The 57,671-nt window shown below is 45.9% G+C and carries 48 protein-coding genes (2 of these 48 cut by a window edge); 18 read left to right on the forward strand and 30 right to left on the reverse strand.

What is annotated here, in order from left to right; translation table 11 throughout:
- On the reverse strand, positions 1–158 hold the beginning of the coding sequence (locus ACYVD4_RS12700) for a gliding motility-associated C-terminal domain-containing protein (RefSeq protein ID WP_460946079.1). It extends 841 nt beyond the left edge of the window; only the first 158 of its 999 coding nucleotides appear in the window; it begins with the start codon at positions 156–158; its stop codon lies beyond the left edge, outside the window.
- Between the two features lie 131 nt (positions 159–289).
- Between ACYVD4_RS12700 and ACYVD4_RS12705 the strand changes: the two genes are divergently transcribed.
- The 3 genes from ACYVD4_RS12705 (at position 290) to ACYVD4_RS12715 (ending at position 2,834) form a co-directional block, all read left to right on the forward strand.
- Positions 290–1,048, forward strand: a complete 759-nt coding sequence (locus ACYVD4_RS12705; RefSeq protein WP_460946081.1) for a 4'-phosphopantetheinyl transferase family protein — start codon at positions 290–292, stop codon at positions 1,046–1,048.
- 101 nt (positions 1,049–1,149) lie between these two features.
- Positions 1,150–2,103 (forward strand): hypothetical protein, encoded by a 954-nt coding sequence (locus ACYVD4_RS12710; RefSeq protein ID WP_460946083.1) that lies wholly within the window; start codon positions 1,150–1,152, stop codon positions 2,101–2,103.
- A gap of 92 nt (positions 2,104–2,195) precedes the next feature.
- The gene (locus tag ACYVD4_RS12715) at positions 2,196–2,834 is read left to right on the forward strand and encodes an acyltransferase (protein ID WP_460946085.1); all 639 of its coding nucleotides are present in this window, start codon (positions 2,196–2,198) and stop codon (positions 2,832–2,834) included.
- Between the two features lie 25 nt (positions 2,835–2,859).
- Here ACYVD4_RS12715 and ACYVD4_RS12720 read toward each other — a convergent pair whose 3' ends face one another.
- From ACYVD4_RS12720 to ACYVD4_RS12745, 6 genes are all read right to left on the reverse strand, one after another.
- Positions 2,860–4,038, reverse strand: coding sequence for a glycosyltransferase (locus ACYVD4_RS12720; RefSeq protein WP_460946087.1), 1,179 nt, complete (start codon positions 4,036–4,038; stop codon positions 2,860–2,862).
- Between the two features lie 48 nt (positions 4,039–4,086).
- Positions 4,087–5,214 carry a glycosyltransferase family 4 protein gene (locus ACYVD4_RS12725; RefSeq protein ID WP_460946089.1) on the reverse strand — a complete coding sequence of 376 codons (1,128 nt, stop codon included), beginning with the start codon at positions 5,212–5,214 and terminating at the stop codon, positions 4,087–4,089.
- Positions 5,211–6,659, reverse strand: coding sequence for an O-antigen ligase family protein (locus tag ACYVD4_RS12730; RefSeq protein ID WP_460946090.1), 1,449 nt, complete (start codon positions 6,657–6,659; stop codon positions 5,211–5,213). The genes ACYVD4_RS12725 and ACYVD4_RS12730 overlap by 4 nt, the downstream gene beginning before the upstream one ends.
- A gap of 103 nt (positions 6,660–6,762) precedes the next feature.
- Positions 6,763–7,989 (reverse strand): glycosyltransferase family 2 protein, encoded by a 1,227-nt coding sequence (locus ACYVD4_RS12735; RefSeq protein WP_460946092.1) that lies wholly within the window; start codon positions 7,987–7,989, stop codon positions 6,763–6,765.
- A 19-nt stretch (positions 7,990–8,008) separates the two neighbouring features.
- Positions 8,009–8,938 carry a glycosyltransferase family 2 protein gene (locus ACYVD4_RS12740; protein ID WP_460946094.1) on the reverse strand — a complete coding sequence of 310 codons (930 nt, stop codon included), beginning with the start codon at positions 8,936–8,938 and terminating at the stop codon, positions 8,009–8,011.
- The gene (locus tag ACYVD4_RS12745) at positions 8,917–10,089 is read right to left on the reverse strand and encodes a sugar transferase (RefSeq protein ID WP_460946096.1); all 1,173 of its coding nucleotides are present in this window, start codon (positions 10,087–10,089) and stop codon (positions 8,917–8,919) included. Before ACYVD4_RS12745 ends, ACYVD4_RS12740 begins: the two co-directional genes overlap by 22 nt.
- A 128-nt stretch (positions 10,090–10,217) precedes the next feature.
- On the opposite strand from ACYVD4_RS12745, the gene ACYVD4_RS12750 reads away from it, so the two are divergent.
- Positions 10,218–10,376 (forward strand): hypothetical protein, encoded by a 159-nt coding sequence (locus tag ACYVD4_RS12750; RefSeq protein ID WP_460946098.1) that lies wholly within the window; start codon positions 10,218–10,220, stop codon positions 10,374–10,376.
- Here ACYVD4_RS12750 and ACYVD4_RS12755 read toward each other — a convergent pair.
- Positions 10,352–10,864, reverse strand: coding sequence for a response regulator (locus ACYVD4_RS12755; RefSeq protein ID WP_460946100.1), 513 nt, complete (start codon positions 10,862–10,864; stop codon positions 10,352–10,354). The genes ACYVD4_RS12750 and ACYVD4_RS12755 overlap by 25 nt on opposite strands.
- Positions 10,865–11,717: 853 nt before the next feature.
- Here ACYVD4_RS12755 and ACYVD4_RS12760 point away from each other — a divergent pair.
- A complete protein-coding gene (locus ACYVD4_RS12760) occupies positions 11,718–14,309 on the forward strand; it encodes a hypothetical protein (protein ID WP_460946102.1) in 2,592 nt (863 codons plus the stop codon).
- A gap of 79 nt (positions 14,310–14,388) precedes the next feature.
- On the opposite strand, the gene dprA is transcribed toward ACYVD4_RS12760, so the two are convergent.
- Positions 14,389–15,513 (reverse strand): DNA-processing protein DprA, encoded by a 1,125-nt coding sequence (gene dprA, locus ACYVD4_RS12765; RefSeq protein WP_460946104.1) that lies wholly within the window; start codon positions 15,511–15,513, stop codon positions 14,389–14,391.
- A 196-nt stretch (positions 15,514–15,709) separates the two neighbouring features.
- On the opposite strand from dprA, the gene ACYVD4_RS12770 reads away from it, so the two are divergent.
- Positions 15,710–17,200 carry a PhoX family protein gene (locus ACYVD4_RS12770; protein ID WP_460946106.1) on the forward strand — a complete coding sequence of 497 codons (1,491 nt, stop codon included), beginning with the start codon at positions 15,710–15,712 and terminating at the stop codon, positions 17,198–17,200.
- Positions 17,201–17,278: 78 nt separating this feature from the next.
- On the forward strand, positions 17,279–19,084 hold the full coding sequence (locus ACYVD4_RS12775; protein ID WP_460946108.1) for a cytochrome-c peroxidase: 1,806 nt from the start codon (positions 17,279–17,281) through the stop codon (positions 19,082–19,084).
- Positions 19,085–19,147: 63 nt separating this feature from the next.
- On the opposite strand, the gene ACYVD4_RS12780 is transcribed toward ACYVD4_RS12775, so the two are convergent.
- A complete protein-coding gene (locus tag ACYVD4_RS12780; protein WP_460946110.1) occupies positions 19,148–20,860 on the reverse strand; it encodes a GMC oxidoreductase in 1,713 nt (570 codons plus the stop codon).
- 264 nt (positions 20,861–21,124) lie between these two features.
- On the reverse strand, positions 21,125–21,517 hold the full coding sequence (locus ACYVD4_RS12785) for a MerR family transcriptional regulator (RefSeq protein WP_460946112.1): 393 nt from the start codon (positions 21,515–21,517) through the stop codon (positions 21,125–21,127).
- A gap of 113 nt (positions 21,518–21,630) precedes the next feature.
- On the opposite strand from ACYVD4_RS12785, the gene alaS reads away from it, so the two are divergent.
- From alaS to murI, 3 genes are all read left to right on the forward strand, one after another.
- Complete coding sequence (gene alaS, locus ACYVD4_RS12790) at positions 21,631–24,294, forward strand: alanine--tRNA ligase (RefSeq protein WP_460946114.1); 2,664 nt, start codon at positions 21,631–21,633, stop codon at positions 24,292–24,294.
- Positions 24,295–24,457: 163 nt separating this feature from the next.
- A complete protein-coding gene (locus ACYVD4_RS12795) occupies positions 24,458–25,879 on the forward strand; it encodes an amidohydrolase family protein (protein ID WP_460946116.1) in 1,422 nt (473 codons plus the stop codon).
- A gap of 9 nt (positions 25,880–25,888) precedes the next feature.
- Positions 25,889–26,710 carry a glutamate racemase gene (gene murI / locus ACYVD4_RS12800; protein WP_460946118.1) on the forward strand — a complete coding sequence of 274 codons (822 nt, stop codon included), beginning with the start codon at positions 25,889–25,891 and terminating at the stop codon, positions 26,708–26,710.
- Between the two features lie 94 nt (positions 26,711–26,804).
- On the opposite strand, the gene ACYVD4_RS12805 is transcribed toward murI, so the two are convergent.
- The 9 genes from ACYVD4_RS12805 to ACYVD4_RS12845 form a co-directional block, all read right to left on the reverse strand.
- Positions 26,805–27,068 carry a hypothetical protein gene (locus ACYVD4_RS12805; protein ID WP_460946120.1) on the reverse strand — a complete coding sequence of 88 codons (264 nt, stop codon included), beginning with the start codon at positions 27,066–27,068 and terminating at the stop codon, positions 26,805–26,807.
- 663 nt (positions 27,069–27,731) lie between these two features.
- Entirely contained in the window at positions 27,732–28,271 is a 540-nt protein-coding gene (locus tag ACYVD4_RS12810; RefSeq protein ID WP_460946122.1) for a hypothetical protein, read from the reverse strand.
- A gap of 373 nt (positions 28,272–28,644) precedes the next feature.
- The gene (locus tag ACYVD4_RS12815) at positions 28,645–29,256 is read right to left on the reverse strand and encodes a hypothetical protein (protein WP_460946124.1); all 612 of its coding nucleotides are present in this window, start codon (positions 29,254–29,256) and stop codon (positions 28,645–28,647) included.
- Positions 29,257–29,992: 736 nt separating this feature from the next.
- Positions 29,993–30,259, reverse strand: a complete 267-nt coding sequence (locus tag ACYVD4_RS12820) for a DUF4113 domain-containing protein (RefSeq protein WP_460946126.1) — start codon at positions 30,257–30,259, stop codon at positions 29,993–29,995.
- Complete coding sequence (locus tag ACYVD4_RS12825) at positions 30,231–30,479, reverse strand: phosphopantetheine-binding protein (RefSeq protein WP_460946128.1); 249 nt, start codon at positions 30,477–30,479, stop codon at positions 30,231–30,233. The genes ACYVD4_RS12820 and ACYVD4_RS12825 overlap by 29 nt, the downstream gene beginning before the upstream one ends.
- A 99-nt stretch (positions 30,480–30,578) precedes the next feature.
- The gene (locus ACYVD4_RS12830; RefSeq protein WP_460946130.1) at positions 30,579–33,722 is read right to left on the reverse strand and encodes an efflux RND transporter permease subunit; all 3,144 of its coding nucleotides are present in this window, start codon (positions 33,720–33,722) and stop codon (positions 30,579–30,581) included.
- Positions 33,723–33,835: 113 nt separating this feature from the next.
- The gene (locus tag ACYVD4_RS12835) at positions 33,836–34,885 is read right to left on the reverse strand and encodes an efflux RND transporter periplasmic adaptor subunit (RefSeq protein ID WP_460946132.1); all 1,050 of its coding nucleotides are present in this window, start codon (positions 34,883–34,885) and stop codon (positions 33,836–33,838) included.
- Positions 34,886–34,956: 71 nt separating this feature from the next.
- Positions 34,957–36,273 carry a TolC family protein gene (locus ACYVD4_RS12840; protein ID WP_460946134.1) on the reverse strand — a complete coding sequence of 439 codons (1,317 nt, stop codon included), beginning with the start codon at positions 36,271–36,273 and terminating at the stop codon, positions 34,957–34,959.
- Between the two features lie 79 nt (positions 36,274–36,352).
- Positions 36,353–36,979, reverse strand: coding sequence for a TetR/AcrR family transcriptional regulator (locus ACYVD4_RS12845; protein ID WP_460946136.1), 627 nt, complete (start codon positions 36,977–36,979; stop codon positions 36,353–36,355).
- 362 nt (positions 36,980–37,341) lie between these two features.
- Between ACYVD4_RS12845 and ACYVD4_RS12850 the strand changes: the two genes are divergently transcribed.
- The 5 genes from ACYVD4_RS12850 (at position 37,342) to ACYVD4_RS12870 (ending at position 43,577) form a co-directional block, all read left to right on the forward strand.
- Positions 37,342–38,025: an RNA polymerase sigma-70 factor gene (locus ACYVD4_RS12850; protein WP_460946138.1), complete on the forward strand. Its 684-nt coding sequence runs from the start codon at positions 37,342–37,344 to the stop codon at positions 38,023–38,025.
- Complete coding sequence (locus tag ACYVD4_RS12855; RefSeq protein WP_460946140.1) at positions 38,026–39,081, forward strand: FecR family protein; 1,056 nt, start codon at positions 38,026–38,028, stop codon at positions 39,079–39,081.
- Positions 39,082–39,138: 57 nt separating this feature from the next.
- Positions 39,139–40,980, forward strand: a complete 1,842-nt coding sequence (locus ACYVD4_RS12860) for an STN domain-containing protein (protein WP_460946142.1) — start codon at positions 39,139–39,141, stop codon at positions 40,978–40,980.
- 101 nt (positions 40,981–41,081) lie between these two features.
- Entirely contained in the window at positions 41,082–41,801 is a 720-nt protein-coding gene (locus tag ACYVD4_RS12865; RefSeq protein WP_460946144.1) for a head GIN domain-containing protein, read from the forward strand.
- A 144-nt stretch (positions 41,802–41,945) separates the two neighbouring features.
- Positions 41,946–43,577 (forward strand): ABC-F family ATP-binding cassette domain-containing protein, encoded by a 1,632-nt coding sequence (locus ACYVD4_RS12870; RefSeq protein WP_460946146.1) that lies wholly within the window; start codon positions 41,946–41,948, stop codon positions 43,575–43,577.
- A 189-nt stretch (positions 43,578–43,766) separates the two neighbouring features.
- On the opposite strand, the gene glgX is transcribed toward ACYVD4_RS12870, so the two are convergent.
- From glgX to ACYVD4_RS12895, 5 genes are all read right to left on the reverse strand, one after another.
- Positions 43,767–45,896: a glycogen debranching protein GlgX gene (gene glgX, locus ACYVD4_RS12875; protein ID WP_460946148.1), complete on the reverse strand. Its 2,130-nt coding sequence runs from the start codon at positions 45,894–45,896 to the stop codon at positions 43,767–43,769.
- 170 nt (positions 45,897–46,066) lie between these two features.
- Positions 46,067–46,522 (reverse strand): ferritin-like domain-containing protein, encoded by a 456-nt coding sequence (locus ACYVD4_RS12880; RefSeq protein ID WP_460946150.1) that lies wholly within the window; start codon positions 46,520–46,522, stop codon positions 46,067–46,069.
- Positions 46,523–46,670: 148 nt separating this feature from the next.
- The gene (locus ACYVD4_RS12885) at positions 46,671–47,018 is read right to left on the reverse strand and encodes a DUF3140 domain-containing protein (RefSeq protein WP_460946152.1); all 348 of its coding nucleotides are present in this window, start codon (positions 47,016–47,018) and stop codon (positions 46,671–46,673) included.
- A gap of 7 nt (positions 47,019–47,025) precedes the next feature.
- On the reverse strand, positions 47,026–47,238 hold the full coding sequence (locus ACYVD4_RS12890) for a hypervirulence associated TUDOR domain-containing protein (RefSeq protein WP_460946154.1): 213 nt from the start codon (positions 47,236–47,238) through the stop codon (positions 47,026–47,028).
- 72 nt (positions 47,239–47,310) lie between these two features.
- Positions 47,311–48,021 carry an OmpA family protein gene (locus ACYVD4_RS12895; RefSeq protein ID WP_460946156.1) on the reverse strand — a complete coding sequence of 237 codons (711 nt, stop codon included), beginning with the start codon at positions 48,019–48,021 and terminating at the stop codon, positions 47,311–47,313.
- Between the two features lie 438 nt (positions 48,022–48,459).
- On the opposite strand from ACYVD4_RS12895, the gene ACYVD4_RS12900 reads away from it, so the two are divergent.
- Positions 48,460–49,653 (forward strand): lipase family protein, encoded by a 1,194-nt coding sequence (locus tag ACYVD4_RS12900; RefSeq protein ID WP_460946158.1) that lies wholly within the window; start codon positions 48,460–48,462, stop codon positions 49,651–49,653.
- Between the two features lie 68 nt (positions 49,654–49,721).
- Here ACYVD4_RS12900 and ACYVD4_RS12905 read toward each other — a convergent pair whose 3' ends face one another.
- The 3 genes from ACYVD4_RS12905 to ACYVD4_RS12915 all read right to left on the reverse strand — a co-directional run bounded on the left by ACYVD4_RS12905 (position 49,722) and on the right by ACYVD4_RS12915 (position 52,974).
- Positions 49,722–50,834, reverse strand: a complete 1,113-nt coding sequence (locus ACYVD4_RS12905; RefSeq protein ID WP_460946160.1) for a hypothetical protein — start codon at positions 50,832–50,834, stop codon at positions 49,722–49,724.
- 107 nt (positions 50,835–50,941) lie between these two features.
- Positions 50,942–51,616 (reverse strand): response regulator transcription factor, encoded by a 675-nt coding sequence (locus tag ACYVD4_RS12910; protein WP_460946162.1) that lies wholly within the window; start codon positions 51,614–51,616, stop codon positions 50,942–50,944.
- Positions 51,613–52,974 carry a sensor histidine kinase gene (locus ACYVD4_RS12915; protein WP_460946164.1) on the reverse strand — a complete coding sequence of 454 codons (1,362 nt, stop codon included), beginning with the start codon at positions 52,972–52,974 and terminating at the stop codon, positions 51,613–51,615. Before ACYVD4_RS12915 ends, ACYVD4_RS12910 begins: the two co-directional genes overlap by 4 nt.
- A gap of 222 nt (positions 52,975–53,196) precedes the next feature.
- Between ACYVD4_RS12915 and ACYVD4_RS12920 the strand changes: the two genes are divergently transcribed.
- Positions 53,197–53,589 (forward strand): DUF1573 domain-containing protein, encoded by a 393-nt coding sequence (locus ACYVD4_RS12920; RefSeq protein WP_460946166.1) that lies wholly within the window; start codon positions 53,197–53,199, stop codon positions 53,587–53,589.
- A gap of 76 nt (positions 53,590–53,665) precedes the next feature.
- On the opposite strand, the gene ACYVD4_RS12925 is transcribed toward ACYVD4_RS12920, so the two are convergent.
- Positions 53,666–54,043, reverse strand: coding sequence for a retropepsin-like aspartic protease (locus ACYVD4_RS12925; RefSeq protein WP_460946168.1), 378 nt, complete (start codon positions 54,041–54,043; stop codon positions 53,666–53,668).
- 44 nt (positions 54,044–54,087) lie between these two features.
- Positions 54,088–57,042: a S9 family peptidase gene (locus tag ACYVD4_RS12930; RefSeq protein WP_460946170.1), complete on the reverse strand. Its 2,955-nt coding sequence runs from the start codon at positions 57,040–57,042 to the stop codon at positions 54,088–54,090.
- An 81-nt stretch (positions 57,043–57,123) separates the two neighbouring features.
- Between ACYVD4_RS12930 and ACYVD4_RS12935 the strand changes: the two genes are divergently transcribed.
- Positions 57,124–57,671: the 5' portion of a DUF6624 domain-containing protein gene (locus ACYVD4_RS12935; protein WP_460946172.1), read on the forward strand. It continues 124 nt past the right edge of the window; the window shows 548 of its 672 coding nt (coding positions 1–548); it begins with the start codon at positions 57,124–57,126; its stop codon lies off the right edge, out of view.

A 57,671-nucleotide genomic window follows, 5' to 3' on the forward strand; every position in this document is an offset into this window, starting at 1 on the left:
TGGTTAATGATTAAATCGCTGGATGGGGCATTGCATCGTTGGGCCAGAACCGAAAAGTGATTGCCTAGTAATAGGCAGACTGTCAGAGCGATAGCTACCCGCAAACTATCTGGCAACAGAAAATGGATCGTAAGAAATTTATGGGTAGTGCATCGCATGATTAGCATTTAGACGATTTAGACTTGTGAGGGTCACCGATGTAGAATTGGAATTGTCTAATTATCAATCATTTGCCTATCTGGTATATATTAAATTTATGTATTGTAATCGTTTGTAAATAAAAGAGTTGATGGAATTTTCAACCGTATCCTGTTCAACTGAAGAGAACGTTATATGGCAACCAATAACCGACTGTTTTTTTGATGATGACGTAGCTGTGTTTCGATTCTGTTTGCCTGACGCTACGTCTGATACGTTGCTGTGGGAGGGTTTTCTGGATACTGACGAACGTGGCCGGGCGAATCGTTTTCATCGCCAGGCCGACCGTTACCGATTTGTATTTGCCAGAGCTTTACTTCGATTATTGGCTGGGAAGCATATTAATCTGCCACCAGATGAGGTTCGCATTTCAGTTGGCAGATCGAAAAAACCCGAACTAAGTGGGCAAACGGGTTGGCACATAAACGTATCACACTCAGGGCAATGGGTAATGCTTGCCTTTGCCAAAGCGGAGGTAGGTGTTGATATAGAGGAAGTGAATTCAGATTTTAACTGGCGAGATGTTGCTGACTTTAGCTTTAGTCAACAGGAACAAAAAAGTTTGATAGAGAATGATGATACGTCTCAACAGTTTTACCGATTATGGACGCGAAAGGAAGCGTTACTGAAAGCAACGGGTAAAGGCGTTGATGAAGAGTTTTCTAAAGTTCCTGCGCTTGATGGGGTTCATTATGTCCATAGTGAGTTGTTAGGTATAGCTGGGAATTGGTTGGTAATAAGCTTTCCAACAGCGCGAGGCTATTTGTCGGCCTTGGCGGTTAATAAAGAATTAAAATTCCCAAAATTTTACACATTGGATAGTGGCTTCACTCGCAAATTTGAGTCATAACATTGATAAAATTTGATTACTTGTAGTATTTGTTTGTTTTCATAAGTTGAAAAGTAGTAAACTTATGATGACTCGATTCTTGAACTAGCCCAATTTTGGTTATGCAGCAGTTAATGCTGAAAGCTCTTTACGTTGTTGCTACGTTGAAATATCCCGGCCTTCGCCCTGATTTACGATATTTCATACGTGATAACTACTATTGCCGATTGAATCAGATTCAATTCTGGACGAAGGATTTTTTCTCAAAAAAACAGTATAAAGTTACTGATTTTCAGGGTGAATTTGATCAGGAGTTACGTTACGTTCTGCCGTTTGCATATTGGCATCATTTGAATGGTACGTTAGCAAAAACCATTTCTTGTGTAAACACAAAGCCGTTTTATTTCTTTAGCGAAAATCACGAAGAGAAATACGAAAAACGAATTTGGGAAAGAGGATATGGCTACTACGATGTGCCAAATATGACGCATAGCCCAACATTCAGCTTTACGAAATGGGCTCGTGTACCGTTAAAAAAACACTATAAAAATGACGTATTTGTTTATGATAAACCTATTCTGGTAATCGCCAACAAATACAATATTGAATGGGATAAACCGCCTGTTAACTTTCTGGATATTCCTTCGCTGGAACGGATTATATCGACGTATAAATCAACGTATCAGATTATCTATAACCGCCCTTTATCAAGCCAGATTGTGGTCGATAATAGCGAAATCATGGATCTGAATGAGCATAGCTGGTTGCGCGAAAATCATCCGGAAGTGCTGTTAATGAACGATTTGTATGATCAGCACAAGTCGAAGGCTAAGAATTTCAATCACTTGCAGTTGATGGTATACGCCAACTGTGATCGGTTTATTTCGATGCATGGCGGAACGGCGGCACTGGCTAGCTATTTTGAAGGCATGAATATTATCCTATCGCATCCGGGTGGAGGAATGGAGCACCACTTCAATGAATACGATACTATCTTCCCGGCTTTATCTGGCGCGAAAATTCTTCATGCCAGGAATAGAGAGGAAGTATTCAACTACCTGAATACGCATTATTAATAATACTGCGCTGGTTTGCATCGATTTCTGTAATTGATGCGTATAGATTTTACATCAACCACAGTTCACAAACTGATTGATACTGACAGAACATGTCGCTAAAAAAATACCTCGATGAGCGACCAGCAATCAAGCGGTTTGTTCATTGGATGCTGATTCCACCCCATCAGGCTCGCCCACGTCGTTGGGTGAACTGGTTTGTAAATCCGTTTATACATCAACGCCATCGTACGTCCATTGTTCGGTCAAGTGTTCGACTGGATGTGCTGCCTTTTAACCCCTTTAAGCTAGGGGTACGTAGCATTATCGATGACTTCAGCGTAGTGAATAATGGCGTAGGAAGCGTCGAGATCGGCGATAACACGTTAGTCGGTATTGGTGGTGTGGTGATTGGTCCGGTAACAATTGGCTCGAACGTAATACTGGCGCAACACGTAGTGCTGTCCGGTTTAAACCATGTTTACGAAGATGTTCGGATGCCTATTCGTGACCAGCCCGTAACCATGAACCGGATTATTGTTGAGGATGATTGCTGGATTGGTGCTAACGTAACGATTACGGCAGGCGTTACAATCGGTCGGCACGCCGTGGTAGCAGGAGGGAGTGTCGTTACACGTAATGTGTCTCCTTACACGATTGTAGGCGGAAATCCTGCGAAAGTGTTAAAATATTACGACGAACAGTCGGAACAATGGGTAAGCGCTAAAAAGCCTGTCGACTTACCTGTATAAAAATAAAGGCCTAAATCAGACCTTCTTACATTTTCTGGATTACGGCTTCAAATTCTTCTGCTCGCTTTCCCCAGGAATTCGCCTTAGCCATTTCGATACGTTCATTGATTCTGGCAGGGCTATTATCGGATAAGGCATGACGTAGCGCTTTCGCAAAATCAGTTGGATTGTCCGCTAGTTCAACAACGCCATCAAAATCATCGAGAATAGAGAATGGCGTTGACACAACTGATAAACCAGCCGCCAGATACTCATTGATTTTCAGGGGATAAATCGTATACGTATGCTCATTGCATACGAACGGAATGATGGCTGCCTGCATACGGGCCAGCAAAGCAGGTAATTCTGCCGGTTGATGTGGTGGAATAAATTCGACGTTTGAATAAGCGGACAGAACCTGTTTTAAGCTAACCGATTTTATCTCGCCAACGAACTGGAAAACCACGTCAGGCATTGTTCGTACGCAAAATTCGACCAGTTCCAGATCGATCCGATTGTCGGCAGTACCAAGGTAACCGACAACGGGTTTTGTAGGCGTTTCCTGTTTGGAAAGATGATAGGCCTGATTGAACAAGTCGAAATTTACTCCGTTTTTTACGCAATACGCATTCGGCTGCAACACAGACTTAGAGCGACGTAGCGCTTCCGACGTAGTAATAACAGCATCGACACGAGGCAGATAAAGCGATTCATAGCGATGCCCATGACGACTGATCCAACTGGCGGCTGTTATTTCATCGAAGCAGTAATAAACGGTAGCGCACTCGTTGAGTTTCCCCAGCATAGGTAAGCCAAAAACTGGATTGAAGGCGTTAATAATCAGCGGCCTTTTCATGTTCAACTGGCGCATCACCCGCCGAAGACCCCTCACCATCCGCCCGACGTTTTGGCGAAGTAGAGTATCATGCGGCTTATTCGGTAACCAGTTAACCGGAAGCATCAGCGGAGGAGCCCACACATAGGCCTCGTTACCACCTTCGAGCGTTTTTTTGACTAATGGGTTTGTCAGCCGTATTGGTGCCTTAATAGGTACAGGTTGACGACCTGCAATACCCATAGCCCAGTCTTTCAGAGTATATTGATAATCGACGTAAAGCACTCGGTGGCGCGCGGCTAATTCACTCATCAGTTGCACCACAGCTTTCTGATAATCACCCTCCCAGGTGGTCTGACCAACACAAATTATACTGTCGAAATCGTTCATGCAGAAAGTAAAACGTCAATTATAGACAGAAACTGATTCGCGCTGCAACTAGTGCAACGACTCTGTATATACGTCGAGTAAGTGGTTGGCTGTTGCATGCCACGAAAATAAATCGGCTCGTTTTAGTCCCTTCTCGCGTAAATCGGCACGTAGCGTTTCGTCGGTGAGGAGTTTTTGTAGCTGAGTTGCCATATCTTCTGGCGATGTCGGATCGGCCAATAGAGCTGCATCACCGGCTACTTCAGGCATCGACGACGTAGTAGAGGTTAAAACCGGAATGCCACAGGCCATCGCTTCAAGAATGGGTAAGCCAAAACTTTCACGTAGTGAGGGGCACAGAAAAACAGTGGCTGCATTATAAACCAGCGGCAATATGTTGTTCGGAATGTAGCCGCACAAAACAATGTCGTTGGCTAATGACTGACCACCAATTTCCGTCAGTAATTCATTGAGCGAGGCTGCCGGTAAATTAGAAATAACGATGGGTAGCGAAAGCTGGCCCCGTTGTTTAAGCAGTAAAAGTGATTTCAGGACACCTCCCACATTTTTTTTGGGATCAGTATTGCCCAGAAAAAAGATAAATTCGTCAGGAAGGTTGTATTGTTTACGAACGCTGGCCAGTTGTACTTCGTCATCGATTACCCGAAACTGTTTGCTAACGGCATTCCAGATGGCCACTACCTGAGCCGGATCGAGGTGCATATGGTCGATGATACGTTGACGCTCGAAATTAGATACTGTAATGATCCGTTGGCTGGTTTTAACAACTCGCGGTACGTTCCAGCGTCGATACTGATTACCAAATCGTTGGTACCAGCTTCCACGTAGCAAGGGTTGATTTTCCAGAAAAATAATATCATGAAGAGTCAGCACTACCGGAACCGAGCAACGTAACGGAGCGGTATTGGCCGTGCAGTGTAACAAATCGACACCATATTGTTTTACCGCCTTGGGTAATGCGTATTGTTCCCAAACGGGATATGGGCCGCCATCCAGCTCAACAACCTGAATATTTGCTACGTTTGGAATTCCATCTCGATTGGTGTCGGGTTTTACGAAAACCACAAATTCGTGTTCCGGAAAATCGACCAGAGCCCGAATGGTTTCCAGAGCCACAATATCCATTCCATGCCGATGAGGTCGTAGGAGTCGCTGTGCTTCAATGCCAATTCTCATGCCGCTTGCTTTTGGGTGTCCCAGCGTTCGCAGGTTGTAAACAAAATAGACGTAATAAAAAGCAGCGTACTGGTCGGAAACTGCCCTAATATTGGGTTCGTATAACTTACCACACAAATGCCTGCGAACTCAGCCAGAAGCGCAATCATCATAACAGAAATCCAGGGATCTTTCAGTTGCCAGACTTTATACGTTCCGAGTAGCATTATACTGGCCAGATAAATCAAATAGATAGTCAGTCCAACAATTCCCGTCTCAATCCATATCTGAACGTACCAGCTATCAGTAGGAATCTGAGACGCGAAATGGTTCGGTGAAAAACGCTGTCCCGCCCCCGATGATGTACCAATGCCGGCACCAAATGGCTTGTCTTTCAGGTAGTTGCGGAGTTTTTGTTGGTTATCCAAGCGAACCTGAAACGAAGCATCTTCGGTTGGTCGTAACGCAGTACGAATCCGAAAAATCTGGTAATTGGAATTACCAATATTGGTAAACATCAATATGGCCAGAAAGGGTATTACAACGGCAATTCCGCGCAAAATATGCACTGGGTTTCGTTTCAACACCAGATAAAATGGATACCCGGCGATAATAACGAAAAGGGCTCCCCGTGTACCAGAAAGGGCAAATCCCCAGAAAAGAATAGCCGCAAGTACAATATAAATGGCTTTGTTCAGCCAGGATTTCGTTTCGAAAAAGAAAATAATAGCAAGGAGTGTCACGCCAGCCATTTCGGAGCCAAACTGACCAGCGTCGGAATAAAACGAGAAGCTGCGAAGCTGTCCCCATAAAATATGTTGCCGATCAGCTCCTTCGGCAAGCCATCGGAGTTCGGCCGATTCGAGCCCGATGTACTGTTGTTTAAATCCCCATAGCGCACCAAAAAATGACCAGACAAGCCAAGTGCCACAGAACAGCCGAATATCTGATTTCGTTATTGGATTCACCAGCATGATAATCGCAATCACAAACCAGCTCAGCGAAAACGAACGAGCGTGATAAAACCAGGCTGTAGGGTGGGGGTGCTCTGGGTTGAAATATTCCAGAATGTTGAATGAAAACCAAACAATTATGAGCCAGAATATCGGTTCGCGGAGCCGTTTCCAGTTCATCCGTTTCCCGTTCAGGAACGTACTGAGTAGCGTCAATACCAGAATTCCATCGAGCGCCAGACCCGGCGACAGGCTAGGTGGCATAAACCGAGTGAAGCCGATGATAAAGCTAAGGTGAAGGTAAATGTACAGCCCGATGCGTGGCTCAATTAAAACGCCAATTACAACAATGAGTCCAACCGGTAACCCTACTGTGGCCAACGCGCCTAATATCCCCCAAGCCCCAATTAGCCAGCCAGCCAGTAAAGCCAATAGCACGCCCAGTACCGTAAAGAACCAAGGCTTATCGCGCCACTGTTCGGTAAAGGAAACGGGATGGTCTACCTGAAGCATAACAAACGTAACGAAATAGGTGACTTGAAGTTAATAAAATAAGAAATAGATAAATGCAGGTGATTGCTTTAATTTTAATTTGCCCAACCACTGGCTGTTATCATTAAGCGGCTCGTTTTGCTTTCTCCCAGACTCCCGACAGATTCCCGTTCCGGTATCGAACAAAACCTGCCAGAACGCACCAATTCATAAATACAAAGTAGAATGGAACAAAGGTAAGTTTAAAACGTGTTTGCCGATTTTCCAATACGTAGCCAACAAAGGCCGCAATGTAGAAAACGAGTTGCCCCATCATCAATGTCCACCAAAAGATAGACGTTAGAAAACTGTCTGGTTCGTTAGGCTGTGTAAGCATAATCAGATTGATTAGGAAGAGCAGGGGCAGGCAGAAAGGAGTAACGGCCCAACGTAGTACGCGGTGTGATACGTATTGAAAGCTAAGCCAGCCGTACTTTACTACATTTAGCAGGTAAGCCAGCCGATGTATCGATTGGAATCCTCCGGTAGCAATCCTGATTTTACGTTTCATTTCCTCGCTCACGGAATGAGAAGGACGCTCAAGCGCATACGCATCGGGTGCATAATCCACACGGTAACCCCGACCGGCGATACGTAGCGAAATCATAAAGTCATCCAGCAACGTATCGGTTTCAACCGGTTCATATAAGTTGGTACGTATCGCAAACAACTCACCGGCAGCGCCAACAATTGTGTGAAGTTGCGCATCCAGCTTTTTCAGAAATGACTCATAACGCCAGTAAAGTCCTTCGCCACTACCTGCGGCTGCTTCTGTTCCTTCCAGACTAATTCGCTTTTCGCCCGTTACGGCACCAATATCGGTTGGTTCAAATCGTTTCACAATTCGGCTAACCGCTTCCCGGTTCAACTGTGTATTCGCATCCGTAAAAACGGTAATAGGGGTTGAAACCTGCTGCATGGCACGGTTCATCGCCACTATTTTGCCCAATCGCTGAGTGCCCGAAATGATGGTTAGGTTTGGGATATCTCCCTGACGTTGCGCTAGATATGCGGCCGAATCGTCGGTAGAGCCTTCAATAACAAAAAGAAAATGAAGATGCTCAGAAGGGTAATCCTGATCCAAACAGTTTTGCAGTTTTGCTGGGAGGTAATCGCGCTCGTTATAGGCGGGCACAATCATTGTTACGTCGGGCGGTGTGGTTTGAAAAGTAGTACGGGTTGGAGTGCTGTCTCGTTTACCTCGTAGTTTAACCAGTATCCAGGCTACAAGACCATACCCCAGATAGGTATAGAAAACCATGAAGGCAAGGAGGAAAAAGGCCCACCCGGCCAGATGATAGAAAAGCGTCATTATAGAGGTGCTTAATAGACTAGACTGGCGATACACTGGTGGATCGGAGATTCCAGAGCGTACCTTGAATAAAGGCGTTGGCGTGTTTAAGTTTTCCTTTCACAAGATACGAAATCATGTGCTTGGGAAATACACATAAGGTGAAGAACGAATAAAAGGCTAACCGCTGAAAACGCGAGCAATGGCGTCGCATAAACAAAATCCGGTTACGTGTCAGATAATACGTTTTTAGGGTGCTATGTTGTCCAACCGATGCAGATTCTTTATGGAGAATAGATGCAGTTGGTTGATAATAAATCAGGTAGCCTGCATTTCGAATACGTTGCGACCAGTCGAGTTCTTCGTAATAGAGAAAAAAACGTTCGGCAAACCGCCCCACTTTTTCCACCACCGACCGACGTATCATCATGGCGCAACCATGCGCAAAGTACGTCTGATGGGGCTGGTCATACTGTCCTTCGTCGTGCTGATTATAGCCAATTGCGGTTGCCGTGCCGGTAAGCATATTCATTGCATTATAACCCGCGAACTGCAATACTTCAGGACTATCGAAAAACTTGATCTTAGGGCACGTAACGCCAATTTGCTCATTATCGGCGAACGGTTTCAGAAGCTCATCAAGCAGAGTGGGAGGTACTTCTGTATCGTTATTTACAATAAAAAAGTATTCGCCCCGAGCCTCGCTCATCCCCAGATTGTTACCACCAGTAAACCCCAGATTGGTTTCACTACGTAGCAACCGGACATGTTCATACTGGCTTAAATCGATACGGGTGCTAAGCGCTTCCGTAGAGGCATTATCAACAATAATAATCTCGTAGCTCGGATACGACAATTGCTTTGTCGATTCTAGAAACTGACGGGTTATTTCAGCCTGATTATAATTTATCGTAATTATAGATACCAGACCCGGAATCCCGCTGCGGCTTATACGTTCTCCTTTTGCCATAAGCTGAAAAGCGTTCGCCACATTATATAGATATCCGTCTTGAATGAGAACGTATTGGCATATTCAATGTCGAGGAATGTCCGTTCCCGATCCGACATGGCCGTTTGTCCTTTTGCCCGTTTTTTCACCTGCCATAAGCCCGTAAGTCCGGCCGGGCCAGCAAAACGGCGGGCAAATTCATCCGACGTAAGTTTCTCGGCTTCATAAAGTGGTAAAGGTCTGTTCCCAACCAGCGACATGTCGCCCAGTAAAATATTCAGTAATTGCGGTAGTTCATCGATGCTGCTATTCCGTAAAAATGTACCCAAACGAGTGATACGTGGGTCATTTCTGAATTTCATGAACTTTGCCGACTTTTCATTGTCTAATAAATATTGTTTCTCACAGATGGGCTGTTCTTTATCAAAAAGCAGACTCTGGCAGGATACACCCTGAGCCCGACAGGCGCTGCATAAAAATTCGTTAGTTTGATGAATTGGAGCTACCTTTTCTTCGGTGGCATAGATATTATGTGATGCCATATTGCTAATAAGCTTATCGGCAGAGGCACTCATTGTCCGGAACTTATACATATTAAATACGTAGTAGTTGGCACCGGCTCGCTTCGATTTATAAAATACAGGGCCTCTTGAATCCAGCTTGATTAAAATAGCAACAAGCAGTAATACTGGTGATAGAATAAGTAGAATTAGGAAGGAAACAAGAATATCGATTGTCCGCTTCCACCAGGGTAGGCGAAAACGGTTGACCGTATAGATATAATTGTTGGCTCCATAAGCCTGCATTCGATTGGTCAACTTTAAATAGTAACTTATCTTCGATTGTATTGCGTAATTATCTTCGTTAATAACCAGCATATCTGTAACTCCATCCATGATTGTCGTTTTGGGTATTTGGGTTTCTTTAGAACGACAGGTAATCAAAATTGGAGTGAGTCCATAATCGACATTCCTCCTTACCATCGTTACTATATGATGTTCGTTGCGTTTGTCAGCAATCACTAAACTTATTCTTGGACTTTCGACAAACCAGGCTTCAGCTTCCGCTGAGTTGCTAAACCGCATTACTGAACAGGCCGTACCGACCAGGGTAGAAATTCGGTTTGCAATTAATTCATCTTCGACCACCAGTAAAACACATAACCCAGGCATTGTCATGTTAGAATTGTAGTTGCCGATACGCTCGTTGGAACTACGTATTACGTCGATACTGATTGTTGATGCTTAACTAAGCAGTTATTGATAGGCTGCGTCAACGTATACTGCCTAGCTAAACACCAATGACTTACAAATTCCTGTTATTCAGGAAAGCCAGCCGGGAGCATCCGGCATTTACTTACCTGAATCAGGACGATAGTATCCGGGTAACTGTTGGTAAAATCGTGTTAGATATGGAAACAACTAACTCAGAATACTATGCGCTTTGCGAGAGCGAATAGTCGCCTAAGAGCATCGAAAGAATACGTGAACGTTGTTGCCAAAGCGGTTTATTAACCGATTTCGTTTGCAGAGAAATGGGTTGCTTTTGGCTACCCTCTTCTGAAGATGTAGCTGTCCGACGTAGTAATGCGTTCAACTTGGCCTTTACTTCCAGCGGGTTGAATGGTTTCGATATAAAATCATCGACACCCTGCTCAAGACATTCGATACGAGTACTACTGTCGGGAGCATTGGACAGAATAACAACCGGAAGATGGTTTAGTAAACGACTCGTGCGGATAAGTTTGGTTAATTCAATACCTGTGAAAAAAGGTAAATTAAGTTCGGTGAGTACGCAATCAAATCGATTTCCCTGAATTAATAATCGGGCTGCTTCCTGGCCTGTAGTTGCTACTGTAATACTAAAATCTTTTCGTAGGTTTTGCGCAAGGATGTCAACCACGTAGGGATTTTCATCCACTATGAGTAGGTTGTGTTTGGTATTCATGATGCCTGTTTAAAATCATTTATGGGTTAGATTCTGAAATTTTAGACTATGGCATCAATACTAGGTTACAGTTGGCCTAAAAAAAACGTATAGATTGATAGATGATATTTCTTTGATTTGTAGTGTTGATGATTAGATTATTTGTTAGTTAATCTTATTTTAATTCTTTTTAAGTTATTGATAATTAGGTGTTTATCTGGAATTTTTGAGGGGTTGATTCATTTTTGTCAAAAAAACGTAGTGCCAGAGGGGTGTAACTAGGTAAAATGCAAAATTGATTAAGCGGTAGGTAGATAAAATGGGTATTTGAAGGGGGGAGAATTTCAAAATGGATTTAAAACTTGGCGCAAACCTGTCCTTTTTATCCTTGAATAGATTCAACAAATGAAACTATTTATGTGATATTATATTAGCTTTCGTGTAGACTATATTTTTAATAAAAACCATTATTGGTAACTATAAAAAGGGCGTTTTTTCGTTTTGGGAACTGATTTTGCAAACTTTGAGGAGTGACATTATAGTGAAATACATAAAAAAAATGGTACTTTGTCTAGGTGATTTTTTTTATAAATCGCTGCTTGTCATTTTAAAATAATGACAACAGAATGGAGGTAAGTGTAAAATCAATTAGTTATAGAGACTAACAGATTTTTGAGTAAATCTCGGAAAAGTACAGAAAATGCATCTTCTGTCAAGCTCAGTCATATCAGGTTAACCTACTGGCAATACGGTATTAACGAAGTTTTCCAATAGGTTAAATTGGATGTTGATTCCGCCTTTTTAACAATCCTTCACTTAGTCTATCCGTTTCAGCACAAAGCCGTATCTTTGGGCACGCTGTTATTAACTTTCTATGAACCAACCAACCTTTTTTCAGCGCCTGCGCCCGCATTTGTTTGCTGTGTTGGGGCTTTTTATTCTAGCTGTTGTTTATTTTTTACCTGTGCTGTCGGGAAAAACCCTATCGATGCACGACGTACAGGAAGCCATGGCTGCAGCCCGTGAAATTCGGGAAATTGCCCAGGAATCAGGAGAAAAACCTCTTTGGACAGATGCCGTTTTTAGTGGCATGCCAGGTTATATGATTGACTTCCATTACCCATATATTCTGGTCTACAAAGCTGTTATGGGTGTGGTAAACATATTGCCAAATACCGCCAGTATTATGTTTGTGGTTATGCTGAGCATGTACGTACTCTTAGTCGTACTCGGTTGCAATTCCTGGCTTTCAGCACTTGGCGCTTTTGCTTATGCCTTCGGTACATTTAGTGTGGTTAGTCTTGAAGCAGGCCACGTTTCCAAAATTTTTGCTCTTGGTTATGGGGCTGGTCTGCTGGCTGGCGTTATTCTCGCTCTGCGAGGGCGATATTGGTTAGGAGCGGCTCTAACCGGTTTCTTTTTATGCATGGAACTAGGGGCCAATCATATCCAAATTACTTATTACCTGTTTATGGCGGCCGGTTTATACGTATTGATTGAAGCTGTAACGTTGATACGTGCAGGTAAAGGCCGACAATTGGCATTAGGCCTTACTACGTTGCTAGTGGCGGGAGCATTGGCAGCCGGAAGTTTCGGCAAACGACTTCTGGTACTGAATCAATACACAAAGGAATCGATCCGGGGTAAATCGGAGTTGACCGCTAAAACAACAAACCCCGATGGTAAAACACCAAGTAGCGAATCGAAAGGCGGATTGGATAAGGACTATGCGTTTTTATATAGCTATGGCAAAGCGGAAACATTGACCTTATTAATCCCTAACGTATATGGAGGAGGGTCAATAGGAGGACTGGGTACTGATTCCGAATTCTACAAAGCATTGGTAAATCGAGGTATCGACCCTGGCGCAGCGAAACAATTTGCCGAAATGGGGGCACCAACGTATTGGGGTGATCAGCCAATTCTGGGTGGACCTGCCTATGCTGGAGCTGCACTTTTGTTCCTGTTCGTGCTGGGACTTTTCGTAATTCGAGGGTCAATACGTTGGTGGCTTTTAGGGGCTGCCGTGTTGATGATTATGCTTGCATGGGGCAAAAACTTCATGTTCTTTAATGAGCTTTTGTTCGATTACCTCCCTTATCTAAATAAGTTTAGAGCCATGACAATGGCACTCTGTCTGGCGCAGCTATTTCTAGCGGCTGGGGCTGTCATGGGAATTCAGGCTATTGTCGATCAGAAGCTAACGTTTAGCCAATTACGGCAACCGCTGCTTATTAGCCTTGCCGCAACGGCAGGCGTTGCGTTAGTGCTGGCAATTATGGGAAGTGCATTTCTGTCATTCCAGAAACCGGGCGATGTTGATATTCTGGCTCGTTCGGGCCTTGGTGAAGCGGCTAAAGATTTTGTTGCACCGCTTATCAGTGACCGGCAGAGCATTATGCGGGCGGATGCTTTCCGGTCAATAATATTGATTCTGCTGACGGCAGGAGCGCTTTATTTGTTTGTTACGAATAAAATCAAATCACTGGTTTTTTACCCGGTTGTGTTTGCGATTGTGGTGTTCGATTTGTTTGCTGTTGATAAACGTTTTCTGAATAACGCTGATTTTGTTCCTAAGTCGCAGGTGACGACCATTTTTGAACCGACTCCAGCCGACGACCAGATTCGTCAGGATAAATCACTTGGGTATAGGGTATTCGATCAGACGGGGTCATTTATGGAGAGCAACCGCGCTTCCTATTTTCACCGCTCCATTGGCGGATATAACACAACACGCTTGCGCCGTTACAATGAGCTGGTTACCAATGCCTTCTCAAGTAATACATTGAATATTCTGAATATGCTGAATGCAAAATATGTGCTTCAGCCTGGACAGCCTGACCCGAATAATCCGCAACAGGAAGCGGGGCCAGTGGTTATTCCAAATCCCGAAGCATTAGGAGTTGCCTGGTTTGTCAGTTCGATTCAGCAGGTTGCTGATGCTGATGCAGAAATGGCGGCTATGAAAACCTTAAATCCGCGCGATTCGGTAGTGGTCGATAAACGGTATGCGGCTGACTTGGGAAACTTGCCTGCTCAACTCGATCATACGGGCAGTACAATTCGCATGACCAGTTACCGCCCCGATAAGCTTATTTATGAAGCTAATGCAACTAAAGATGGGCTGGCTGTTTTTTCTGAAATTTACTACCGTGGTCATGAAGATTGGCAAGCGTTCATCGATGGCAAACCGGCTCCGCACCTGCGTGCCAACTACGTATTGCGGGCGCTACGTATACCCGCAGGTAAACACACTGTCGAGTTCCGCTTCGATCCGCCTTTAGCCCGAACAGGCGATGTCATTGACTTGGTTTGCAACGTATTGTTGATTGCGTTGATAGGGTTCGTATTTTTCCGGGAAGGACGTAGCAGAAATACACAACCTGTAGTTGAAACAGAACCTATTGTTCCACTTGTGCCGGAAGATGTGAAACCATCGAAATCTACCAAAGTGAAAACACGATAGGAGAAGAACGTAGCAATTCTATGTAACAGTAAAAGCCGGTGCTCAAACAGACACCGGCTTTTTTTGCATATTGTAATTGTTAAACATAAACCACCGCATATTTTTTTCCGGGCAATGAACGTACAAATCCACGAAATTCCAGATTGAGCAGGAGGGAGGCCAAACGGCCCATTGGAATCTGACTTTTCCAGCTTAAATCATCAATATGAAGATCCGTAATCTGACGTAGTAGCGATAAAATCTGAGTTTCCTCATCCGTGATATCTGTTGGAAGAACAAATATTCCAGACGGTTGATTTTTAGCGGTTGCTGTGTTTTTTTCGGAACTATCCCAATTAAGTGCTTCAACAATATCGCCCGGTTTTGTGTAAATATGGGCTTTGTTTTCCCGAATAAGTTTGTTGCAACCAGCCGAAAAAGCCTGCGTCAATTGACCCGGAACGGCAAATACGTCGCGGTGATAATTATTGGCGTACTCGGCTGTGATTAATGCACCACCTTTGGCCGCTGCTTCAACCACAATCACTACGTCGCTTAAGCCTGCAATAATTCGATTTCGAGCTGGGAACAGATGGGCGTCGGGTTTTGTACCGGGTGGACTCTCAGTTAGCAAACCTCCCTGAATGAGCATATCCTGCGCTGTTTTCTGATGAACGTTTGGATAAACAATATCTAAGCCACTGGCCATTATCCCAATCGTAGGTAAGTTGTTCATTAAACTGGCTCTATGCGCAGCAATGTCTATACCATAGGCCAGACCACTAATGATGGTTACGTTGAACGGCACAAGTGCTTCAATAATTTCATTGGTAATACGTCGACCATATTCAGTGGCTTGTCGGGTACCAACTACTCCCAGTGAACGAGTCATATTCAGGTCGCTGGAGCCGCGAAAATATAGAAGCGCTGGTGCATCGTATAAGGTTTTTAGCCGACTAGGATAGGTCTTCTCGGTATAGAAAAGTGAACGGGCACCTAGTTTATCGAGTTGTATGCCAATACGTTCTGCATCGACTAACGTAGCGGCTTTAAGAATAGATCGGGCTGTTACCTCTCCAATTCCCGGAATTTTCAGCAATCGGGATAAAGGTGATTTAAACACATCTGTAGCGGAGCCACAATAACTGATTAGTTGACGAACGAGAATACTACCAACACCGGGAACGAGCGTCAGCGCAATTTGATGGTGAGAATCGGTAGACACAAAAGTATGTTTAGAGACGAAAGGCTAATCAATTAAGTAAAAAATAGACGACAAATAGTATAATAGGTTACATGCTAATTACAGTATAATCAGTATATCGCTATCGCTTCTTATTAGTCTGTTAACGTAGCGGTCATATTCAGGTAATGGGTAAGCGGTTGTTTTGCAGAATAAATACCGCTACTAACTGAAAATTATGATTATCCGTGAAAACCTTTACGTTGCCAGTGCTCTAACCGCACTACTGGCACTAGCATCTTGTAATGACCAGACAAATCCTACTGTTGGTCAAACTGATGTTGTGCTGAAGGCACATTCAACAAATCCGTCTCTGGTTAAAGCGCTCGATGGCTTCAGTAATCTGGAAATTATGCCCCTGATTAGTTCTGACGATAAGCTCGAACAGTCGCCGAATTTTGTGTATGGTGGGCAACCCGACGGTGCTGGGCTGATGAAAAATCCGACGGGCGATGGTTATGTCTTTATTACCAACCATGAGTTCATGCGTTCGGTATCGCGCGTAACGCTCGATAAAACGTTTAAGCCCGTAAAAGGAGAATACGTAGTAGATTATGACGGCGGTACGTGGCGACTTTGTTCTGCTACGTTGGCTACGCCCGAAGAACATGGCTTTGGTCCGGTTTTTCTGACAGCGGGCGAAAGTGGAGCCGAATCGATGGTGCACGCCATCAACCCAACGGGTGCCGCCGAAAAAAAGAATAAGGATCGGGTACTTCCTGCTTTAGGGAAAGCATCGATGGAAAATGCCGTGCCGCTTCCTAAAGATGCCTTCCCCGGCAAGTCGGTTATTATCATTGGCGAAGACGATAGTAATGGACAACTACTAGCTTATGTATCGAATACAGTAGGCGATCTCTCGAATGGCAAACTTTATTTCCTACGAGCGAAGAGTCAGGACCCGGTTGAAACAAACATGAAAGTAGGACAAACCTACGACGTAGAGTTTGTTGAAGTAGACAATGCGAAAGCCTCAACGGGAGCACAAATTGCCGATCAGTCGGTAACCAAAAAAGCCATTCAATTTGCCCGGGTTGAAGACATTGATTATCGTAAAGGCGGCAATGGCCGAGGGCGCGAATTGTATTTCACAGCTACTGGCGTAAGTCAGGCCGATAAAAAAACGCCTGTTGCTGGAAAAACCATGTGGGGCCGGGTTTATAAGCTGGTTCTCGATGCCAGCAATCCGCTGGTGGGCAAACTGACGCCTGTTATCGACGGTGAGGTGAATCCGGGTAATTCAATCGTAAATCCTGATAATCTTTGTGTTACCGACAACTACGTTTACATTCAGGAAGACGGTGACTCGTTTTATCTCGACAATAAACACGACGGACGTATCTGGCAATACAACATGGCAACGGGCGAAAATAAGGCCATGCTGGAGCTGAACCACCGTCGTACTGAAGCTACGTTCAATTCAAAATACAACACAACCAATACGCAACTGCTGAGTTCGTGGGAGTATGGCGCAATGCTCGACATCTCGGATATTGTGGGCGTTCCGAATACGTTCATGGTCAATCTACATCCGCATACCTGGCGCGATATGAAATACAGCAACGCCGACGGTAGTGATGTGTCGAAAGCGGTGAGTATTACCGACGGTAACACCGGTTCGTTTGCCGAAGGTGGCCAGACTGTCATTGTGCGAGGTATCGCTCGCTAATCTTTTCCAGCTTACAATCCTCCCAGCTTCACAGACGATTTCTTTCGTTTGTGAAGCTGGGTATTGCTTTATTTTGCTATGACACAGCACCCTGTTCGTTTATTTCTTTTTATCCTAATAACCACGGGTTTACTGGTCGGATTGGTCAGTATGATCAGTCGGCTAAATCAACCTGTTTTGTTGCCGGTCGAACAGAATAAACAGCAATTTCACCACAATGTAAGTCAGCTTATCGAAGAGGTTGATAAGCTAGTGGTTTTGGCAAGTACCAGCTCGTCTACCGATTCGTTACAACGGACGTTTGTGTCCTGTCGACTGGCTTATAAGCGTATCGAACCAATGGCCGAGTACTTTTTTTCGGCTACTACACGGCTTGTCAACGGGCCACCATTGCCCGAAATAGAAGTGGAAGAAACGAAACAGTTTCAACCCGAAGGATTGCAGGTGATCGAAGAATATCTGTACCCCACCTTCGACAAAACCCAACGGTCGGCTCTGGTCGATGAAGTGCGTCGATTGAGCCATGAACTAAAACGGTATCATACGCTTTGGGAAGCAACCGAACTAACCGATGCGCATGTATTTGATGCTCTCCGACTAGCGATTTTTCGTGTGTTGTCGCTCGGAATTAGTGGCTTCGATACGCCACTTTGCCAGAACGCTATGCCCGAAGCGGCTGAAGTGCTGACCTCGATATGTAGTTATCTAATGCCCTATGAAACTACCGAACCCGAATCGGCAGCGCTGGTAAAACTGCTACGTGAAGCCGAAACGTATCTGAAAAAAAACGCAGCTTTCGATACGTTCGACCGGGCTTTTTTTATCATAAACTACGCTAACCCAATTTCGGCTGGTTTGCTAACGTATCAAAAACGGCTTGGTATTCAGGTATTTGATGAGAAGCGGCCGTTGCGTTCTGACGCCGAAACGCTCTTTGCCGCCAACGTGTTCGATCCGGATGCCTATGCGTCGACGGTAGATGCTCGGATGAATAAGGCGAAAATCGAACTTGGTAAACGACTTTTCAATGATCCGATTCTGTCAAGTAATGGAGCACGTTCGTGTGCTGGATGCCATCAGGCCGATAAAGCGTTTACCGACGGAATGCCCAGAAATGTAACCCTGAACGGACAGAAATCCATTGGACGTAACACGCCCACTTTACTCAACGTAGCACTTCAGGCTGGTCATTTTTATGATTTACGTAGTGCCTCGTTAGAAGACCAGTCGTTCGATGTGATTCATAATACCGATGAGATGCATGGTTCGCTGGCAAATGCGGCCAAAAAAATACAGCAAAATGATGACTACGTAGCACTCGTTAAAAAAGCGTTTCCACTCTATGAAGGAACTGTAGAACCAATTCATCTTCAGAATGCACTGGCAGCTTACGAACGCACATTAGTTTCGCTTGACTCTCGTTTCGATAAGTATATGCGGGGTAAAAAAACAGCGTTGTCGGCCGAAGAGATTCATGGTTTCAACCTGTTTATGGGGAAGGCTAAATGCGGTATTTGCCATTTTGTGCCGCTGTTCAATGGAACCGTACCGCCAAACTACCGGGATACCGAATCAGAAGTAATCGGTACGCCCGCTACATCTGTTGGGCAACGTATTGACCCGGATATGGGGCGTTACGTTCACACAAAACTCGACGTATTGAAATATGCGTTCAAGACGCCGACGATACGTAACATTGCTTATACCGCACCATACATGCACAATGGCGTATACGCTACGTTAGAACAGGTGGTCGATTTTTACGATAAAGGCGGTGGAAACGGCTTAGGTTTCGGCCTCGACAATCAGACGCTTCCTGAAGATAAACTGAATCTCTCCGCCGTTGAAAAAAAAGCGTTGGTTGCATTCATGAAAGCGTTGTAAATGCGGTTTTGATTCAGGGAAGTGACACGAAACAGTCACTTCCCTGAATTCCAAAGGAGTGTCTTATAAATTCTGGCGTTTCAGTTCGCTCACCGCAAAATTGGCAGCTCGTGCCGTAAGTGCCATAAACGTAAGCGATGGATTCTGACAGGCTACCGATGCAAACGAAGCTCCGTCCGTCACAAATACGTTTTTAGCTGTCCAGAGCTGGTTGTAGGCGTTGAGCATAGACGTTTTCGGATCGCGGCCCATCCGCACGCCACCCGTTTCATGTACAGCCATACCCGGAATCGAGTTGTTGTTATACGTACTGATATTTTTTAATCCGGCAGCTTCGAGCATTTCGGCGGCATCGTTCATCATATCCTTCTGCATAAGATGCTCGTTTTCGCGGAATTTTACGTCGAATGTCAATGTAGGTAAGCCCCATTTATCACGTCGTTCCCGGTTGAGAGTGACTTTGTTATCTTCGTAGGGCAGGCATTCCGCGAAACCCATAATGCCCATATTCCAGGGGCCGGGCTGGGTCGCTTTTTCTTTAAATTCAGCACCAAAACCAGCTTCGGCAATGAGCCGTTGCCAACCCGACCGCGACGCACCGCCCTGATAACCAAAGCCGCGCAGATACTCTCGCTTGTCGTTGCCGATATTTCGATAGCGGGGAATATAAATGCCATTGGCCCGTCGACCGTAGTAATATTTATCGTCGAACCCCATTCCATCGGCTTGCGCATTGGCTCCAGCCTGAAAATGGTGGTCCATAATATACTTACCCAACGTACCGCTATCATTGCCAAAACCCGTCGGAAACCGATTCGAAATCGAGTTCATCAGAATGAAATTCGTAGCCATTGCCGACGCGTTCAGGAAAATAATCCGGGCGTAGTATTCCGTAGTCTGATGCGTTTTGGAATCAATAACCCGAACGCCTGTTGCCCGTTTTGTTTTCTCATCATACAACAGCTCCGACACAATACTATCCGTCCGAACGGTGAGCCGATTGGTTTTACGAGCCGCTGGTAACGTAGTAGCCAACGTACTGAAATAGCCGCCATACGGACAACCCTGATGACATTTATTCCGGTACTGACAAGCCGACCTTCCCAGGGCCGTATGAACCGGGTTCGCTTTCGACAGATTTGCCGTTCGGCCAATGGTCAGCACGCGATTCATTTTGGTTTTCAACTGTTCCCGAACGTGTTGTTCCACGCAATTCAAATCCATTGGCGGCAAAAACTCACTGTCGGGCAATTGCGCCAGCCCTTCTTTGTTGCCCGAAATCCCGGCAAACCGTTCGACGTAACTATACCAGGGCGCCATATCTTTGTAACGTATCGGCCAGTCGGTACCGAAACCGTCGCGGGCATTGGCCTCAAAATCCATCTCACTAAACCGATAACTCTGGCGGCCCCACATAATGGATTTACCACCCAATACATCGGGCCGATACCACATAAACGGTTGAACCTCTTTATAGGGCGCATCGCGGTCGTTTAACAGAAAATGGCCATTCTGCTCGTTGTTCGGGCGAACTCGGAACGTAGTAGGTTCTTTATCGGTCGATAGAACGGTTTTGCCGCGATGCTCGAATTCCCAGGGTGCTTTCAGGGTGGTGTCGTAGCCAGTAATGTGTTCGAGATTTCGGCCCCGTTCGAGCATTAAAACACGTAGCCCTTTTTCGGTGAGTTCTTTAGCGGCCCATCCGCCACTCACGCCCGAACCAACCACAATGGCATCGAACGTGTTATTGGCCTGCGCTTTCAGATTGAGGTTCATACGATTTAGGAATAACCATCCGGCAAACGTATTGGCTTAAAAGCACAATCGTTTGCAAACCAGATAACAATAAAGGTTTAGGATAACGGGTTGTATACCCTAAAAAGACGTTATCCGCGAATTTTACCTAACCTTAAAAAGACGTAATGAAAACTTTTCGGAAGTTGACGAATAATAAGGTCTCAGTAGAGCGATGGGATTGTCTGAGACAGCATCTTGCTGTCTGGGGCATCACGTAGTAATAGCAACAACCGCGTTTAAAAACTAATTTTCAGAGAGTTTCTCAGCTTCTGTATCCTGCGGCTTGTCGAGATCGGCACGGAGTTGCTCCATAAATGCCTTTATTTTTTGAAGCTTATGAATGTATCGGGCATTTTCCTGCCGACGAGCTTCCCGTTGTTTCAGAAAATCGCGGGCGCCGGGTAAAGTATATTTCTGCCGATCAATTAAATCCAGAATTTCGGTTAGATGGTCGATGTCGGCTTGGGTATAGATACGGTCGCCCCCCCGGTTTTTTTTCGGCTGGAGGGTAGGAAATTCTTTCTCATAATACCGAAGTTTAGACGCATTGATGCCAAACTTCTCGGCCACTTCTTTGATACCGTAATACAACTTACCCGAACCTTCCATGTCACAAACTTCTTTCGTGTCGGGCAAACCTGCAAGTTTTGACGTAATTTTGCAAGACTAGTTCATAGTCAATGGTCATTAGCCTGTTAGGAGAGGTTCGTGGCCATCGACTGGCAGCTATCGACTAACGACTAATAACAATGACTTCTTCCGAAATACGTCGGCATTTTCTTGAATTTTTTCGCTCCAAACAACACCTGATTGTAGCTTCAGCGCCGTTGGTTGCCAAAAACGACCCGACCCTGATGTTCAACAATTCGGGTATGGCGCAGTTTAAAGATTTTTTTCTGGGCAATGGTACGCCCCCGGCCAAACGGGTGGCCGATACGCAGAAATGCCTGCGTGTGTCGGGTAAACACAATGACCTTGAAGACGTAGGTTTCGATACGTATCACCACACCATGTTCGAGATGTTGGGCAACTGGTCGTTTGGCGATTATTTCAAGAAAGAAGCGTTACACTGGTCGTGGGAGTTGTTGACAGAAGTCTATAAACTACCGAAAGACCGGATCTACGTATCGGTTTTTCAGGGCGACGAAAAAGACAACGTACCCTTCGATCAGGAGTCGTGGGATCTCTGGAAAGAAATCATTGGCGATGAGTCTCGGATTATTCTCGGAAACAAAAAAGATAACTTCTGGGAAATGGGCGATACCGGTCCGTGCGGTCCTTGTTCCGAAATCCATATTGATTTGCGTTCGGCAGACGAAGTTGCGCTGAAGTCGGGTAAAGAACTCGTTAACGCCGACCACCCGCAGGTTGTCGAAATCTGGAACAACGTATTCATGCAGTTCAACCGGAAAGCCGATGGTTCGCTCGAAGAACTGCCTGCGCGTCACGTTGATACGGGAATGGGTTTTGAGCGGTTGTGCATGGCTATTCAGGGCAAGCAATCGAACTACGATACCGACGTTTTCTCGGGCACGATTCACGTAATCGAAGAGCTTTCGGGTAAAAAGTATGAAGCGGGAACGGGAATGTCGGACGTAGCAATGCGCGTAATTGCCGACCACATCCGGGCCGTTTCGTTTGCCATTGCCGATGGACTGGTGCCGAGCAACGCCAAAGCAGGCTACGTTATCCGGCGGATTCTGCGTCGGGCTATTCGCTACGGTTATTCGTATCTGAACCTGACTGAGCCGTTCATGACGAAACTCGTGCCAACGTTGGCTATGCAGTTTGCCGAGGTTTTCCCCGAACTCAACGCCCAGCGCGACTTTGTAGCTACGGTTATCCGGGAAGAGGAAATTGCGTTCCTGCGCACATTAGGAACCGGGCTTGGCCGTCTCGATCAGATTATCGGTCAGGTAACAACCGATGGTAAAACGGAAATTCCCGGTGAAACCGTTTTTGAACTCAACGATACGTTCGGATTCCCGGCTGATTTAACCGCGTTGATTGCACGTGAAAAAGGCTTAAGCATCGATGAAGCTGGTTTCCAGAAATCGCTTCAGGAACAAAAAGCACGTTCACGCAAAGATGCACAGGCATCGGCGGGCGACTGGATTGAACTGGCTGAACTCGATAACAAAGTTGAGTTTGTTGGTTACGACCAGCCAGAAGCGTATGCCCAGATTGTGAAGTACCGCAAGATTCAGAATAAGCAGGGTACGCAAGTACAGGTGGTTTTGGATAAGACACCATTCTACGCCGAGTCAGGCGGTCAGATTGGTGACACGGGTGTACTCGAATTGTTTGTGGGTTCAGACAAGATTGGTACCTTGACCGTACTCGACACGAAGAAAGAAAACGACCTTTCCATTCACATTGTGGAGAACGTAGCGGGAATCGATGATTTACTAGCGCAGGCCGAAACAGTTTACGCTGTCATTAATACGTCGCGCCGTGGTCTGACGTCGAGCAATCACTCGGCTACGCACCTGCTTCATTCGGCACTACGTGAAGTGCTTGGTACACACGTAGCACAAAAAGGTTCATACGTTGGTCCTGACGCACTACGTTTCGATTTCTCCCATTTCAGCAAAGTAACCGACGAGCAATTGGCTGAAGTGGAACGTATCGTAAACGAGAAAATCCGCGAAGACATCAAACTCGACGAAAAAAGGAACGTACCGATTGAGGAAGCCAAAGCGTTAGGTGCAACCGCATTGTTTGGCGAGAAATATGGCGATTTCGTTCGGGTTATTACGTTCGATCCGGGCTATTCGGTTGAACTGTGTGGCGGCACGCACGTACCCGCAACGGGGCATATCGGTTTGTTTAAATTCACAGGCGAAGGTTCCGTTTCGACGGGTGTTCGTCGGATAGAAGCCAAAACATCGGCTGGAGCAGAAGCGTTGGTGAATGAGCAAATGGCCGTTGTTACCGAACTCAAAGAATTGCTGAAAGCGCCGAAGGATGTAGTGAAAGCGGTTCAGGCATTGCTGGAAGAACGTAGCACTTTGCAGAAACAGGTCGAAGCGCTTCAGAATGAGAAAGTTCAGCAGATAAAAAATCAGCTGCTCGATAAAGTTGAGGTTGTAAACGGGCACAGTCGCTTGGTTGAGAAAGTAGACGTACCATCGGCGGATGCGTTGAAACAACTGGCCTATGATCTGAAAGCGAAAGTCGACAATCTGGCGGTTGTATTGGGTGCCGATATTAACGGTAAACCGCAACTGGCTGTCATGTTGCCTGATTCGCTGATTCAGAACAAAAATCTGAATGCTGGTCAGGTCGTGAAAGAACTTGCCAAAAACATCAAAGGCGGTGGGGGTGGTCAACCGTTCTTCGCAACGGCCGGTGGTTCTGATTCATCGGGACTGGATGCCGCTCTGGCACAGGGGAAAGCACTGCTGAGCTAGCAAACATGTCTGGATCAAGCTCCAGCTTGGCTCGTGTATGTGGCCCCGACAGGCTCCGGCTGTCGGAGTCGCGTCAGCGACTAACTATAAACCATCCGGCAAATCCGACAGCCGGAGCCTGTCGGGGCCACATACAATTCGCTTGGCCTAAAGTCGACATATCATGCGACACGTATTTGCCTGTCTGTTTCTTTCATTTCTGATCCATGATACATTCGCCCAAAAGCAGTCAGTCGACGTACTGATCAAATCAGGCAGTTTGATTGACGTTCGTTCTGGTAAAATTCTGACGAATAAGCTCATTGCCATACAGGGAAAAACGATTGCCAGTGTGTTCGATGCGTCACAGGAGAAGAATTTTCGGGCGAAACAGACAATCGATGCTACGGGTAAATACATCATTCCGGGGTTGTGGGATATGCACGTTCATTTTGGCGGTGGCGATACGTTGATTCAGGAAAATAAAAACCTGTTACCACTCTATATCGCTCATGGCATCACGGCCATTCGGGATGCGGCTGCCGACTTGAGTCCATCGGTGCTGCAATGGCGTGAGCAAATTGCTAAAGGCGAGCTTGCAGGCCCTACGTTATTTACATCAGGGCCAAAGCTGGAAGGGTACAAATCGAGTTGGGTGGGTGATATTGAGGTAAGTACGCCCGCTGAAGTCGATAAAATGCTCGATTCGTTACAGGGTCTGAAGGTAGATTTTGTAAAGATTACCGACAACACCATTAAGCCGGATATTTACCTATACATTTTGCAGGAAGCAAAGAAACGGGGAATGAAAACGTCGGGGCACGTACCGTTTGCGCTTACGATGGATGAAGTTTCTGCGGCTGGCTTGGGTTCTGTCGAACACATGAGCTACGTAGTGAAGGCAGGATCAACGCGTGATAAAGAAGTGGCCGATAAGGTAAGAACGGGCCAGCTAACTGCCCGAGTTGCTTTGCCAATGATTGCACAAAGTTTTGATGAAGCTACAGCGTTGGCCGTTTACAAACGTATGGCGAAAAACGGTACGTTCGTCGTTCCCACATTGACCATCAGTCGGACAGTTGCATTTCTGGATCAGGATAATCATCAGGCTGATACGTATCTGCAATACATTGGTCAAGGTTTGAAAAATACGTATGCCTGGCGCGTAAATCGGGTGGCTAAAGATAGCCCAGACGCTATTGCTGAGCGTCATTCGGTTTATGAAAAATCGGCTTCACTGCTCCCTCTTTTGAACAAGGCTGGCGTAACCATAATGGCCGGAACCGACGCTGGTTTTCTGAACTCCTACGTGTATCCGGGCCTAGGCTTACACAACGAGCTTGAGTTGTTTGTGAAGTCGGGCCTGACGCCGTTGCAGGCTTTGCAATCGGCTATTTTGCCAGGGCCAAAATTCCTGAAAAGAGAAGCAATGTTTGGCGATATAACCGCCGGTAAAAGTGCTGATATTGTATTGCTTGATAAAAATCCGTTGCAGGATATTCAGGCTACGCAGGCAATCAATACAGTTATTTTGCGGGGTACGGTTTACGACCGAAAAGCGCTGGATGCGATGCTGGACGATGCAAAGAAGAAGGCTGGTAAGTGATACGTAATTATGACTACACAACCCATCGGCGTATTTGACTCAGGTTACGGCGGCCTGACCATTTTACGCGAAATAGTTAAAAAATTACCCCAATACGATTACGTCTATCTTGGTGATAACGCTCGAACGCCCTACGGAACCCGCTCGTTTGATACCGTTTACCAGTACACGCTCGAATGCGTGAAGCATCTGTTCGATCAGGGCTGTCGGCTCGTTATTCTGGCTTGTAACACGGCTTCGGCTAAAGCGCTACGTAACATTCAGCAGTTGGATTTGCCCTTAATTGCGCCTGATCGGCGTGTTTTGGGCGTGATACGTCCAACGGCAGAAATCATCGGAAACTATTCCAAAACGAAGCATGTGGGGGTTCTGGCAACAAAAGGAACTGTTACGTCGGAATCGTATCTGATTGAAATAGAGAAGTTTTTTCCGGACGTAGCGGTGTTTCAAGAAGCTTGCCCGATGTGGGTGCCATTAGTCGAAAATGGCGAATACAACCATCCGGGAGCCGATTATTTTGTGAAGCAACATATTGACCACCTGATGACTAATTCGCCACAAATCGATACGTTGCTGCTGGCCTGTACGCATTACCCATTATTGATCGACAAAATCCGACAGGTGGCTCCGACCAACACAACTATTCTGAGTCAGGGACGTATCGTAGCTGATAGTCTGTTCGATTATCTGCTACGTCATCCCGAAATTGAAGCGCAGTGCAGTAAACACGGTCAGCGCACTTTTCTGACTACCGATTCAACGGAAACATTTGACCGACAGGCTTCTATTTTTTATGAAGAAACTGTGCATTCGCAACATCTCGCTTTGTGACGAATCTATGTACGCAAAAACGTAAAATCTCCAGCATCGAGCGCTTTCGCTACTCGATGCTGGAGATTTTACGTTTTTCTGGCTCCTGAAGAAATTAGTGTGACTGCTGATCCTGCGTTTGTTGATTCAGGATTTTCAGCGTTTGGTCGATGGTGGTGAATTCGGTGAGGTGATCTGCCGATAGTTCGATTGAAAAATCACGGGCTATTAATCCGATCAATTCACGAATGTCGCCGGTTTTGTAACCCAGATTTCCCCGCAAATCAGACTCTGGATGAATATGTTCTTTTGTAACGATACCTGTATTGGCCGCTAACCCAGCCGAGTTTACATGAAAAGCACCGATGCTAGCTAGCATCGGTGCTTTTCATGTAAAAAATAAATTTATGGTAGGTCTTCTTCATGCCAACGGCAAGCTTTAATCTCTTTAATCATGCAATCATTAAATGGCGGGCTACTCTACTACAATGCGTGTCGACTCGATTTGCTTGTCGGTTGTCTGGCGGGGATTTATCACCTGTAAATAATAGACACCACGTGGTAATTCCTTCACAGAAATCTCTATCTTATTACCGTCTTTAAACGCCTTTTTAGTGTACACTTCCTAAACATTAATAGATCGGACAGGCAGAGTCGATTTCTCACTTACTAATTTTATTTCATCTGGTAGCGCATCCGCATTTTTCGTTTCGTCAAACTGAACCATTACTATATCCGAAGCTGGATTTGGATACACACTAAGCCTGTAGAAACAATTATTGACACAGATGGTAAATCCACCCGCATTAACAGTGCCGCAACTGTTTGTTAAATTTAATTGTAAACCATAACAATCAGATACATAACTATTAAACGTAGCATTTCCATTCCCGTAGTCGTTCAAATAGGCGTTACTGCTGTTTCCACTAGTGATAACCCAACTGTATCCGCTTGCTGCTGTTGACGTTGATTGAATATATACCCCATTTCCCAGGCACATTTCCGTTGCAGCATTGATATTATTTACTTGAGGTGTCCCAGACTAAACGGATAGGTTACGATTTACAGTTGCATTGCATCCACTTATAGTAGCCGTAATCGTGCCACTTCCATTCCCATTGTAACTTACATTAGCCAGCGTGGCTGACTGGCTTGAAATTGAGACGTTTCCACTAGCAGACCAAGATACAGAAGAACCCGACGGAACATTATGGGCTAAATAAGATCGTGTTTGTCCTACACAGGCTGCTAAATCTCCCGAAACAAATGTACTACCCAAATTAGGTCTTACAATATCTATAGTTGTTGTCTGAGTTACTTCAGGAGCATCACTTCTAACGGACGTAACACGCACGGTTCCTCCGCTTGCAGCATCTGTATAAGCAGTAACAGACGTGCCACTTCCCGAATAAGTCCAACCGGACAAATTAGAAAAATCCCAGATATAACCAGTCGCATTAGCAGAAGCACCTACTGAAAAATTGAGCGTTTGGTTGCCGCAATCAGCTCCTTGAGGATTTGTGGAATTACTGTTAACCGCTATGTTGCCAAGTGGACCCAAATGACGAATGGGAACAGACAACGTGGCCGTTTTCCATTTGTGCTTGACGTGTTACAATCCTTAAAGGTACCCTTTAGGGATGCATTGCCCGAAACATTCTTCCACTTAAACGTGTAGGTAATACCGGGACCTGGTATGGTTACACCGTCTGACCAATCCACACAATTAATCGTTTCCCAGTCAACATTACAACCGGTAACATTCAAGCTAGGGGCGTACAAGAGATACGAGATACCAGTCAGTGGGGGTACATCGGAAAGATAATCACCATTTGCATCTCGGACGGAAACGGTCTGAGCGTATGAGTAAAAGCTTGACAGAATGCATAAAAATGCGACGTTGAACAAATTAATCATAGAAGTTTTCATGGTGTTATATGATTAAAGGTTAACTGTTAAAAATGATAACTTAGATACAAGGCATGGATTGGATTAATAAAAACTTGGTTGTAATCGCCCGAATATCGAACAGTACCTGACTCACCTTCGGTAGACCTATATTGGTATACCAGATGGGTTTCTATGGTAGCTGATAGATGATTATTGATATAATATCGGCCACCAATGAACCCGTCTAGCCCTACTTTTGTATCTGTTTGCTGAAGGGTTAGTGCCCCATTTGAAACTTGTTTAATCTTGACAATACTGTATTGAAAAAAGGGCTCAATCCCGTAGAGTACCGAGAACCGCCCAACTAATTTTTGACGTTCATATCCCATCGCTACAAAAAATGATGAGTTATTTTCATTGAGTGTTGCGCCGGGAGAATAAAGCGTTCGAGGAAGTACTTTAAAGCGGATAGCTTTGCGCCCATTATTGGCATTAAAATTTCGCTTGACAACAAACCCAAATGCGTCTTTTGATTTATCGATTAAGGATAATAGGTCAATACCAATTTCCCATTTATTGGCTAGTAATTCAGAACGATTCGTTTTGGTCGAATCTTGGCCAAAAACCATACTTGGCTTCAGGCAAATCAGGCTTACTAAAAGGAGAAAAGCTTTCATAGTAGTTGTCATGATTAACTTGCGATAAGTGTATATAATTCTTTATATGGTGCAATATATTGATACAAAAAATTTTATATAATATATATAAAGCCGTTATAAATGAGAATTTGCAACTCTTTTTCAGACAAATGGCCTATTTCACAATGGCCACTTGACTTACTGTATTATAAGTTCGAATAGATACGCTGCTAAGACCGGTTAAAATCACACTATTGAAAGTAACTAGGGGAGTGATGCCTAAAAGGACATAATCCTATAGTATTGGTATTTCTGGTGAAATTGACCACCGCTAGGGCGCTCCCGCTAATATTCCCCGCGACTGACCAGTTGATTTAGAAAGTGACTGACCGCTGTATTTTTCCGTTTCGCCGGAGCGATTTATCTTCATTCCTCTATGATAGGGAGATGCCCACCGTGGCGCGGTCAATTGGTAGTAGAACCGGCGGGGCCGCCCAGCGGTGGTCTGTGGTCGCGAAATCAACTGGTATAGAAAAATGGGTTAAACCAGTTTTAGAATTTTAGCCCGCTCACGAGTGAAAAATGTTGGGTATGGATGGGAACTAAAATCGGTTGTTGAACAATTGCGATTGAGTTGATTAACAGGGGAAATCATTGAAAGTCTTTTCTCTTTAATTTATTAAGAGCCTTATATACAATTAATTATAATGGTTTTATGGATTTCTTACCATGAGTTTTGATAAACAGTATACACCGACTCTCCTAGAACAGGAGTTTAGTATCCTGCTCCTTTACTAACCTTGACCAGATCAACTACCCGTGTCGTGTAACACCACGAGGCCCATTCTTTTCGGGCGTGCCAATCGGTACGAAATCCCTGATTGGCAAAGCGCCATATTTGAGGTTGATCTGGTCGATGAGCAAACTCAGCCTGCGCAGCCGGACCGAACTGGGTGGAACAAACAGACGTTGACGAATAACGTCCTGAAGTTGATGAAATGTAATCTCGTGACTCATGACTCAAGTACCATTTCGCTAGCAAGATAGTTTTTCAATTGCCCGAATGTTTGGAGTTTGGCCCCGTCTTCGTCGGGAATTCGGATGCCAAAACGAGTTTCAACTTGCATTATAAGATCCGTCACGTCGAGTGAGTCGAGACCCAGATCCCGCATAAAATGTACGTTATCTGTCAGAGCAGTTGGGCGGATTCCCATACTGGAAAGAATATCTTCTAAAGATGTATTAATTTCAGAGTATATCATTGTGAATGTTAGCATTAGTAAAATAATTCATTGCTTATAGTCTGTGAATTATAATTGCTACGTTATCGCAGGGAATCATAAATCACAGACCATAAATCGCTATACAGCTTCTTCAACCAGCAGCTCGCTTTCTTTTTTCTTAGCGAAACGTTTGCTAAACTGTTCCTGAATCCGGTCGACAACGTAGTAAACCACAGGCACCAGGAAGATCGTCAGGACCATTGAACTGGTCAGTCCACCAATTAGCACCCAGGCCAGCGAGTTTTTCCACTCTGCACCAGCGCCACTCGCTGTTGCAATCGGAATCATACCGATTACCATGGCAATGGTCGTCATCAGAATCGGACGTAAACGTTCTTCGCCAGCGTGTAGAATCGCTTTACGGTAGGGGACGCCCTGCGCTTTCTGCTGATTCGCAAAGTCGACAATCAGGATGGCGTTTTTCACTACAAGTCCGATCAGCATCAGCATACCCAGCATGGCGAAAATACCGATGTTCGACGAGGTAAGTGCCAGTGCCAGCAAGGCACCAATCACGGCTACGGGTACGGAGAACAAGACCACCAATGGGTACACAAAGCTGTCGTAGAGCAACACCATGATGAAGTAAACCAGCATCAGAGCGGCCAGCATGGCAATACCCAGCGATCCAAATCCTTCACTCTGATTTTTGGCATCGCCACCCCAGCTAACTGTTACGTCAGATGGTAGCGGATTTTTAGCCAGATCAGCCTGAATAACAGCGATCAACGTACCAGAACCTGTTCCTAACGTATTGGCCGTTACGGTAACCGACGAACGACGGTTTTTCCGTTCGAGCAACGATGGTCCATTGCTCAGTGATACGTTCGCAAATTCGGCCAGACGTACTGAACGATTGGCGGTTGGGCTAAAGAAGTTGATGTTTTTAACGTCGTTTGGATCTTTACGGTCGAACGCATCCAGCATCACACGAATGTCGTATTCCTCGCCACCATCCCGGAATTTAGAATCGTCGTTACCGGCAAATGCGTTTTGCAACGTACCGCCCACCGTTTGAATGTTCAGCCCTAATTTGGCCATTTTCTCCCGGTCGATTTCAACTTTTACTTCTGGATTTCCAGACTCAACCGATACGTTAACGTCGTTGGCTCCGGGTGTTTTACGAATTCGATTGGCTAACTCATGCGCGGCATCCATGATCTGATTCACGTCGTTGCCACTCAGGAAAATCTCAATTGGAGACGCCCCCGAATTGACCATGCCAATGATAGACGATTTAAACTCGATAGCCGGAAACTGTTCGGCCAGCTCCTGCCGAACGTCGATCATGTATTTCTCCGTTGGGGTATGATTAGGACGTTCCGATGCGTCGGCCAGTTGAACGGTTAACTCTGTTCGGTTGGTTTCGCCCTGACCAGTACTTTGCATCCCCGTACTAGCTCCTGCTACGTTGGCAAAAATACTTTGTACTTCAGGTTTTTTGCGGAGGTAGTTCTCGATGGCTCTGGATGTCAGGTTGTTTTGTTGAAGCGATGCGCTTTTATCCAGCTTCAGCGTCAATAAAAACTTACCCTGATCGCCCTGTGCTACGAATTCCGAACCGATGATTCCCAGACTCATTACCCAGCCGGTGAAAACGAATAACGCAATCAACATACCGCTAAAGATTAGCTTGTGGCTCAACACCCATTCGAGACTGCTGTGATACCAATTGGTTAGTGCCGTCAATCCTTTTTCAAACCAGAGCAGAAATGCCTGAAATGGATTTTTTGGGTTAAGGTGTTCGAGCTTGGCCAGCATGGAAGTCAGCCAGGGTGTTAGCGTAAAGCTGACCAGCAAGCTGACCAACGTAGCAAACGCTACGGTTAACGAAAACTGACGTAGCAAATCGGCGATAACCGAATTCACCAACGTAATTGGCACGAACACAACCACGATCACCAACGTAATAGCAACAGCCGCAAACCCGATTTCACTAACCCCGTCGATAGTGGCCCGCCAGCGATTTTTGCCCATTTCGAGATGTCGCTGAATGTTTTCGAGTACCACAATCGAGTCATCGACCAAAATACCGATTACCAGCGATAGTGCTAGCAGTGTCATCAGGTTGAGCGAGTAACCCATCACGAACATGAACAGGAACGCCGACACCAGCGAGGCCGGTACGGATACCATCACAATGAACGCATTTCGGAAGCTGTGCAGGAACAGCAGCATAACGGCGGCCACCAGTATGACGGCCAGAACCAGATCGTGCGTAACGGCTTCTACCGACGCCAGCGTAAACACGCTACTGTCGTAGGCTACGGCGAAATTGACTTTGTCTTTCGCGTTCTCTTTTTCAATTAGAGCCAGTTTGGCCAGTACTTCCTCGCTAATATCGACCGCGTTGGCGTCCGACTGCTTTTTGATGAACAAACCGATACCATCGCGTCCGTTATACCGGCTGATGCTGGTTGGGTCGGTCAGACCATCCGTTACCGTTGCTACGTCGCCAACCCGAATCGGGCTACCGTTTGGAGGAGTGGCGACAACCAGATTCCGAATGTCGTTCAGCGAGCTGAATTTACCGGCCAGACGTAGCGTCATGTTCTCCTTCGTATTTTTCACTTTCCCGGTCGGGAAATCCAGATTGGCCTGATTAATGGCCTGCGTGACCTGAAGCAATGATAAACCGTAGTAATTCAGTTTATCGTCGTTGACATTGATGCGGATTTCGCGCTTATCGCCACCCACCATCGTAATATCGGCCACGCCTTTAATTTGCTGAAGCTGTGGAAGATACTTGTCTTCAATCTGTTCGTAGAACACTTCGGTTGGTAAATCCGACGTAGCGAGCAACTGCATAATCGGCTGATCGCTGGGCGAAATTTTCGATAGCGAAGGCTGTTCGGCATCGTCGGGTAAATCGCTGACCATTTTGTCAATTTCGCGCTGGGCATTTTCCAGTGCTAAATCAACGTCGGTACCGGGTTTAAACTGAACGATAATAACCGATGCGTTCTCCATCGACATCGCCTTTACGTCGTCGAGGTTATCCAGCCCTGAAATAGCGTCTTCGATACGTTTACTAACTTCCGTTTCAACCTCCGATGGTGCAGCACCCGGATAAACCGTTGTAATGGTTACGACGGGTACCGAAAACTCTGGCATCAGCTCGTAACTGAGCATTTTGTAGGAAAACAGACCACCAATTGTCAGAATCGCGAACAGCACGATAATGACCGAGGGGCGTTTTATGAGGGATTCAACAAATTTCATTTTTCAAAGAGTGAAAGTGTGAATGAGCGAAAAGTGACCGAGGGAAAGTTGCACTATCATTTCGCACTTTCGCTCATTCACCGCAACGGCGGCCCGGTCTTTCGCTCTTTAACTTATTGCGCCATTACGGCTGTGCCATTTTGCAGGTTGATTTGTCCGCTCGTAACCACACGGTCGCCCGTGTTCAAGCCTTTCGTGATCTCGTAGTAATCGTTGGTGGTTGCGCCAATCGCTACCGATTTCAACACAGCTTTTCCGTTTTCCACTACGTATACCTGTGGCTGTTTTTCTGAACCGACAATGGCCTGACGAGGAATCGCCAGCGTTTGGCCTTTTAGGTTGTTCGTGTTGGCGATGGTACCATACATACCGGCACGTAGCATATTTTTACCTGAGTTCTGCACCGTGATTTCGACGGGATAGTTATGCGCGGCATTACCTTCGGCACCGATTAATGTAACGCGACCCGAGAATTGTGTTTGGGGATACACTTCCGTGCTAACCGAGATATTCTGGCCCATGTGGAACTGGTTAATGGCTTTTTCAGGAACATCGACAACAAGTTTCAGCGACGAAATATCCGTCACTTTGGCGAGCGGTGAACCAGCCGATACAACTGATCCTTTTTCAACCATTTTCTGAGTCACGATACCCGAAAACGGAGCTGAAACGGTTGTTTGGGCGATTTGCTTTTGAAGCTGTTTGATCTGGGCCTGTGTGGAGCGAATGCTTAACTGGGTACGTTCCAGATTAACGGCAGGCGTAGCGTCGCCTTTTACCAGATTCTCATAACGTTTCAGATCGTTCTGATAACCTTCCAGTGTTACCTGTGCGGCTTCAACCTGATAACGTAGTTGTTCATCATCAATTTTGGCAATCAGTTTGCCGGTACCAACGTACTGACCTTCTTCGATTGGCAACGACGTAATCTGACCGCTGGCCATCGGACGGACTTCAATTTCCCGGTTCGGTGAGAATGAACCCAGAAACGATGACTCCTGCGACATGCTACGTAGTTCCGCTACAGCGGTCCGAACACCGACTTTCTGATCGGGATTGGGTTTGTAAACTTTTGCCTCAACTTCTTTTTTATTGCTGATGAGGGTCCAGGCGGTAAGACCCAGCGTGCCAACTAAGGCGAGCAATATGACGATTCGTTTCATAACTTTTGACAGAATAGAATTGCGGTTGTATTGTGTAGTGCTACGTGGTTGGTAGCGAACAACAGGTTGAGTTATCGATTGATCAGGCTGCCGGTTGCTTTTTTCCAGTTCAGTTCGGCAGTCCGTAAGTTGACAAGGGTAGTGAGGTAATTATTCTGCGCTTCACGTTGCGCGTTTTCGGCCTGAACAACTTCGGTTATATCGACCGTGCCTTCCTTAAACTGAAGCTGCGTTTGGGTGTATACTTTTTCGGCTAGTTGAACCTGACTGCGGGTAGTGGATAAGTTCTGCTGTTCGACCAGAAATTTATTGCGTGAATTCGCTACGTCCATCGAAATCGATTCGCGAACCTGTCTAAGTTGAACGTCTAATTTTTGATCATCAATCCGGTTTTGGCTCAATTTGGCCTTACGGGCTAATCCGTCGAAAATGCTCCAGTTTAGTTGTAAACCAAGCCAATAGCCGGGAATGTTCTTGATGTATGAGTCATTGCCGCCAATGGCATATACCGAGCTATTGGCTACACCGTAAGCCGAAACCGTCGGTACAAAACCAGCCTTGATGTTACGTAGCTGAAGTTCATTGATGGCACGTTGTTGCTCCACCAGTTGCAGATCGGTGCGGTTGATTGTGTATTCGTTGCTTGGCGCAACCGGAACTGTTTCTACGATAGCGGTAGGAACCGACAGTGAATCCGTTTGGGCGGTTCCCGTCAGGAATTTAAGTGCATTCAGCAACTGATTATACGTAGCCTGAAGCGACTCGATTTGCGTTTGGGAAGAGGTTTGGCTAAGCTGTAACCGGTCAACATCGATGCCTTGAGCCAGTTGATTTTGCCGGCGTAAATCGGTTATGCGAATCAGCCGTTCGGTAGCAGATAGGTTATTACGTAGGAAGGCAATTTGCTGAGCTGTGGTCTGGAGATTGTAATACGTTGCCGATACGTCATACGCTACGTCCTCTTTGGTTTTCTGCGTTTGCAGCGCCGAAAGATCGCGACTGGCTTTGGCAGCTTTGGTAGCAATCATCAACGACTGATTGAATAACTGCTGGTTGGCCTGAAGACTCGTCGATAAATTATAGGGCAAGCCAAAAGCAAGGGCGGTATAGGTGCCTTCAGGGCCTCCGAATGCCGATGCAGGAACTACCTGTCCCGGAATTTTTATATATCGTTTGTAGTCGCCAGCCAGATTGACTTGAGGACGAGCGTTGGCTTTTACTTCGGCAATCTGAGCCTCTGTTTTCATCTCGTCCAACTTGGCTGATTGAACATTGAAATTGTTGGTAAGTGCTTTACTTATCAACTGTTCCAGTGTTTGGTCCTGTGCCTTAACTACTGGACTAGCCAATAATAGTGCGGCAGAAAGGTACCAGTGAGCATTTTTCATTATTTCTGGAAATAGTTGTTTTAAATGGTTGTACTAATCAAAAATTTTAAATATTTGTTTAAAATAGGGACAAAAAAATTTAGGTCACCTTTTCGTGCTCGTACAGATAGGTCAAAACCAGTTCTTTAACCAGTTCTTTGTGTGCATTGGCGAATGTATCGAAGCCTGTTTCATCTACCTGCCACATTTTCATATGCATTGATTTGCCAATAAACAGAAACTGGATGTTGCAGAATATCAAGGGCATCAGATGCATAGCGGTGATCGGGCGCACAGCACCACGATCTATTTCCTGCTGAAGCTGGGTTTCAAATTGAGACTGATGAATTTTTTTTACCACCTCAATGCTACTAGCCATCCGGTTAGGATTGCGATGAATTTCGTTCATCACGAAAATGGCCAGACTAGGATTTTTCTTCAGAAGCTCGAAATCATGATCGATCAATTCCGAAATTTTCTCCCGAAAGCCGATGGGCTTGTTCATGATCTCAGCAATTCCGGTAAAGAATAACTGAAACATTTCTTCGAAAATGCTCATGAACAACTTCTCCTTACTGCGGAAATAGTAGTTTGTCAACGCAATGTTGATACCTGCCGCATCGGCTATATCGCGTGACGTAGCACCATCGAACCCCTTCTCCAGAAAGACCCGTTTTGCGGCTTCCCGGATTTTCTCTTCAGTCGATTTGAAAGGGGTACAATTCATGTTGGTTTTCATTGAACGCTCAAAAGTATGTTGTCCTACTTTAACAGACAAAACAATTGAATAGTTTTTTTAAACAAATGTTTAAATTCTATAAAAAGTACAATTTTATGTTTGTGACGTAATGGAAGAAGTAGATTATGATACTTTATATGAGTCTATTTACCACCCCCAACCAGAACGCTGGCCCGGCCCCTCCTGATTCAGGAGGGGCCGGGCCAGCGTTCTGGTTGGGGGTGGTAAACCTCTGCCTAAATAGTCTATATCACCAATCTAAACACCACGTTAAAAATAATTTCTCCACAGCGTAGGGGTAAAGCCTTGCTGAATTGTCCTGTTGATAAGCAAGCGGATGTTCAGCGAAAATGATAGCTTTGCAACTTCCTACCATTTACTCTACTCAACTCGTGCCTCCAACCGAGCATGACGTCATTGACGCTATCCGGGCGGGTAGCGAACGCGACTTTGAAGCTGTATTTCGGCAGCACTATGCGTCGTTGTGCCGCTATGCCCGGCAGCTTTTGGCAGACCCCGACGATGCCGAAGAAGAAGTGCAGGCCATGTTTCTGGCACTTTGGGAAAAACGTAGCGGACTGATTATTACCGTTTCGCTAAAGTCGTACCTGTTCAGAGCCGTACACAACCGTTGCCTTAATCGAATTAAACATGCATCTGTTCGAAACGAGCATCGCGAATATGTGCAGTATGCCGGGGAAACGGTGGCCGATTCACCCGCACAGGCCGTGATAAGCGATGAACTGTCCGATCAATTACAGAGGGCAATTCAGAAACTGCCGGAGCAATGTCGGTTGGCGTTTACCTTAAGCCGATTCGAAGAATTGAAGTATGGCGAAATTGCTGATAGACTGGGGATTTCCATTAAAACAGTTGAAAATCAGATTGGTAAAGCATTACGTATCTTACGTACTGAATTGAGCGACTATTTGCCGGTTATACTACTAATGAATAATGTAGAATGGATAATGGACAATGTAACCAAGTTACTTCCACTATTCTTCATTATTCATTTTATATCATTCATTAACTAAATGGCCGAACAAAAACCCATAGACGATGCCTTGCTGGGCAAGTTTCTGGCGGGCGAAACCGACCCGGCCGAATCGGCTAGGGTGCGGCAATGGCTTATTAGTCAGAATGCTGGTTTACAGGAGCCAACACACGACGATTTCGCCAAATTTGAACAGATCTGGCAAGCATCCCGACCTGACACGAAGCCTGTAGATACCGATGCTGCCTGGAAAAAAGTACAGCGAAAAATGCACAGTGGGGGAGAAGAAATGACTGATTCTCCATCAGTTGTAAAACCTTTGCCTATAACGACTGTTCAACAGATACCGGACTGGCGTCGAAACATAATGCGAATTGCCGCTGTGCTGGTTCTTCTACTAAGTTTAGGCTGGATGGCGTACCGGATTCAGTTTATGAGTCAGCGATACGCAGCCGAGAAAGTAATGACACTGGTTGCCGCCGACCAGAAAATCAGTAAAACCTTACCCGATGGAACAACAATTGTACTAAATCGTCACTCTACGTTACGTTACCCAACCAGCTTTACCGACGACGTGCGCGAGGTCACGTTAACCGGCGAGGCTTTCTTCGACGTAGCGCCCGATGTTGAACACCCGTTTCGGATTCAGGCACAATCGACGGTGGTGCAGGTTTTGGGAACTTCATTTAACGTGCGAGCCTATGATGCCAATGTGAACGTAGCGGTCAGGACAGGCAAAGTACGTTTTTCGAGTCCTAAAAAAGCGGTTTTGCTGACGCCCAACCAGCAGGCAACTTTCGACGCTAAAGCCGATACGTTACGTCGGGTTGCACCAGTGACGCCCAATACGTTTGCCTACAAAACAGGGCAACTCGTGTTTACGAATGAGCCACTTCGCGACGTAGTGCAGACGATCAATGCTTTCTATAAAGCTGATGTTCGATTGGCTAATGCTCGTTTGGGAAATTGCCTGCTGAACACCCGTTTCGATAATATGCCGCTGAATGAGGTGGTTAACGTAACGGCTGAAACGCTCACATTACGAGTTCGTTACGTGGGGAAACAAATTATTTTAGAGGGCGACGGGTGCCAGTAAATAGGGGGAACGTAGCAGATGACTGTCTACTATAAAAACCATCTGCTAATGACATTCATGCGCTACTTCATTTTAGTTCTTTCGCTTTTCCTGAGTACTACGTTGCTGGCCCAATCGGTACCTCCGCTCGACCGGGTTATTTCGGTCGACATCCGTAATGAAAAACTGGAGAGTGCTCTTCGCCAGATCAGCCAGGCTGGTCGTTTTGAGTTTTCGTATAATCCGGCCCGTATTGATGGTAATACGTCGGTGACGTTGCGGTTGGTAAACTCACCTGTTCGGGAAGTGTTGAACCGGATTTTCCAGAATAAAGTCGTGTTCAAATCACGGGGGAATCACATCATTCTGGTACGTGCCGATATTCCTGACGAAGCGCCAAAAAACTTCATGCTAGATGGCTACATTCTCGATGAACAAACCGGCCAACGTATTGCTCAGGTTAGTATTTTCGAGAAAAATACACTGGCTTCTACTGTCAGCAACCCCTTCGGTTATTATCGTCTTCGGCTGCCGACCAACCAGTCCTCAATACGTCTGGATGTGCGGAAACAGGATTATTTAGGCGAAACGGTCATTATTCGGTCGCGGTTAACCCATTCGGTGAGTATTCGAATGAAACCACAGCCAATGCCACTGTCGATTGTAGAGCCATTGCCGGTTCGGGTAACAGAAGATACGATCCGAAGCGTAGAATCGTCGCTGGCCACAGTGCCCGTTGAATTACCGACACCCGTGGGCGATACCATTACCCAACCGACTGAATCGATTGTTGACCGGGGTATGGCTGGCGTTACCAAACTGTTCGTATCAGCACAGCAGGCAGTTCACGACATAAACCTGAGTCGGGATACGCTTTACCGCGATTGGCAAGTGTCGTTTCTACCAACCATCGGCACCAATCTCCGGCTGAGCGGACGTATCAGCAATCGATATTCATTAAATGCGCTGATTGGTTATTCGTTCGGTACCCGCGCTTTCGAACTCGGCGGATTGATGAATATTGTTCGAACGAACGTAACAGGTTTTCAGGCGGCTGGGCTTGCTAACGTAGTGGGGGGAAGAGTTGATGGCGTACAGCTCGGCGGATTGTTTAACCACGTTAATCAATCGGTTCAGGGTGTTCAGGTTGGCGGGTTGCTTAACACAGTTGGCGATTCGGTCAATGGCGTTCAGATGGGCGGATTGGTAAATTTTGTTCGTGATGAAGTGGTGGGAACACAAATTGCGGGTTTGGTGAACGTAGCAGCAAAGTCCGTTAAAGGTGTTCAATTGGCTGGACTGGTGAATTATACGCATCAGGACGTAGCGGGTTGGCAAATTGCTGGTATTCTGAACCGCGCCCGAACTGTTACCAAAGGCAGCCAGATTGGCCTGATCAACGTAGCAGATTCGTTAAGTGCCGTGCCGATTGGCTTGATTAGCTACGTTCGGAAAGGTGGATTTTTTCGGGTAGAAGTCGGTACTGACGAACTGAATCTGCTCAACGTATCCGTACGTAGTGGCGTCCGGCGGTTTTACAATATTCTAACCGCAGGCTACAGCTTCGAACGCGAAGGCAGCCCACGCATGACGGCGGGTTATGGACTTGGCACGGCCTTTTCCTTATCGCCAAGAACCATGCTGGGTCTGGAAGCAACGTATCATCACCTGTTTTACTTCGACCGACCATCTGAAGAGTGGAATAGTCAATTACGATTCAGTCCGATCATCGAAACCAAACTCACGCAACACGTAGCACTGACGTTTGGGCCATCGGTCAACTGGTATTTCTCTACCGACGATTATACGCGGCCAACGCTTCGGCCTGCAATTCCTATCATGTCGGCACGTAACGACGTATTCGGGAACCGTTATTGGGGCTGGTTTGGCTTCCATGTCGGATTGCGTTACGGTAAATAAGAAAAAAAGTTTCTGACGGCGTAGGGGGGAACCAACAATGGGTTGTCATTGGTGTAAATAGCGTAGTACGTACTACGCCCAACCATAAACAACACATACACATGACACACACAAACGCTTTTTTTCGGAGCCTGATTGCTTTATTTCTCTTGCTTTCAGTTGCTGGATGTTCGCTTGAACGTGAAGATGTTGGTCCTTATCAGGCCGACGACCAAACGTATTCGTTCTCCAATTTTGACCGACTCGAAATGGGAAGCGCCTTTAAGGTTACCGTGCAGCAGGGCGCTACCTTCAGCATTTCTGCCGAAGGTGACCGACGCAATCTGGACGATCTGGATGTTTACGTGCGGAATGGAACGCTTCATGCCGAGTACCGTAATTCTCGAAACCGGAAATACCAGACCAATTTCGCGATTACTATGCCGACGCTACGTGGAGTTGATTTTTCGGGAGCCGTCCGCTCAACCGTAACCGGATTTACAGGGCTGAATAATCTGGACGTAAAATTTTCCGGTGCTTCGGAAGGGACATTTACTGTTCAGGCAACTCAATTGACTATGGATTTGTCGGGTGCTTCCTCGCTACGTGCATCGGGCAGTGGAAAAAACATAGCGGCTGAATTATCGGGAGCTTCGGTTTATAACGGATTTGGCTACCCAACCAGCAACGGTACCATTAATGTAAGCGGAGCCAGCAAAGCGCATGTCAACGTAACAGATAATCTAGTGATCGATGCCAGTGGCGCGAGTAAAGTTCGGTATATGGGCTCACCATCACTACGTCAGAACACAAGCGGAGCCAGCACCGTCGAGCGGGAGTAATTTCTTTATCGTAAAAGCACAGGGGCTTGTAGCGATGTCTCTGTGCTCTTTGCGGTTAGAAACACCTTACCGTTCTTTTTCAGGGTAGCCTTTCCCGCCAAAATTTCGTATCTTTGTGGTTCATTCTGAACGAAAAAGCAACGTATGGTATCGGTTCAAAACGTCTCTCTCCGTTATGGTAAACGGGTTCTTTTTGATGACGTTAATATAAAATTTACTCCCGGCAACTGTTACGGCGTCATTGGCGCGAACGGAGCGGGTAAATCAACATTTCTAAAAATTTTATCGGGCGAAATCGAAGCGCAAACGGGTAGTGTGACTATGTCTCCCGGTGAGCGGATGTCGGTACTGAACCAGAATCAGTCGGCCTACGACGAATTTCCTGTATTACAGACTGTTATTATAGGTAATAAACGGTTGTATGACATCTCTCAGGAAAAAGAAGAGTTATACGCAAAGACTGATTTTACCGATGCCGATGGCGAACGTGCGGCTGAACTGGAAGCTGAGTTTGCTGAAATGAACGGCTGGGATGCCGAGTCTGATGCGGCTACGTTGCTCTCAGGTTTGGGTATCAAAGAAAGCATGCACTACGCACAGATGGCTGATCTGAACGGTTCAGAGAAAGTACGGGTGCTGCTGGCGCAGGCATTGTTCGGTAACCCAGACGTACTGCTGCTTGACGAGCCAACCAATAACCTCGACGTTGAATCGAGTATATGGCTCGAAAACTTCCTGGCCAATTTCGATAATACAGTGATTGTGGTATCACACGACCGCCACTTCCTCGATCAGGTTTGTACGCAGATTGTCGATATCGATTTCAGTAAAGTGAAATTGTTTGCCGGTAACTACACCTTCTGGTATGAGTCGAGCCAACTGGCACTGAAACAACGGCAGGATCAGAACAAGAAAACGGAAGATAAACGGAAAGAACTGGAAGAGTTCATTCGCCGTTTTTCGGCCAATGCGTCGAAGTCGAAGCAGGCTACCAGCCGCGCTAAATTGCTCGAAAAACTCACGATTGATGATATTCAGCCATCATCGCGTAAATATCCGTACGTCAATTTCAAACCCGAACGTGAGCCCGGCGATCAGATTCTGACGGTTGAAAATCTGACGTATACATCGGAAGATGGTACGAAACTGTTTGAAAACCTATCGTTTACGGTAAATCGGAAAGATAAAATTTTCCTGTATAGCCGCGACGGACTGGCGGTTTCGGCACTGATGGATATTCTGGCGGGCGAACGGAAAGCTGATTCCGGTACGTTCAAATGGGGCATCACGATTACGATGTCGTATTTCCCAACGGACGCCGAAAAAGATAAATTCTTTAAGGCCGACCTGAGTCTGGTTGACTGGCTACGTCAATATTCGGTAGAAAAAGACGAAAGCTTTATCCGTGGTTTCCTGGGCCGGATGCTTTTCTCGGGCGAAGAATCGCTCAAAAAAGCGACTGTGTTGAGTGGGGGAGAGAAAGTACGTTGTATGCTTTCGAAAATGATGTTGTCGGGGGCAAACGTATTGTTGCTCGATGAGCCAACCAACCACCTTGACCTCGAATCGATTGAATCGCTCAACAACGGTCTGATCGATTTCAAAGGTCCGATTCTGTTTACGTCACATGACCACCAGTTCGTGCAGACTATTGCCAATCGGATTATCGAAATCACCCCGGCTGGTATTATCGATAAACTCATGACCTACGATGAGTTTATTTCCGATGATCGGGTAAAAGCGCAGCGTGAAGGCTTATACGAAGCTGTGGCGTAATCGAGTTCTAGTTAAGCCGGAAATTGATTAATATGATGATGAAATTTGTGCTACGTAGTGGTGTCGGATTTGAGAACCCGACACCACTACGTAGCACAATCAAAAAGGGTAGCCAAAACTGATTCTGGCTACCCTTTTTGATTGTGCTACGTATTTACACGGCAGACAGAATGTCCGCGTTACGTTTGGTTATGTTAACCGGAGTAACATTGATGATCGTGCTGCTACGTTGATGGTTTTTCCTCCCTGTGTTGCCGATGAATCGGGGTTAACCTGACCGCTGGCTGTGTCGACGAGTACCTCCCAGCTTGATTTTTTTCGCCCGATTTTGGGTAATAGAAATGGAATATCTTCCCAATACGCGTTCAGAATCCAGAGCAACTGTTCGTCGCCAACATCCTGACCATCTTCCGTTTGCTCGGTTACCCGAAGTCCGTCGATGAACAGAGCCAGACAATGCGTGTGTGGATTCTGTAAATCATGTTCCGTCATTTCTCCTCCATCGGGAAGTAAATAAGCTACCTGCTCACTACCAAAGAATCGACGACGGCTAAGCAACGGAATCTCCTGACGTAATGCGGTTAGCTGACTGGTAAACTCGAACAGTGCTTGTTCACGCTCGCTCCATTGCCAGTTCATCCAACTGATTTCGCTGTCCTGATTATAGCCGTTGTTGTTTCCGCCTTGGGTTCTGCCGTATTCGTCACCCATCACAATCATCGGCGTTCCCTGGCTGAGAAGTAAAGTGGTCAGGAAGTTTCGTTTCTGACGTTCGCGCAGGTCAATAATAGCCGGATCGTCGGTTGGACCTTCGGCTCCGCAGTTCCAGCTTATGTTATCGTTCGAACCGTCACGATTGTCTTCACCGTTGGCTTCGTTATGCTTTTCGTTATAACTCACTAAGTCGTTGAGTGTAAACCCATCGTGAGCCGTAATGAGGTTAATGCTATTGGCTGGCGAACGACCATCGTTTGCATAAAGATCGGGGCTGCCCAATAGACGTAGTGCCGTTTCAGCAGCTTTGCCTTCTTCGCTCTTCCAGAATGAACGTAGCGTGTCGCGGTATTTGCCGTTCCACTCCGACCAGCCTACTGGGAAACCACCAACGTGATAAGACTGAATGTCCCAAGGTTCGGCAATAAGTTTTACCTGCTGCAGAATCGGGTCTTGTAAAATAGTGTCGAGGAAAGAAGATACTCGGCCAACTTCTTCATCGGTACGTATCAACGCCGATGCCAGATCGAAGCGGAAACCATCGACGTGCATATCGGTAACCCAGTAACGAAGGCTGTCCATAACTACCTGTAATACACGCGGATGGCTCAGGTTGAACGTATTTCCCGTTCCGGTATAATCCATGTAATATTCTGGATTATCGCCAACCTGATGATAATAAATCCGGTTATCGATACCCTTGAACGAAAGCAGTGGACCGAGTTGATTTCCCTCGGCGGTATGGTTATACACTACGTCGAGAATAACCTCAATGCCTGCCTTATGCAGGTTTTTGACCATCTGTTTGAACTCCACAACCTGCTCACCGTTCATGCCCGATGAAGAGTAGGTATTTTGTGGTGCAAAAAAGCCGATGCTGTTATAACCCCAATAACTTTCGTCGGTAAACTGATGAACGGGCAATAACTCAATAGCTGTAATGCCTAGTTTTTTGAGATAGTCGATTCCTTCTTGTGTACCGATACCAGCGTAAGTGCCTCGGATTTTCTTATCGATGGTCGTGTGTAGATGCGAAAAACCTTTCACATGCATCTCGTAAATGACCGAGCGATGAAGCGGTGTATTCGGTGCTACGTCATCTTCCCAGTCAAACTCAGTATCGATAACCACACTTTTAGGCATCGACGGCCCACTGTCTTCCTGGCTCATTTCCGGAAATTCGTTGGTGCCGTTTTCATTCGTTACAGGCTTCGTATGGTCATAAGCGAGCCACGCATCATTGTGATTTACGGGGGCGTTGATGGCGCGGGCGTAAGGGTCGAGCAAGAGTTTATTGGGATTGAAAAACTGCCCGCCTTTTGGATCGTATGGCCCATCGACACGGTAACCGTATAATTGGCCCGGCTGAAGGCCTTCAAGATAGATGTGCCAAATGAAATCAGTACGTTCCTCAATTGGAAATTGGGCTATTTGCTGGCTCGGATCGTTGGAGTCGAAAAGGCATAACGTAACGGCGGTAGCATTTTCGCTAAATAATGCGAAGTTGACACCTTCGCCGTCATACGTAGCACCCCGAGGGTAGGGCTTGCCTTGTTTGGTTTGAATGGATTGCGATGAAAGTGTTGAGTTAGATACTTTAGTCATTGTATATTGGTTTGCGACCATTTCGTGGTCGAATACGTTTTAGTCAAATTAGCCAGTTTGTCGGCCAAGTCTTATTTATAAAAGCAGAATTTGTAGTGTATTGTTTTGGATTGATGATGCACAAAAAAGCCTGCCCCCACTGGAGACAGGCTTTCCAATCCCACCATTCACTACACTACCAAGGCCAGACGGCCCATTGTCGAGTTGGCCGTATCAATGCTTTGTTTATGCCGAAGTAAGAGCTCGCGGGTGCTAGCGGTGAGGTCTGTTTCCTGAAGCACACGGTTGTACGTATTCATTGCTTCTTTGTCGCCCCGATGACACTCCTGCACGGTTGCTTTATCATCGTCGCTGGTAAATGCTGTTTTTATCGAAATCCAGGCCCGATGCAGATCAGCAGCAATGCTGGTATGCTCATCGGGTTCGCCACCCAGCGCACGTATCTCTCCTTCTAATTCCTGTGCAAACTCGTTTCGGTGACCCGATTGCGCCAGAAATAAACTTTTTAGCTCACTATCCTTAACGCTCTCTGCTGCTTTAGCATAACCTTCTGTGGCATCTCGGTTAATAATGAGCAGACTATTTAGCTGATCAAGAATTTCAGTTCGTGTTTCTTTAACATCCATAACGTTTAACCTTAGTAATTAGGAACAATCTGGATAACCAAAATTGTTTTCGTTTTTATTGAGTAAATCAGAAAGTTGTTGTTGAGTAAATCAGAAAGCTGCCTGAAAAAGACTAATTGATAGGTCGTCAAACTTTTGTAAGGCGATTTTATTTTTCGGGATCGTGTCCCCAATTTTTCAGTGAGTAAGTCCAGTTCGAATCTGCAACGTGTTCTGGTCTTTGCGCGCTGTGCCGCTTCACGTAGCCAATTACCCGGTTCATGTGCTCATAATCATCGTCAGTTAGCTCTCTCACATTCTTTTTAAGAATCGTAATAATGTGTCTACCCGACTGATGACCAATAGATTCACGTTCTCCATCCTTGCGCTGCCCCACCGATTTTGACTCTTCGGTTTTGAGCCATCTTTCCAGTTGAGTCACCGACATATTCACCAGTGTCGTAAACTCATCGCGGATCGCCTTTTTTTCTTTGCCATCAAGTACTGCCGTTTCCATATTGCTGTCATTTTTTCGTGACTTCACTGGCTGACTTTATAATCTTCTTATCATTCTGTTTGAGCACAAGGGCCGGTTCCTCATCAGTTCCTTTCCGTTTCACCGTAGCTCCCTGTACTTTTCGTGAAATGGTTTTGTGATGTATTTCAGCTACGTTTCCTTCTCCTTTTCCTCGTCCGTAGTTCCACTGAACCGTATCGCCTTTTTTTATCTTATCCATTTCTACAATCAATTACGAATGAACGTTAATCAACCTGCGAAACGTATTTGCTACGTTTCGCAGGTTGACAAATTAGTCTCCAAGCTTGCCATCTTTGGCATCGCGTTTCATTTTATCGTTTGCGAAAATGGCGATATCAACCCGGCGGTTTTTACGGCGACCAGCCTCGGTTGCATTGTCAGCAACAGGTTGTAATTCACCAAAACCTTTTTCCGCAATCCGGGATGTTTTTATGCCCTGTCCTTCTAAAAATGCAGCGACAGAATTAGCTCTATTTTTTGAAAGAGTCATGTTAAGATCTTCTGATCCAGTAGCATCAGCGTGACCTTCAATACGGATTTCGGTATCTTTTTCTTTATTGAGCGTCGAGGCAAAGCTGGTTAACTGCTGTTTTGTCTCCGGCTTCAGCGCATAGGAATTTACATCAAACAGGATATCAGAACCTAATGTAACTTTGATACCTTCACCGACGCGTTCTACCTCAGCGTTGGGCATTTGACGACGCATTTCTTCTGCGCGTTTATCCATCCGGCGGCCAATAACGGCTCCTGCAGCACCACCAACAGTTGCACCAATAATAGCACCCATAGCAGTTTTACCTTTCGATTTGCCTAGCATACCGCCAACAACGGCTCCACCACTGGCTCCCACTATAGCTCCTTTCTGGGTTTTATTTAATTTGCTGTTTTTTTCCTGCGCAGAGACGTCATAATTTGTAAGAAGACCTACCGACAGCATGACTGCCATTGTCTTCGTTCCGACTGATTTCCACGTACTTTTCATTGTTTTGTGAGTGTTTGGTAATACCCCATTAAGTCCAAACCTTATACCAGAATAGCATAATTTAAAAAAAGAGAGGTATCGCTTGTATGGTAATTGTTTGATAAACAGTGGTTTGATGTTTTTTGAGTTTATTTGGTGGGAAGTGCCATTCAGACGTAGTGGAAGCAATTTTATAGGGTAAGCGGGAAATCGAATCCCTAATCTGTGGAATAGACTCCACAAAGCAAGTAGACTTTTCTTGTTACGTATAGATATACCGTTTCGATTAGATTGGTATAAAATGTGTGTAGACTACAGATTGCGTATAGAAATTATTAGATTTTAGAGTAAGTGTCTATAAGTCAGAATATTTTGAGAGTTTAATAAGCCATTTGCAACTAAACGAAAAAGGCCTGTTTAACGTTAGTACTATACCTGTTTTATAGATAATCCCTCTACATGTTGACTCTTAAATCAAGCATTCTTCTGTTTTTTATTGGTGTTACGTTGCTTGTTACGCCAACAGGTTGCCAGACATCAGCTAAGAGTGAGACTATTGAGCCTGTTCGTACATTGGTCAATAGTACACTCATTGGCGAATACACAACCGCCCAACTGAAATCCCGGTTTACAGGCGCTTATGCTGCTTTGCAGATTTTTGTCCGGTATGGTGTAAAAGCGTATCGGCTGGAATACACCACGACCAACAATGATGGTAAACCTATTAAGGCGTCGGGAGCCATTATTGTGCCTAACATCACGACACCAGCGGCAATGATTTCGATGCAGCACGGCACGATTCAGAGCGATAATGATGCACCATCTAACTTTTTAAGCGGGAGCGAAGCATACTCATATGGGTCTGTGTTTGCCTCGCAAGGTTATATTATTGTTGCACCAGACTACATCGGTTATGGTGCATCGAAAGATATACCACATACCTATATTCAGCAGAAAGGACTGGCCACGGCATCACTCGATATGCTACGTGCCGCCCGCAACTTTCTGGACGACAAAAACTTGAATTGGGATAAACGACTCTATATTACTGGTTATTCGGAAGGCGGTTATGCTACGTTGGCACTACAAAAGAAAATTGAAGAAGAAACGGGCAGTGAGTTTAATCTGGTAGCGTCGAGCTGTGGCGCTGGCCCGTATGACCAGACGGCGTTTGTGAGCCAGATTCTGAATCAGCCCACTACCAACGTAGCGTATATTAACCAGCTTTACATTTGGGTATTGCTCACTTATGACCGCATGTACGGTTTAAACCGACCCATGAGCGCTTACTTCAAAGAGCCATACGCATCGCAGGTTGCATCGTCAGGAAAAGATGCCCGAATCAGTGTAAGTCTGAATCAGGCATTTACCGACGCATTTAAGAAAGGAATCAATGACGGAACGGATAAAGAATTTCTGGCGGCCATAAAGGATAACGACATTCACGACTGGAAGCCCCGTACGCCAACCCAGCTCTATCACGGCGATGCTGATGAGATTGTTGCCTATATGAACTCGAAAAATACGTACGATGCCATGATCAAGCGGGGTGCTACGCGAGTTGAGCTTAAAACAATGAAAGGGGCAACCCATGCTACCGGCATTCTGGAATACGTTACTGGTACGTACGCTTTTTTCGGAGCAGTCCAATAGTATTTTCCTCTGCTAAACCAAAAAGCCCGAAAGCGAACAACTTTCGGGCTTTTTGGTTTAGCAGATTCCTAATTAAGGCTAAGAATCGTGTAAGCAGCCTGATTCATTTGTCGGGTTTTACCATTTACCGTTGTGCGAACGCGGTCGTCGTCATTGATAAGCAGGAGCCGATTCCCGTCTAAAGGTGTTACATCTTCAGCTTTATGACCGGGTGTGTGTATAGGTTGCCCCTGCGTGTTACGTATGAGTGTAAATGGTCGACCTGAGTATAAGTCAGCAGGCGAAATAGTCCACAAATAAGCATCGAGCTGGCCGTTAGATTCGAGAGAAGTCAGCATCCAGAAACAATTTCGCTGCCCGTCATATTCAAGACTCGATAAGGCAAGTGGTTTGGGCAACGTAGAATCAGCTTGTGCAATGTCAAAATCGTTGATGATTTTCCAGTCATTTTCCAGTCTGATACGTTCGATATCACCAGATTTCTCAATACGGTACGATACGCTGATGATCTTTGCCCGATATGTAAAGCTTTCGTATGATTTCCCTTCTTCCCGAATGCCAAATAGCAACTGTCGGTCGGTAGCAGCCAGTCCTTCAATTTTGAAATAAGGCATTGCATTTGGAAATTCGCTGGTTGCCAGTAACGTAGCAATACGTTGCCGATAAGCAATCGATGTACGGCTGGAATCTTCAGGAGCTAATACGTGTGGATGCTGTTCATCGCCCGTGCGCCAGTAGAGAATCGTATTATAACCATCCCAATCATGACTGCCGGGTTTCACCCGATCAAAAGCGGTGGTCAGGAAAACATAACGACGGTCAGGTGTTTGCGCAAAATCTTCGTATTTCCGGGCCGCCGAAAAGACGGGAGAAATCAGCATGGTAGGTAGTTGACTCGTATCGGCCAAAGTTTGGGGCGTTTTCATAAACACCGGACTCTGGCCCGTAGGCATGTCTTTGTCGTTGGCGAAAAATAGATTTTTACCATCGAACAAAACAGCGGAGGCTTCACACCATACTGGTTGTCCGTTCAACGATGTGCCTGTGGCAAAGCAATTTAAAAAACCTTCTTCGGTAACACTGGCTGTAGTGGGTTTGGCGCTGGTTGGTAGTTTGGCGGTTTTACAGCCGAAAAAAAATAGCGCGATAACGAACGTAATGGCAGGTAATCGAAATGTCATGGAGTTGCAGATTTCAAGGTCAATTGCGTGCTGTTCGATTCTGGAAACGGCTAACTACGTAGCGTTCTATTGCGAATCGGAGCAATACAGACCGCAAAATTCGTTGATTAGATTCGTAAAATGAATCCTACACCATGCACATTTTCTATACGGATGTCGGGCTGGTCAACGAGCCGTTTACGAAGACGGGAAATAAACACATCCAGACTACGTCCCATAAAATAATCATCATCTCCCCAAACGGCACGTAGCAATTCGTCACGACGAATAAGCGTATTGGGTCGTTCGAGCAGATAGGCCAGTACGTCGGCTTCGCGATGAGTTAGCAGTTGAGTGTGGTTATTTACCCGAAGCGTCAGGTTCTGCCGATCGAGCAGAGGAATTATATGCGATTGTTTATTAATAACCGCTGGCGTTGTACGGCGAAGGAAAACGTTGATTTTCAGGATAAGTTCTTCAATACTGAATGGTTTCGTCAGATAATCGTCGGCACCCAGACGTAGCCCCTGAAGACGGTCGTCTTTGTTAGCCAGAGCACTTAAAAACAGAATCGGCACCTGCGTATCGACAGACCGAATCTGTCGGGCCAACGTAAAACCGTCGCTTTGGGGTAACATCACATCTAGCAGACACACATCAAAACGCCCACCTTGAAACGCCGTCCAGGCATCAAAACCGTTGGTGCAGTGTGTAACAGTAAACGGCACATTTTCGAGCGTATCGCGAATGACAAAGCCCAGATTAACATCGTCTTCAACGAAAAGAATGTGGGCTGGGGTCATGAGCGAAAGAGCGAAAGAGCGGACAAAAGAGCGAAAGAAGGAAAGAGCGAATGAGTGAAAGTTGACCGAAGGCTGGCAACAGTACGCTCTTTCACACTTTCGCTCTTTCTCTCATTAGTACTGCTACGTATTTCAAACGTACTGCCTTGTCCAATGGCACTGGTGAGCTTGAGTTGCCATCCGTGCGCCCGAATCACCTGCCGAACGTAGTATAGCCCTAAACCGAATCCTTTTACGGTATGTGCATGGCCCGACGATACGCGGAAAAATTGTTGGAAAACAGCTTTTTGATGCTCAGGAGCAATGCCGATTCCATTGTCACGTACTGACCAGATTAGCTGACCGTTTTCGTTACGTGTGTGGAGTGTTACGCAAGGATTCTGCGAACAGTATTTCAGACCATTATCGATTAAATTATTGAGTACTGTTTCGAGGTGGTAACGGTCGGCCTGAATGCGGGCAGTTGTTGCCATAAGATCGAGCTGTACCGATTGCCCGAACGTAGCAGCTACCAGCGTCATCAGTTCGTGCAAGTCGACATCTGTCAGGTCGAGTTCAAAACCGGTACGTTCGGATTTGGCGAGTTGTAATACGTTGCTCACCTGTTTCTGCAACCGTCGACTTTCTTCCTGAAGAACCCGAACGTATTGTTTCAATCGTTCAGGCTGTTGAATAATTCCATCCGATTGAAGCACATCGGCAGCCACCCGTATGGTCGAAACGGGAGTTTGAAGTTCATGGGTAATGTTGTTAATAAAATCGCGTTGAACCTCGGTTAGCCGACGCTGTTTCAGAACAACGCTAAGCGTATAGCCAAAGAAAATCACAACCAGTAATACAGCAATTGTAGACCAGAGTAAACCGCTTAACTGGCCCGTAACGAACGCTGCCTGATTCGGGAATCGGATGCCAAAATAGTACGTATAGCGCGGGAATTTGGGTAAATTTTTTCTGGGCTGAACACTTGTTTTAGCTAAGGAAGAATGGCTTGTACTCACATAGGCTCCATAAACCATGCGGTCGGTTTCGCAATTGTAGATGCCATATTCATAATCGGTAATGAGGTTATGCGCTTCCAGTGATTTCTGGATAAATGACTCCAGCGCAGCCGGATTAATTGGGGCATCTGTATTAACGATAAAGTAGTCGGCCGAAAGTTGAGTGACAGCATAATTGTTCAACGTACACTGATTCAGATGGGCCACTTCGCTGGCTACGTCCTGTAGGGCAATGAAAGCCGACTGCCGGAACTGCCGCTCACGTAGCGCATAGGCGTTACGTACCCAGACCGCCTGTACAGCCAGAATTCCCACGATAGACAGGACCGATAAAGCAACTAATACGCGCAGACGTATCATTTTAATTTTGAATGATAGAATGATTGAATGCCAGAATAAGTATATCATTCTATCATTCAAAATAGAATATCAAAAGTAGCTTTTCGGGGGGCATACGCAAATCGTTAACAACTCATTAACAAACGTTAGGAGGTGCTTAACAAAGCCATACTGATTACGAAAGTACGTTTGCATTGTCGTTCGGGTGAACGATAGCATAAACCTTACCAAATCAACACATTTATGAAACGGATTTTATTCTTCGGCTCACTGGTTGTACTAGCTATTTCAATGGCAATGACTGTTCCGACTGCTCTTTTCAACTGGCGTAATGCGACGCACGATTTCGGGCGTATTCCTCAGGGCAAACCCGTAACAGTTGAATTTGCTTTCACCAACAAAGGAGAAATGCCACTGATTATCAATCGGGCACAGGGTTCCTGTGGTTGCACAGGCGTCGATTACCCGAAAGGAGCTGTATTACCCGGACAGGCTGGTACAATTAAAGCAACCTATAATGCGGCAGCCATGGGGGCTTTCAATAAAACCGTTACGGTTGAGTCAAATGCTGAAGGCGGTTCTGTCGTTCTGCATTTCAAAGGTGAAGTAGTAAAAGATGCTGCCGCTGCACAGTAAACAATACAAAAAAGAATCGCCACGAGCGCAAACTAACTGCGTACTCGTGGCGATTCGTATAAACGCAACGTTACTTTTAGATCAGTTGCATCTTGGCTACTTTAGGATCTACATGAACCGTATCGTGCTCAAAATCGAGTTTTATACGCCATTTCTGCATAGTAGCAGCGCCAATTATAGCTTCTTCACTCAAACCCGGTACAACCAAAAATTCATCAGATAGCAATACGTCGTTCAGATAAAAATCTAGTCTGACGACATGTTTTATCTCGATATAGTGGCCTTCAGCAGCAGTTGCTACGCGCCGGGTTCTTCCTAAATTAACAGGTATCTCTAAATCAGAGACGTGTTCAGGATTGATGCACGAAAGATTGGCTCCGCTGTCAAAGAGGCTGTATAGATGCTTCTCTCCCTGAGAGCCGGCGTATAGTAAGGGTTTTTTAATGATGGACATGTCGGCGTTTATTTTAACAAAGTTACAAATAAAGCAAAACCTCCTCAATATTTCATTTCACCCCGGTCTTTCTCAACGGCGCTACGTCCTTCTTTCATCCAGATAGGCATAGGCGCATCTTTCAGATAGTAATCAAAGTACTGATACAGTCTAATACTCAAATCTTTGGCATTGTGGCGTTGGGTAAGATTATGGCCTTCGCCATTGTAGACCAACATCCAGACCGGTTTGTTCAGCCGACGTAGCGCTGAGAATAACTCAATACCCTGATACCAGGGAACGGCACCATCGGCATCATTATGCGTCATCATGAGGGGCGTTTCAATTCGATTAGCGAAGAAAAGGGGCGAGTTTTCAATATAATTCATCGGTTTCTCCCATAACGTACCACCAATACGGCTCTGAGTTTTTTCATACTGAAACTGACGTACCAGACCGGTTTCCCAACGAATACCGCCGTAAGCCGACGTCATGTTAGCCACCGGAGCACCCGCTTCGGCTGCGCGGAACAGATTGGTTCGGGTAATAATATAAGCCGTCTGATAGCCGCCCCAGCTTTGTCCCTGAATACCAAGACGGTCGCGATCAACGAAACCCCGATCAAGCAAACTCAATACGCCCGGAACAATACAGTCGTACGCATTTGGTCCCGGCTGGCCCGTGTTGTAAACGATGTCTGGAATGAAGACAAGATACCCATTCGAAACACAGTACGAAATGTTGATAGTTGACCGGCTGGGTGCCGGAGCCCGGTAATCATTCAGCGTTTCGGCGTTACGTTCGTAGAAGTATGTGAGCATGGGGTACTTCTTCTTCGGGTCGAAACCTTCCGGTTTGAACAGAAGACCTTCCAGCCTGATGCCGTTTGTACCCGTCCACTTCACCAGTTCAACACTACCCCAGCGAATACTATCCTGTTGCGGATTGGTTCGGGTGAGCTGAATTGGTTTAGCCAGCGTTGTGTCGGTTTTATACAGATTGATTGGCTCTTGAAAATTGCCTTTGTAGTACGTTAATGTTCCGGCATTTTTCGCTTTGCTCAGCCCGAAATAGCGGTGGTTGCTACGTGTCAATACAACGGGTTCGGTTGCCAGAAGCCCGTTTTTACTTTTCAGAATACCTGTCGATTTATCACTCTCCCAAATACCCGTCAGAAAAATTTCCTCCTTCGGATCAATGGCTTTTTCGGCCGCCAATCTTGATGGCGATTCGTCGTCGGTAAGTTCAGCGCGTCGTAGTCGAACATTGTTCTTGCGTCCCCAGCCTGCCGTTACAGTCGTTGGTTTTTCGCGGCCTGTTGGGTCAATCTGCCAGATATCGTAGCGGTCGTAGAGCCATACGTAGCGGTCGCCCGTGGTCCAGCCCGCCGAGCCATACGAACCCGGTAAATTAGGGGTGTCATGCTCTTCATCAAAGAATTTGCTAGGCAAACCGCGAGTTAGATCAAGGCGTTTTCCATCAGCAATCGACCATGCCCGCCACAGCGAATCCCGTTCATCGAACCAGTACGCATATTTTCCGCCCGGTGATAATTTTGGTTGCGAAGCCATTACGTCATTGGCAATCCGTTTCTTTTCGCCCGTTTGCGCATCAACCAGATAAAGGTCGGTGTGGCCGGGGTCCCACGAAGCCTGAACCTGATACGGCAGGTCGCTTAATCCCAGCAAATGCCGTGTATTGGATTTGTCATCAAAGGCAACCGTCGGTACCTCACGAGTAGCTAGTGGAATTACCTTGCCCGAAGCCGGATCGTAAAGAGTGAGGAAACCGCGTTCTTTTTCTTCTTTTAATCGCTTTTGCTGCATCGGCTGCAAACGCTTGTCGGTCCAGGTCCAGATATCCATTTTCACCTTTTCCTCGTCGGGTGTCAGCGTATCTTTGGTCGGCTTGGGCGGAATGGGGGAGGTAGAAAAGTAAAGTCGTTTACTATCGTCAGAAAATTTGGGTTCGCGATATTCGTTAACCGACCATCCTTTGGGTAAAGCGGCCGTAAGCGTATCGGCGATAACGCGAAAAGGAGCTTCAGACGTAACGGTTTTTGTTCGCTTGCCTTTGGCTGGAACAGACGGAGCTAGATTTTTATAGTAGAGCGAAAAAACTTTCACGTCAGAGCCAACACTATCGGCCGAAGCCATCCAGGCCAGTTGCTGCCCTGTTTTATCGATAGCCAATCCTTTGTAGATTTTCCGTTTTGCGCTCGTATCAACAAGCATCGTCTGGCCAGTTGTGGTATTGAACAGGAACACACCGGACACAGCATTTTCGCCTGTTTTTAACGTATCGTTGGCTGATTCTTTGCTGTAAAATATGTTCTGCCCGTTGGCCGATACCACTACGTTCGATACGTAGCGGAACGTTTTTCGGGTGCCGTCGGCCATGTTGACCAAAGTTAAATCGTCACCTTTTGGTTTTTTCGATGGGCCTTTTCGGGTGGCGACGGTTGTTGTCGAAACGGGTTGGGTGGGCAGCAACGTATCACTTTTGGCCTGCGTTGCTGGGCGGGATGTAGGCTTCTCCCGATCGTCTTTACGATCCTGCAAAACGGCCAGCCATGAACCAGCCTCCTTTCCAATCGAAAATGATTTTACGTTCGGCAGTTTGATCGTTTTTCCCGTAGCCAGATTCAACGCCAGCAAACTGTCTTTCGGCATTTCATCCGATTTCTTCTTTTTTAATTTGGCCTTACGATTATCCGCAATGGGCACCTTCAGCCGCATAATCAAATACTTGCTATCAGGTGTAAACTGCGCCATATAGCCGCGCGGAAAAACATAGCGGGGAGCAGATGAGTTGTTTTCGCTGGAGGCTACTTCCAGACGTCCATCTCCTTCCTGAAGGTCAATCTGGTAAGCAATCCATCGGCCATCGTCCGAGATTTTTTCGGCTCGAACGCTTTGCCATCGGTCATAATCAGCCGCCGTAAGCGACCGTTTCTGAACCTGAGCCAGCAAGGGAGTTGAAATAAATAGAAAAGTTAGAAGTCGAATGAAGCAGGTCATGTTAGAGGAAAATTTAAGACCTACTAAAATACCAAAAAGACAGCAATTGTAAGACTATCAGTCCGTAGAAGCATGGATACTATGAGATTTGTACTATTTATACTTGGTTTACTGCCGTTTCTCGCATCTGGACAGTCGAACATCCAACTCAAACGTGAATTAGACAGTATGTACGTACTGGATCAGCGCAATCGGGAGTGGTTGACAAAACTGGGAAACAACCAGCCATTCACCGATAGCTTAAGTACGGTCTATAAAGTTGAGCGTCAGCGTCTTTCGGGTGTTCTGTGGGCTGAGCAGTCAAAAATCGATTCCAGCAATTTAGTCCGGGCCGAAGCTATTCTGAAACAGCACGGTTATCCCGGTAAAACGATGGTAGGAACGCCGTCGAACGAGACGATTTTCTACATCATTCAGCACTCCAATAAAATTCCAACCTATTTGCCAGTCATCAAAAAAGCGGCCGATCAGGAAGAGTTGCCTTTCTCGCTCTATGCCATGATGGTCGACCGCTCCTTGATGTATGATGGTAAACCGCAAGTTTACGGTACGCAAGTATCTTGCCGACAACTTATTACAACAAAACAGTCACGTTGTTTTGTGTGGCCAATTACCGATGCGAAGGCAGT

It is taken from the genome of Spirosoma daeguense (genome assembly GCF_054776875.1).

Bases quoted from the DNA above. Each gene is read 5' to 3' on its own strand.
- ACYVD4_RS12705 (WP_460946081.1), top strand. From the start codon at position 290: ATGGAATTTTCAACCGTATCCTGTTCAACTGAAGAGAACGTTATATGG.
- ACYVD4_RS12710 (WP_460946083.1), top strand. From the start codon at position 1,150: ATGCAGCAGTTAATGCTGAAAGCTCTTTACGTTGTTGCTACGTTGAAA.
- ACYVD4_RS12715 (WP_460946085.1), top strand. From the start codon at position 2,196: ATGTCGCTAAAAAAATACCTCGATGAGCGACCAGCAATCAAGCGGTTT.
- ACYVD4_RS12720 (WP_460946087.1), bottom strand. From the start codon at position 4,038: ATGAACGATTTCGACAGTATAATTTGTGTTGGTCAGACCACCTGGGAG.
- ACYVD4_RS12725 (WP_460946089.1), bottom strand. From the start codon at position 5,214: ATGAGAATTGGCATTGAAGCACAGCGACTCCTACGACCTCATCGGCAT.
- ACYVD4_RS12730 (WP_460946090.1), bottom strand. From the start codon at position 6,659: ATGCTTCAGGTAGACCATCCCGTTTCCTTTACCGAACAGTGGCGCGAT.
- ACYVD4_RS12735 (WP_460946092.1), bottom strand. From the start codon at position 7,989: ATGACGCTTTTCTATCATCTGGCCGGGTGGGCCTTTTTCCTCCTTGCC.
- ACYVD4_RS12740 (WP_460946094.1), bottom strand. From the start codon at position 8,938: ATGGCAAAAGGAGAACGTATAAGCCGCAGCGGGATTCCGGGTCTGGTA.
- ACYVD4_RS12745 (WP_460946096.1), bottom strand. From the start codon at position 10,089: ATGCCTGGGTTATGTGTTTTACTGGTGGTCGAAGATGAATTAATTGCA.
- ACYVD4_RS12750 (WP_460946098.1), top strand. From the start codon at position 10,218: ATGACTTACAAATTCCTGTTATTCAGGAAAGCCAGCCGGGAGCATCCG.
- ACYVD4_RS12755 (WP_460946100.1), bottom strand. From the start codon at position 10,864: ATGAATACCAAACACAACCTACTCATAGTGGATGAAAATCCCTACGTG.
- ACYVD4_RS12760 (WP_460946102.1), top strand. From the start codon at position 11,718: ATGAACCAACCAACCTTTTTTCAGCGCCTGCGCCCGCATTTGTTTGCT.
- ACYVD4_RS12770 (WP_460946106.1), top strand. From the start codon at position 15,710: ATGATTATCCGTGAAAACCTTTACGTTGCCAGTGCTCTAACCGCACTA.
- ACYVD4_RS12775 (WP_460946108.1), top strand. From the start codon at position 17,279: ATGACACAGCACCCTGTTCGTTTATTTCTTTTTATCCTAATAACCACG.
- ACYVD4_RS12780 (WP_460946110.1), bottom strand. From the start codon at position 20,860: ATGAACCTCAATCTGAAAGCGCAGGCCAATAACACGTTCGATGCCATT.
- alaS (WP_460946114.1), top strand. From the start codon at position 21,631: ATGACTTCTTCCGAAATACGTCGGCATTTTCTTGAATTTTTTCGCTCC.
- ACYVD4_RS12795 (WP_460946116.1), top strand. From the start codon at position 24,458: ATGCGACACGTATTTGCCTGTCTGTTTCTTTCATTTCTGATCCATGAT.
- murI (WP_460946118.1), top strand. From the start codon at position 25,889: ATGACTACACAACCCATCGGCGTATTTGACTCAGGTTACGGCGGCCTG.
- ACYVD4_RS12805 (WP_460946120.1), bottom strand. From the start codon at position 27,068: ATGCTAGCTAGCATCGGTGCTTTTCATGTAAACTCGGCTGGGTTAGCG.
- ACYVD4_RS12815 (WP_460946124.1), bottom strand. From the start codon at position 29,256: ATGAAAGCTTTTCTCCTTTTAGTAAGCCTGATTTGCCTGAAGCCAAGT.
- ACYVD4_RS12825 (WP_460946128.1), bottom strand. From the start codon at position 30,479: ATGATATACTCTGAAATTAATACATCTTTAGAAGATATTCTTTCCAGT.
- ACYVD4_RS12830 (WP_460946130.1), bottom strand. From the start codon at position 33,722: ATGAAATTTGTTGAATCCCTCATAAAACGCCCCTCGGTCATTATCGTG.
- ACYVD4_RS12835 (WP_460946132.1), bottom strand. From the start codon at position 34,885: ATGAAACGAATCGTCATATTGCTCGCCTTAGTTGGCACGCTGGGTCTT.
- ACYVD4_RS12840 (WP_460946134.1), bottom strand. From the start codon at position 36,273: ATGAAAAATGCTCACTGGTACCTTTCTGCCGCACTATTATTGGCTAGT.
- ACYVD4_RS12845 (WP_460946136.1), bottom strand. From the start codon at position 36,979: ATGAATTGTACCCCTTTCAAATCGACTGAAGAGAAAATCCGGGAAGCC.
- ACYVD4_RS12850 (WP_460946138.1), top strand. From the start codon at position 37,342: ATGATAGCTTTGCAACTTCCTACCATTTACTCTACTCAACTCGTGCCT.
- ACYVD4_RS12855 (WP_460946140.1), top strand. From the start codon at position 38,026: ATGGCCGAACAAAAACCCATAGACGATGCCTTGCTGGGCAAGTTTCTG.
- ACYVD4_RS12860 (WP_460946142.1), top strand. From the start codon at position 39,139: ATGCGCTACTTCATTTTAGTTCTTTCGCTTTTCCTGAGTACTACGTTG.
- ACYVD4_RS12865 (WP_460946144.1), top strand. From the start codon at position 41,082: ATGACACACACAAACGCTTTTTTTCGGAGCCTGATTGCTTTATTTCTC.
- ACYVD4_RS12870 (WP_460946146.1), top strand. From the start codon at position 41,946: ATGGTATCGGTTCAAAACGTCTCTCTCCGTTATGGTAAACGGGTTCTT.
- glgX (WP_460946148.1), bottom strand. From the start codon at position 45,896: ATGACTAAAGTATCTAACTCAACACTTTCATCGCAATCCATTCAAACC.
- ACYVD4_RS12880 (WP_460946150.1), bottom strand. From the start codon at position 46,522: ATGGATGTTAAAGAAACACGAACTGAAATTCTTGATCAGCTAAATAGT.
- ACYVD4_RS12885 (WP_460946152.1), bottom strand. From the start codon at position 47,018: ATGGAAACGGCAGTACTTGATGGCAAAGAAAAAAAGGCGATCCGCGAT.
- ACYVD4_RS12890 (WP_460946154.1), bottom strand. From the start codon at position 47,238: ATGGATAAGATAAAAAAAGGCGATACGGTTCAGTGGAACTACGGACGA.
- ACYVD4_RS12895 (WP_460946156.1), bottom strand. From the start codon at position 48,021: ATGAAAAGTACGTGGAAATCAGTCGGAACGAAGACAATGGCAGTCATG.
- ACYVD4_RS12900 (WP_460946158.1), top strand. From the start codon at position 48,460: ATGTTGACTCTTAAATCAAGCATTCTTCTGTTTTTTATTGGTGTTACG.
- ACYVD4_RS12905 (WP_460946160.1), bottom strand. From the start codon at position 50,834: ATGACATTTCGATTACCTGCCATTACGTTCGTTATCGCGCTATTTTTT.
- ACYVD4_RS12910 (WP_460946162.1), bottom strand. From the start codon at position 51,616: ATGACCCCAGCCCACATTCTTTTCGTTGAAGACGATGTTAATCTGGGC.
- ACYVD4_RS12915 (WP_460946164.1), bottom strand. From the start codon at position 52,974: ATGATACGTCTGCGCGTATTAGTTGCTTTATCGGTCCTGTCTATCGTG.
- ACYVD4_RS12920 (WP_460946166.1), top strand. From the start codon at position 53,197: ATGAAACGGATTTTATTCTTCGGCTCACTGGTTGTACTAGCTATTTCA.
- ACYVD4_RS12925 (WP_460946168.1), bottom strand. From the start codon at position 54,043: ATGTCCATCATTAAAAAACCCTTACTATACGCCGGCTCTCAGGGAGAG.
- ACYVD4_RS12930 (WP_460946170.1), bottom strand. From the start codon at position 57,042: ATGACCTGCTTCATTCGACTTCTAACTTTTCTATTTATTTCAACTCCC.